The sequence below is a fragment of the Streptomyces sp. NPDC059582 genome (genome assembly GCF_042735715.1).
Lineage (GTDB): Bacteria > Actinomycetota > Actinomycetes > Streptomycetales > Streptomycetaceae > Streptomyces.
The window spans coordinates 1-55,886 of record NZ_JBHWCC010000018.1; the positions used below are offsets into that span (position 1 = coordinate 1).

Annotated in this window: 51 protein-coding genes (1 of these 51 running past the window's edge); 22 read left to right on the forward strand and 29 right to left on the reverse strand. The window is 73.0% G+C overall.

Annotated elements, in window-relative coordinates; genetic code table 11:
• Window positions 1-175: 175 nt before the first annotated feature.
• On the reverse strand, window positions 176-1,762 hold the full coding sequence (locus tag ACFV0T_RS17380) for a FadD3 family acyl-CoA ligase (RefSeq protein ID WP_385779355.1): 1,587 nt from the start codon (window positions 1,760-1,762) through the stop codon (window positions 176-178).
• Between the two features lie 99 nt (window positions 1,763-1,861).
• On the opposite strand from ACFV0T_RS17380, the gene ACFV0T_RS17385 reads away from it, so the two are divergent.
• Genes ACFV0T_RS17385 through ACFV0T_RS17395 form a run of 3 tightly spaced genes read left to right on the forward strand, consistent with a single transcriptional unit; the run spans window position 1,862 to window position 4,242 of the window.
• Complete coding sequence (locus ACFV0T_RS17385) at window positions 1,862-3,028, forward strand: lipid-transfer protein (RefSeq protein WP_385779357.1); 1,167 nt, start codon at window positions 1,862-1,864, stop codon at window positions 3,026-3,028.
• Between the two features lie 24 nt (window positions 3,029-3,052).
• The gene (locus tag ACFV0T_RS17390; protein WP_385779359.1) at window positions 3,053-3,469 is read left to right on the forward strand and encodes a Zn-ribbon domain-containing OB-fold protein; all 417 of its coding nucleotides are present in this window, start codon (window positions 3,053-3,055) and stop codon (window positions 3,467-3,469) included.
• A complete protein-coding gene (locus ACFV0T_RS17395) occupies window positions 3,466-4,242 on the forward strand; it encodes an enoyl-CoA hydratase/isomerase family protein (protein WP_385779361.1) in 777 nt (258 codons plus the stop codon). The genes ACFV0T_RS17390 and ACFV0T_RS17395 overlap by 4 nt, the downstream gene beginning before the upstream one ends.
• Before the next feature lie 26 nt (window positions 4,243-4,268).
• Here the strand turns inward: ACFV0T_RS17395 and ACFV0T_RS17400 are convergent, their stop codons facing one another.
• The 3 genes from ACFV0T_RS17400 to ACFV0T_RS17410 form a co-directional block, all read right to left on the reverse strand.
• Window positions 4,269-4,811, reverse strand: coding sequence for a hypothetical protein (locus tag ACFV0T_RS17400; protein WP_385779363.1), 543 nt, complete (start codon window positions 4,809-4,811; stop codon window positions 4,269-4,271).
• A gap of 95 nt (window positions 4,812-4,906) precedes the next feature.
• Window positions 4,907-7,261, reverse strand: coding sequence for a PQQ-binding-like beta-propeller repeat protein (locus ACFV0T_RS17405; protein ID WP_385779365.1), 2,355 nt, complete (start codon window positions 7,259-7,261; stop codon window positions 4,907-4,909).
• Between the two features lie 180 nt (window positions 7,262-7,441).
• A complete protein-coding gene (locus ACFV0T_RS17410; protein WP_385779367.1) occupies window positions 7,442-8,176 on the reverse strand; it encodes a VOC family protein in 735 nt (244 codons plus the stop codon).
• A gap of 134 nt (window positions 8,177-8,310) precedes the next feature.
• On the opposite strand from ACFV0T_RS17410, the gene ACFV0T_RS17415 reads away from it, so the two are divergent.
• Window positions 8,311-8,946 (forward strand): TetR family transcriptional regulator, encoded by a 636-nt coding sequence (locus tag ACFV0T_RS17415; protein WP_385779596.1) that lies wholly within the window; start codon window positions 8,311-8,313, stop codon window positions 8,944-8,946.
• Window positions 8,947-9,021: 75 nt separating this feature from the next.
• Here the strand turns inward: ACFV0T_RS17415 and ACFV0T_RS17420 are convergent, their stop codons facing one another.
• On the reverse strand, window positions 9,022-9,495 hold the full coding sequence (locus tag ACFV0T_RS17420; protein ID WP_385779598.1) for a nitroreductase family deazaflavin-dependent oxidoreductase: 474 nt from the start codon (window positions 9,493-9,495) through the stop codon (window positions 9,022-9,024).
• On the reverse strand, window positions 9,495-10,739 hold the full coding sequence (locus tag ACFV0T_RS17425; protein ID WP_385779369.1) for an acyl-CoA dehydrogenase family protein: 1,245 nt from the start codon (window positions 10,737-10,739) through the stop codon (window positions 9,495-9,497). The genes ACFV0T_RS17420 and ACFV0T_RS17425 overlap by 1 nt, the downstream gene beginning before the upstream one ends.
• A 109-nt stretch (window positions 10,740-10,848) precedes the next feature.
• Here ACFV0T_RS17425 and ACFV0T_RS17430 point away from each other — a divergent pair, with 109 nt between their 5' ends.
• Window positions 10,849-12,024 carry an acetyl-CoA acetyltransferase gene (locus ACFV0T_RS17430; protein ID WP_385779371.1) on the forward strand — a complete coding sequence of 392 codons (1,176 nt, stop codon included), beginning with the start codon at window positions 10,849-10,851 and terminating at the stop codon, window positions 12,022-12,024.
• Between the two features lie 159 nt (window positions 12,025-12,183).
• Complete coding sequence (locus tag ACFV0T_RS17435) at window positions 12,184-12,849, forward strand: pyridoxal 5'-phosphate synthase (RefSeq protein ID WP_385779373.1); 666 nt, start codon at window positions 12,184-12,186, stop codon at window positions 12,847-12,849.
• A 202-nt stretch (window positions 12,850-13,051) separates the two neighbouring features.
• Here the strand turns inward: ACFV0T_RS17435 and ACFV0T_RS17440 are convergent, their stop codons facing one another.
• The 3 genes from ACFV0T_RS17440 to ACFV0T_RS17450 form a co-directional block, all read right to left on the reverse strand.
• A complete protein-coding gene (locus ACFV0T_RS17440; protein WP_385779375.1) occupies window positions 13,052-13,654 on the reverse strand; it encodes a GNAT family N-acetyltransferase in 603 nt (200 codons plus the stop codon).
• Window positions 13,655-13,985: 331 nt separating this feature from the next.
• Window positions 13,986-14,408 carry a Zn-ribbon domain-containing OB-fold protein gene (locus ACFV0T_RS17445; protein ID WP_385779600.1) on the reverse strand — a complete coding sequence of 141 codons (423 nt, stop codon included), beginning with the start codon at window positions 14,406-14,408 and terminating at the stop codon, window positions 13,986-13,988.
• Complete coding sequence (locus ACFV0T_RS17450; protein WP_385779377.1) at window positions 14,396-14,848, reverse strand: DoxX family protein; 453 nt, start codon at window positions 14,846-14,848, stop codon at window positions 14,396-14,398. The genes ACFV0T_RS17445 and ACFV0T_RS17450 overlap by 13 nt, the downstream gene beginning before the upstream one ends.
• Before the next feature lie 671 nt (window positions 14,849-15,519).
• Between ACFV0T_RS17450 and ACFV0T_RS17455 the strand changes: the two genes are divergently transcribed.
• The 4 genes from ACFV0T_RS17455 (at window position 15,520) to ACFV0T_RS17470 (ending at window position 20,909) form a co-directional block, all read left to right on the forward strand.
• Entirely contained in the window at window positions 15,520-16,737 is a 1,218-nt protein-coding gene (locus ACFV0T_RS17455; protein WP_385779379.1) for a flavin-containing monooxygenase, read from the forward strand.
• A gap of 372 nt (window positions 16,738-17,109) precedes the next feature.
• Window positions 17,110-19,335: an acetate--CoA ligase family protein gene (locus ACFV0T_RS17460; RefSeq protein WP_385779381.1), complete on the forward strand. Its 2,226-nt coding sequence runs from the start codon at window positions 17,110-17,112 to the stop codon at window positions 19,333-19,335.
• 1 nt (window position 19,336) lies between these two features.
• Entirely contained in the window at window positions 19,337-20,218 is an 882-nt protein-coding gene (locus ACFV0T_RS17465; protein WP_385779383.1) for an enoyl-CoA hydratase/isomerase family protein, read from the forward strand.
• Between the two features lie 70 nt (window positions 20,219-20,288).
• Window positions 20,289-20,909, forward strand: coding sequence for a flavin reductase family protein (locus ACFV0T_RS17470; RefSeq protein ID WP_385779385.1), 621 nt, complete (start codon window positions 20,289-20,291; stop codon window positions 20,907-20,909).
• Between the two features lie 3 nt (window positions 20,910-20,912).
• Here ACFV0T_RS17470 and ACFV0T_RS17475 read toward each other — a convergent pair whose 3' ends face one another.
• On the reverse strand, window positions 20,913-22,229 hold the full coding sequence (locus tag ACFV0T_RS17475; RefSeq protein ID WP_385779387.1) for an MFS transporter: 1,317 nt from the start codon (window positions 22,227-22,229) through the stop codon (window positions 20,913-20,915).
• Between the two features lie 71 nt (window positions 22,230-22,300).
• On the opposite strand from ACFV0T_RS17475, the gene ACFV0T_RS17480 reads away from it, so the two are divergent.
• Complete coding sequence (locus ACFV0T_RS17480) at window positions 22,301-23,458, forward strand: GlxA family transcriptional regulator (protein ID WP_385779389.1); 1,158 nt, start codon at window positions 22,301-22,303, stop codon at window positions 23,456-23,458.
• A gap of 124 nt (window positions 23,459-23,582) precedes the next feature.
• Here ACFV0T_RS17480 and ACFV0T_RS17485 read toward each other — a convergent pair whose 3' ends face one another.
• From ACFV0T_RS17485 to ACFV0T_RS17495, 3 genes are all read right to left on the reverse strand, one after another.
• Complete coding sequence (locus tag ACFV0T_RS17485; RefSeq protein WP_385779391.1) at window positions 23,583-24,632, reverse strand: Zn-dependent alcohol dehydrogenase; 1,050 nt, start codon at window positions 24,630-24,632, stop codon at window positions 23,583-23,585.
• Window positions 24,632-25,786: an acyl-CoA dehydrogenase family protein gene (locus tag ACFV0T_RS17490; RefSeq protein WP_385779393.1), complete on the reverse strand. Its 1,155-nt coding sequence runs from the start codon at window positions 25,784-25,786 to the stop codon at window positions 24,632-24,634. Before ACFV0T_RS17490 ends, ACFV0T_RS17485 begins: the two co-directional genes overlap by 1 nt.
• A 173-nt stretch (window positions 25,787-25,959) precedes the next feature.
• Entirely contained in the window at window positions 25,960-26,871 is a 912-nt protein-coding gene (locus ACFV0T_RS17495; RefSeq protein ID WP_385779395.1) for an SDR family NAD(P)-dependent oxidoreductase, read from the reverse strand.
• Between the two features lie 84 nt (window positions 26,872-26,955).
• Here ACFV0T_RS17495 and ACFV0T_RS17500 point away from each other — a divergent pair, with 84 nt between their 5' ends.
• Complete coding sequence (locus tag ACFV0T_RS17500) at window positions 26,956-27,882, forward strand: cyclase family protein (protein WP_385779397.1); 927 nt, start codon at window positions 26,956-26,958, stop codon at window positions 27,880-27,882.
• Window positions 27,883-28,295: 413 nt separating this feature from the next.
• Here the strand turns inward: ACFV0T_RS17500 and ACFV0T_RS17505 are convergent, their stop codons facing one another.
• The 4 genes from ACFV0T_RS17505 to ACFV0T_RS17520 form a co-directional block, all read right to left on the reverse strand.
• Entirely contained in the window at window positions 28,296-28,766 is a 471-nt protein-coding gene (locus ACFV0T_RS17505) for an ATP-binding protein (protein WP_385779602.1), read from the reverse strand.
• 18 nt (window positions 28,767-28,784) lie between these two features.
• Window positions 28,785-28,910: a hypothetical protein gene (locus ACFV0T_RS17510; protein WP_385779399.1), complete on the reverse strand. Its 126-nt coding sequence runs from the start codon at window positions 28,908-28,910 to the stop codon at window positions 28,785-28,787.
• A 388-nt stretch (window positions 28,911-29,298) separates the two neighbouring features.
• The gene (locus ACFV0T_RS17515) at window positions 29,299-30,222 is read right to left on the reverse strand and encodes an acyl-CoA dehydrogenase family protein (protein ID WP_385779401.1); all 924 of its coding nucleotides are present in this window, start codon (window positions 30,220-30,222) and stop codon (window positions 29,299-29,301) included.
• Window positions 30,223-30,231: 9 nt separating this feature from the next.
• Window positions 30,232-31,389 (reverse strand): acyl-CoA dehydrogenase, encoded by a 1,158-nt coding sequence (locus tag ACFV0T_RS17520; RefSeq protein WP_385779403.1) that lies wholly within the window; start codon window positions 31,387-31,389, stop codon window positions 30,232-30,234.
• A gap of 134 nt (window positions 31,390-31,523) precedes the next feature.
• Between ACFV0T_RS17520 and ACFV0T_RS17525 the strand changes: the two genes are divergently transcribed.
• Window positions 31,524-33,038, forward strand: a complete 1,515-nt coding sequence (locus tag ACFV0T_RS17525) for a class I adenylate-forming enzyme family protein (RefSeq protein WP_385779405.1) — start codon at window positions 31,524-31,526, stop codon at window positions 33,036-33,038.
• Here ACFV0T_RS17525 and ACFV0T_RS17530 read toward each other — a convergent pair.
• A complete protein-coding gene (locus tag ACFV0T_RS17530) occupies window positions 33,017-33,526 on the reverse strand; it encodes an EF-hand domain-containing protein (protein WP_385779407.1) in 510 nt (169 codons plus the stop codon). The two genes, ACFV0T_RS17525 and ACFV0T_RS17530, sit on opposite strands and share 22 nt — an antisense overlap.
• 142 nt (window positions 33,527-33,668) lie before the next feature.
• Window positions 33,669-34,049: an STAS domain-containing protein gene (locus ACFV0T_RS17535; RefSeq protein WP_385779409.1), complete on the reverse strand. Its 381-nt coding sequence runs from the start codon at window positions 34,047-34,049 to the stop codon at window positions 33,669-33,671.
• A gap of 340 nt (window positions 34,050-34,389) precedes the next feature.
• Here ACFV0T_RS17535 and ACFV0T_RS17540 point away from each other — a divergent pair, with 340 nt between their 5' ends.
• Both ACFV0T_RS17540 and ACFV0T_RS17545 read left to right on the forward strand, forming a co-directional pair.
• A complete protein-coding gene (locus tag ACFV0T_RS17540; RefSeq protein ID WP_385779411.1) occupies window positions 34,390-34,971 on the forward strand; it encodes a sigma-70 family RNA polymerase sigma factor in 582 nt (193 codons plus the stop codon).
• Complete coding sequence (locus tag ACFV0T_RS17545; protein WP_385779413.1) at window positions 34,968-36,230, forward strand: zf-HC2 domain-containing protein; 1,263 nt, start codon at window positions 34,968-34,970, stop codon at window positions 36,228-36,230. Before ACFV0T_RS17540 ends, ACFV0T_RS17545 begins: the two co-directional genes overlap by 4 nt.
• 44 nt (window positions 36,231-36,274) lie before the next feature.
• Here ACFV0T_RS17545 and purU read toward each other — a convergent pair whose 3' ends face one another.
• Together purU and ACFV0T_RS17555 are read right to left on the reverse strand one after the other, a co-directional pair.
• Window positions 36,275-37,156: a formyltetrahydrofolate deformylase gene (gene purU / locus ACFV0T_RS17550; RefSeq protein ID WP_385779415.1), complete on the reverse strand. Its 882-nt coding sequence runs from the start codon at window positions 37,154-37,156 to the stop codon at window positions 36,275-36,277.
• 67 nt (window positions 37,157-37,223) lie between these two features.
• Complete coding sequence (locus tag ACFV0T_RS17555; RefSeq protein ID WP_385779417.1) at window positions 37,224-37,724, reverse strand: hypothetical protein; 501 nt, start codon at window positions 37,722-37,724, stop codon at window positions 37,224-37,226.
• Window positions 37,725-37,841: 117 nt separating this feature from the next.
• Between ACFV0T_RS17555 and ACFV0T_RS17560 the strand changes: the two genes are divergently transcribed.
• Window positions 37,842-39,158, forward strand: coding sequence for an ABC transporter substrate-binding protein (locus tag ACFV0T_RS17560; RefSeq protein ID WP_385779419.1), 1,317 nt, complete (start codon window positions 37,842-37,844; stop codon window positions 39,156-39,158).
• 47 nt (window positions 39,159-39,205) lie between these two features.
• On the opposite strand, the gene ACFV0T_RS17565 is transcribed toward ACFV0T_RS17560, so the two are convergent.
• Together ACFV0T_RS17565 and ACFV0T_RS17570 are read right to left on the reverse strand one after the other, a co-directional pair.
• Window positions 39,206-40,840, reverse strand: coding sequence for a hypothetical protein (locus ACFV0T_RS17565; protein ID WP_385779421.1), 1,635 nt, complete (start codon window positions 40,838-40,840; stop codon window positions 39,206-39,208).
• Window positions 40,841-41,041: 201 nt separating this feature from the next.
• Window positions 41,042-42,427 carry a transcriptional regulator gene (locus ACFV0T_RS17570; protein ID WP_385779423.1) on the reverse strand — a complete coding sequence of 462 codons (1,386 nt, stop codon included), beginning with the start codon at window positions 42,425-42,427 and terminating at the stop codon, window positions 41,042-41,044.
• 314 nt (window positions 42,428-42,741) lie between these two features.
• On the opposite strand from ACFV0T_RS17570, the gene ACFV0T_RS17575 reads away from it, so the two are divergent.
• From ACFV0T_RS17575 to ACFV0T_RS17585, 3 genes are all read left to right on the forward strand, one after another.
• On the forward strand, window positions 42,742-43,395 hold the full coding sequence (locus ACFV0T_RS17575) for a bifunctional DNA primase/polymerase (RefSeq protein ID WP_385779425.1): 654 nt from the start codon (window positions 42,742-42,744) through the stop codon (window positions 43,393-43,395).
• Window positions 43,396-43,569: 174 nt separating this feature from the next.
• On the forward strand, window positions 43,570-44,346 hold the full coding sequence (locus ACFV0T_RS17580) for an ABC transporter ATP-binding protein (RefSeq protein WP_385779427.1): 777 nt from the start codon (window positions 43,570-43,572) through the stop codon (window positions 44,344-44,346).
• Window positions 44,343-45,962, forward strand: coding sequence for a transporter (locus ACFV0T_RS17585; RefSeq protein WP_385779429.1), 1,620 nt, complete (start codon window positions 44,343-44,345; stop codon window positions 45,960-45,962). Before ACFV0T_RS17580 ends, ACFV0T_RS17585 begins: the two co-directional genes overlap by 4 nt.
• A 465-nt stretch (window positions 45,963-46,427) precedes the next feature.
• Here the strand turns inward: ACFV0T_RS17585 and ACFV0T_RS17590 are convergent, their stop codons facing one another.
• Together ACFV0T_RS17590 and ACFV0T_RS17595 are read right to left on the reverse strand one after the other, a co-directional pair.
• Window positions 46,428-47,360 carry an alpha/beta fold hydrolase gene (locus ACFV0T_RS17590; RefSeq protein WP_385779431.1) on the reverse strand — a complete coding sequence of 311 codons (933 nt, stop codon included), beginning with the start codon at window positions 47,358-47,360 and terminating at the stop codon, window positions 46,428-46,430.
• A gap of 452 nt (window positions 47,361-47,812) precedes the next feature.
• Window positions 47,813-48,505, reverse strand: a complete 693-nt coding sequence (locus ACFV0T_RS17595) for a metal-dependent transcriptional regulator (RefSeq protein ID WP_385779433.1) — start codon at window positions 48,503-48,505, stop codon at window positions 47,813-47,815.
• 280 nt (window positions 48,506-48,785) lie between these two features.
• Between ACFV0T_RS17595 and ACFV0T_RS17600 the strand changes: the two genes are divergently transcribed.
• Window positions 48,786-49,541 (forward strand): SIS domain-containing protein, encoded by a 756-nt coding sequence (locus tag ACFV0T_RS17600; RefSeq protein WP_385779434.1) that lies wholly within the window; start codon window positions 48,786-48,788, stop codon window positions 49,539-49,541.
• 143 nt (window positions 49,542-49,684) lie between these two features.
• Here ACFV0T_RS17600 and ACFV0T_RS17605 read toward each other — a convergent pair whose 3' ends face one another.
• Together ACFV0T_RS17605 and ACFV0T_RS17610 are read right to left on the reverse strand one after the other, a co-directional pair.
• Window positions 49,685-51,091 (reverse strand): PAS domain-containing protein, encoded by a 1,407-nt coding sequence (locus ACFV0T_RS17605; protein WP_385779436.1) that lies wholly within the window; start codon window positions 51,089-51,091, stop codon window positions 49,685-49,687.
• Window positions 51,092-51,224: 133 nt separating this feature from the next.
• Window positions 51,225-51,677, reverse strand: coding sequence for a GNAT family N-acetyltransferase (locus ACFV0T_RS17610; protein WP_385779438.1), 453 nt, complete (start codon window positions 51,675-51,677; stop codon window positions 51,225-51,227).
• A gap of 768 nt (window positions 51,678-52,445) precedes the next feature.
• Here ACFV0T_RS17610 and ACFV0T_RS17615 point away from each other — a divergent pair.
• Entirely contained in the window at window positions 52,446-53,453 is a 1,008-nt protein-coding gene (locus tag ACFV0T_RS17615) for an isopenicillin N synthase family dioxygenase (protein ID WP_385779440.1), read from the forward strand.
• 47 nt (window positions 53,454-53,500) lie between these two features.
• Here ACFV0T_RS17615 and ACFV0T_RS17620 read toward each other — a convergent pair whose 3' ends face one another.
• Window positions 53,501-54,601: a citrate synthase 2 gene (locus ACFV0T_RS17620; RefSeq protein WP_385779442.1), complete on the reverse strand. Its 1,101-nt coding sequence runs from the start codon at window positions 54,599-54,601 to the stop codon at window positions 53,501-53,503.
• A gap of 333 nt (window positions 54,602-54,934) precedes the next feature.
• On the opposite strand from ACFV0T_RS17620, the gene pdxH reads away from it, so the two are divergent.
• The gene (gene pdxH / locus ACFV0T_RS17625) at window positions 54,935-55,564 is read left to right on the forward strand and encodes a pyridoxamine 5'-phosphate oxidase (protein ID WP_385779604.1); all 630 of its coding nucleotides are present in this window, start codon (window positions 54,935-54,937) and stop codon (window positions 55,562-55,564) included.
• On the opposite strand, the gene ACFV0T_RS17630 is transcribed toward pdxH, so the two are convergent.
• Window positions 55,554-55,886, reverse strand: the end of a protein-coding gene (locus ACFV0T_RS17630; RefSeq protein WP_385779444.1) for a TetR/AcrR family transcriptional regulator. Its footprint extends 351 nt past the window's final position; 333 of the gene's 684 nt are visible here — the last part of the coding sequence; its start codon lies beyond the right edge, outside the window; the stop codon is at window positions 55,554-55,556. The genes pdxH and ACFV0T_RS17630 overlap by 11 nt on opposite strands.

Here is a 55,886-nt window from a genome sequence, read left to right on the forward strand (position 1 = left end):
GGGCGTGTTTCGAAAAGTAGCGTCGTCCGCCCGGAGGGCGGGGCCCGCGGCGTCCGGTGCGGTGCGTCGCAAGGCGGAGGGTCGTCCGCGTACCGGGCGTACGCGGGCGATCCCGACAACGCGGCGAGGCGCCGTGCCAGACGCCGCGGGCCGGACGGGACTTTCGAGACACGACCTAGGGCCGTTGCCGCAGCTCCCCCTTCACCACCTTCCCGCTGGCGTTCCGCGGCAGCCGCGCCACGAACTCCACCGCCCTGGGCACCTTGTAGTTCGCCATCTCCCGGCGGGCCCAGGCGATCAGGTCGTCGGCCGTGACGACCGCGTCCGCGCGCCGGACCACGAAGGCCTTGCCGACCTCGCCCAGCCGGGTGTCCGGCACGCCGATCACCGCGACGTCCAGGACATCGGGGTGCAGGCCCAGCAGTTGTTCGATCTCCGCCGGATAGGCGTTGAAGCCGCCGACGATGAACATGTCCTTCAGACGGTCGGTGATACGGAGGTTGCCCGCCGCGTCCAGGACGCCCACGTCCCCGGTGCGGAGCCAGCCGTCCCGGGTCAGGACCTCCGCGGTCGCGGTCTCGTCCTCGTAGTAGCCGCGCATGACGTTGAAGCCGCGGACCAGCACCTCGCCCGGGGTCCCCGGGGCCGCGGCCGCCACCCGCACCTCCGTGCCGGGTATCGCCCGGCCCGAGGTCGAGGCGATCACCGACGGTTCGTCGCCGCGGCGGCACATCGTGACGATGCCACTGGCCTCCGACAGCCCGTACGCCGTCAGGACCGTGTCCACCCCGAGTTCGCCGCGCAGGCGTTCCACCAGGCGCAGCGGTACCACCGCAGCGCCGGTCACCACGAGCCGCAGCGCCGACAGGTCGTGGGCGTCGCGGGAGGCGTGGTCCAGGAGGGACTGGTGCAGGGTCGGGGGGCCGGGCAGGACCGAGATCCGCTCCGCCGCGATGTTCGCCAGGACCGTGTCCACGTCGAACACCGGCTGGGGGACCATCGTCGCGCCGCGGGTGAGACAGGCGATCACGCCCGCCTTGTAGCCGAAGGTGTGGAAGAAGGGGTTCACGACGAGGTAGCGGTCGTCGCGGCGCAGTCCCGCCAGGTCGGCCCAGATCTCGTAGCCCCGTACCGTCTGCGCGTGGGTGATCACCACGCCCTTCGGGCGGCCGGTGGTGCCGGACGTGAAGACGATGTCCGACGGCATGGACGGGGTCACGGAGTCCGCCCGCTCGCGCACCTCCGCCGCCCCCACCCCCTCCCCGCTCGCCAGGAAGTCCTTCCAGGTACGGAAGTCGGCCGGGGCGTCGTCCGAGAGGACCACCACGTCCCGCAGCGCCGGCAGCCCCGGCAGTGGCACCCCGCCGGCCCCCTCCCCCGCCGCCCTGCGCAGCGACGCCACGTACGACGTGCCCAGGAACGTCCCCGTCACGAACAGCAGCCGGGCCCCGCTGCGCCGCAGCACGTCCGCGGCCTCCGTGCCCTTGAAGCGCGTGTTCAGCGGGACCAGCACCGCGCCCGCGGACACCGCGCCCAGCGCCGAGACGATCCAGTCCAGGGTGTTGGGGGCCCAGACGGCGACGCGGTCGCCGACGCCGACGCCGTTCGCCAGGCACGCCGCCGCCGCGCGTTCCACGCGGGCGCCCAGCTCGGCGTACGAGACCCTGGTGCGGCCCTCCACCACCGCCTCGGAGTCCGCGTACCGCTCGGCCGCCGTGCGGACCAGGCCCGGGATGCTGTCCCACTCCACGTCACCGCGCATCACAACCCGCCTCCGCACCTAGTAGCTGACTACCCGTCAGATTAGTTGTAACCTGACGACCTGTCAGCAGCCAGGTCTTCGTGCGGAGGTGTGTGCAGCATGGCGGGATCCCGCGCCGGAACCGGCCTCAAGGACGCCACCGCGATCGTCGGTATCGGCCAGACGGCCTTCGCCCGGCTCCTCCCGGAGGACGAGCGGACGCTCGCCTGCCGGGCCGTCCTGGCCGCCCTCGACGACGCCGGGATCGCCCCGGACGAGGTCGACGCACTCGCCTCCTACACCATGGAGGAGACCGACGAGGTGGAGCTGGCGAAGGCGGTCGGGTTCGGCGACCTCACGTTCTTCGGCAAGGTCGGCTACGGCGGCGGCGGTTCCTGCGCCACCGTCGCCCATCTCGCCGCCGCCATCGCCTGCGGACAGGCGACGGTCGGGGTGGCCTGGCGGTCGCGCAAGCGCGGCTCCGGCCCCCGGCCCTGGAGGAACACGACCGCCCAACTCCCCACCCCCGCCCAGTGGACCCGGCCCTTCGGACTGCTGCGGCCCGCCGACGAGATAGCCATGCTGACCCGCCGCTATCTGCACGAGCACGGGGCCGGCCGGGACCACCTCTTCAACGTCGCCCTCGCCTGCCGCAACCGTGCGAACCAGAACCCGGCGGCCGTCATGTACGAACGGCCGCTCACCCGCGAGATGTACATGACCTCCCGGTGGATCAGCGAGCCGCTCTGCCTCTTCGACAACTGCCTTGAGACGGACGGGGCGTTGGCCTGCGTGGTCGTGTCGAGGGAACGGGCGCGCGACTGCCGCCGGCCGCCCGTGTACATCCACTCCGCCGCCCAGGGCCTGCCCGCCCAGCACCACGGCATGGTCAACTACTGGAACGACGACCCGCTCACCGGGCCCGCCTGGACCGCCGCCCGGCATCTGTGGAAGCACGCCGACCTCACCCCGCAGGACGTGGACGTCGCCCAGATCTACGACGCGTTCACCCCGCTGATCCTGCTCTCCCTGGAGGGGTACGGCTTCTGCGGGCGCGGCGAGGGCGGCGCGTTCACGGAAGGGGGCGCCCTGGAGATCGGCGGACGGCTGCCCCTGAACACCGCCGGCGGCGGGCTCAGCGAGGCCTATGTGCATGGCTTCAACCTCATCAACGAGGGCGTGAGGCAACTGCGCGGGACCAGTACCGCGCAGGTCCCGGGCGCCGCCACCTGTCTGGTCACCGCCGGTGAGGGCGTGCCCACCTCCGCCCTGCTGCTGCGCACCTGACGATTCGAGGAGTTGAACCGCGCCATGCTCACCCCCGTCACCGACGCCGACGGCGCCCCGTTCTGGCAGTACGCCGCACAGGGCGAGCTGCGGATCCAGGCCTGCGCCGACTGCGGCGAGCTCCGCTTCCCGCCCCGCCCCTGCTGCCCGCACTGCCAGTCCTTCGGCACGACCTGGCGCAAGGTCGACGGCCGTGGGCGCATCTGGTCCTACGTCGTCCCGCATCCGCCGCTGCTGCCCGACTACGCGGAGCAGGCCCCGTACAACGTCATCGTCGTCGAGCTCGCCGACGCGCCCCGGATACGGCTGGTCGGGAACCTCGTCACCCGGGCCGGGGCGCCGCTGGACTCCGTCCCCCCCGACCACCTCCGCATCGGTGCCAGGGTGCAGGTCGTCTTCTCCGACGGCGGCCTTCCGCAGTGGGTCGCGGAGCGGCCGTGAACGGCGTGCAGGTCAGCACCGACCAGGACACCGGCGTCGCCGTCGTCACCCTCGACCGGCCCGCGCGGCTCAACGCGATCGACCTGGAGACCGTAGACGAACTGGTCGCCGTCTGGCGGGAGTTCCGATTCGACGACACCGTACGGGCCGTGGTGCTGACCGGGGCGGGCGAGCGGGCCTTCTGCACGGGGCTCGACCGGGACGCGGTCGTGCCGCAGCCCGCGTCGCCGTACATGCAGGACGATCCGCTGCTGCGGGTCGGGCCGAAGGCCAACGACCTGTGGAAACCGGTGATCGCCGCGGTGGCCGGGATGGCCTGCGGAGGGGCCTTCTACCTGCTCGGGGAGAGCGACTTCGTCGTCGCCGACACGACCGCCGCCTTCTTCGACCCGCACACCACCTTCGGCATGGTCAGCGCCTACGAGTCCGTCCTCATGGCGCACCGGATGCCGTACGGCGAGGTCGCCCGGATGATGCTGATGGGCAGCGCGGAACGGATCGGGGCCCAGCGGGCGTACGAGCTCGGACTCGTCTGCGAACTGACCGCCCCCGGCGAGGCGTTGCCGGCCGCCGTGCGGTGCGCCACCGTCATCGCCGGATACCCGACGCGGGGTGTCCAGGGGACCGTACGGGCCCTGTGGGCGGCGCAGGAGGCGGCGCGCGCGACGGCGTTCGCGCAGGCGCCGCAGCTCATCTCGCTGGGCAACCTGCCCACGGAGGAACAGGCCCGGCTGTTCGCCGGGCGCCCGGCGGCCGCGCCCCGGATTCGCTAGCGCGGCCCCGGGGCGCGGCACGCGGGTCACGCGGACGGGGCCACCGGCTCCGCTTCGCAGTGCTCCACCTTCGCCGCGACGGCCGGCTCCAGTGGCACCTCCACCACCGCCCAGTTCCGGGCGGCCACCTTCACGTCCATGGTGCGCTCGTCGACGGTGACGCCCTCCGCGTCCTCGAAGGCGACGTGGACGGAGAAGGTGCCGTCCGTGGCGTTGTAGTTCCGGACGTCGAGCCGGGCCTTCGGATTGTCCGCCGTCGCGCACCGCACCAGTCTGACGTCGGCGACGTCCTGCCCCGTGGGGGTCTGCGTGGGGGTCTGCGCGGTGGAGCCGCCCCCGCCGGTGGTGGTGGTGTCGTCATCGTCGTCGTAGTCGTGGTAGCGCGAACCGGACGTACCGCCGCCCGACGACGAGCCGTCGTGGTCCTGGCCGGAGCTGCTGCATCCGCCGCCCCCGTCCCCGCCATGGCTGCCGCCGCGGTGTCCCCGGCCGGTGGAGAAGCCGGTCAGCGCCAGTACGACCAGTACCGACACCGCGGTGAACCTGAGTCTGTGCCCCCGTCGATCCATGCACGACACCATAGTCACCATCTGTCACGAGCATGTCACCGCTTGGCGGTCGCCTCGTCCCGGCCCGGCGTCCGGGTGGGAGCCGCCGCCGGCCGTCAGGCGCTGCGCGCCGTGCCCGTGCCCTTCTCCGCGTCCAGCGCGTACACGCAGCGGTCCTTGCTGCACGCGTAGACCACGCCGTCCTTCACCACCGGCGATCCGGTGATCTCGCCGCCCGTCGCCAGCTTCCACCGCAGTCGGCCGTCGTCGGCCTTCAGCGTGTAGAGCAGGTGGTCGGTGGAGCCGAAGTGGATGCGTCCCTCGGCCACCGCGGGCGCGCCCACGATGTCGCCGCCCGCCTGGAAGCGCCACTTGGGCGTGCCGGTGACGGCGTCCAGGGTGTACAGACCCTTGCCGCTGCCGACGTGGACGTGGCCCGCGGCCACCAGGACCGGATCGGTCGACGACCGGGCCTCGGTGGCGATGCGCCAGCGGTCGCGGCCGTCGGTGGCGTCGAGCGCGTACACCGTGCCGAGGTAGTCGGCCAGATACACCCCGCCGCCCGTCACCGCGGGGCCCGGCACGAAGGTGGGCGGGGAGAGGAACGCGGCCGGGGCCTCGAAGTGCCAGCGCACCCTTCCGGTGGACACCTCGACGGCCAGGACACGGGTGCCCGCGCAGACGTACACATGGCCGTCCTCGGCGCGGGTGACACGGACCGGCACCCCGCCACAGGAGGCCGCGTCGCCGATCGGGTACGACCAGCGCTCCTCGCCCGTACGGGCGTCGAGGGCGCGCAGCCGGGCGTCCTGCCAGACGTACACCGTGCCGTCGTACACGGCGGGGCCCGCCTCGGGCGACTCGAAGTCGCTCTGACAGCCGGCGATCTCCCACAGTCTCTGGCCGTTGGAGGCCTCCCAGGCCTGGACTCCGCCGCCGCGCGTGCCGGTGACGACCGTGCCCCGGTCGGCCTTCAGGGAGTACACCCAGGCGTCCGTCGACAGTCGCCACAGGTCACCGCCCTCACGGGCGTCCAGCGCGAACAGGGTGGGGCCGTCGGAGGCGTGGATACGGCCGTCGGCGACCGCCATCGACCAGGCCACGTCCCGGGTCTTGAAGCGGCGCCGGCCGGTCGCCACGTCCAGGGCGTGCACCTCGAAGGAGGTGACGTACACGAGGTCACCGGCGACCGCCGGGGTGCCCCACACGTCGTTCGACATGCGGAACCGCCAGGGGCGCCAGCCGGCCGCCGTCTCCGGCGGCAGCGGGGGCACGGGGGGCGGCACGGTCACGGCGGGGTCGGCGCCGTTGACGCCGGGGCGGGGCCTGGCCCAGGAGGCGACCAGACCGGCCTCCGGCGGGGGCGCCTTGACGGCGGCGGCGCGGGCGTCGGCGACGCGCGGACCGGGTCCGATCGGCACCGCGGCCCCGGCCAGCTGGACGGGTCCGCTGTCGGGGGCGCCCACGGGGGCCGGCACCGGGGGCGCCGGGATGACGGGGTCGCGCGAGGGCGGGGGCGGCACGGGAGCCCGGCCGGCGCTGCGGGGACCGGGCGCGGGCGTCTTCACCGGCGGGCGGCCACCGCGGCGCGACTCGATGAGCCCCACCGCCTTCTCGGGCAGCCACGCGGACGCGGTACCGCTGTCGTCGGAACCGGAGCCGAAGAGATGGGGGGCGAGCTGGGCCTGGAGGTCGGCGGGGTTCGGGCGGGCCGTCGCCTCCATCTGCATGCAGGACTCGATGAGCGGGCGCAGCTCGTGCGGGAGGCCTTCCAGGTCGGGGCCCTCGCGCAGCAGCATGAAGACGGTCTCGACGGGGTTGGCGCCGTGGAAGGGCGGGTGTCCGGTGGCGGCGAAGACCAGCATCGAGCCGAGCGAGAACACGTCGCTGGCGCCGGTGACGCTGCGGGAGTCCTTCGCCTGCTCGGGTGACATGTAGGCGGGCGTACCGACGGCCACGTTCGTCATCGTCAAACGCGTGTTCGAAACGCCTGAGGCGATCCCGAAGTCGATCACCCGGGGGCCGTCCTCGACCACGAGGACGTTCGAGGGCTTGAGGTCACGGTGGACCAGCCCGGCGCCGTGGATGGACTGCAACGCCTCCGCGACGCCCGCCGCCAGCCAGCGCACCGCCTGGGCCGGGAGCGGCCCGCAGTCGTTCACTATCTCCTCGAGCGAGGGCGCGGGGACGTACGCGGTGGCCAGCCACGGCACCGCGGCGCGCGGGTCGGCGTCGACGACCGCGGCCGTGTAGAAGCCGGAGACCGCGCGGGCCGCCTCCACCTCGCGGGTGAAGCGGACCCGGAAGAGCTGGTCCTCGGCGAGCTCCGTACGGACCGTCTTGATCGCCACGCGCCGTCCGGACGCCGAGCGCGCGAGATAGACCAGCCCCATGCCGCCGGCACCCAGCCGTCCCAGCACCTCGAACGGCCCGATACGCCGCGGATCGTGCTGCGTCAGCTGATCCACCACTTGCCCTGCCACCTCCCCGTACGGGCCGCGTCGACCCCTGTGTGTACGCGACCCCGTGCAGCGTCTCACCACCGCACCGCCATGGCGGCACGCACCCTGATTCTTCCTGGCCGGGCCGCAGGTTGCGAACCCGGTGACAATCGGGGTGTCTCCTATGTTATTGGGGCAAAACCGCGGCGATCAGCGCTCCAGCAGCGCGAACGACGCCCCCTGATTGTCCGTGACGACGGCCACCGTGCCGTACGAAGCGGCGAAGGGACCCGCCTGGACGCGTCCGCCGAGCCGGCTCACCGTACCGAGCGCCGCCGCGCAGTCCGCCACCCGGAAGTGCACCAGGAAGTGCGGCGGCATCTCGGCCGGGAAGAGGTCGGTCACGGGGGTCCGGCCGAACTCGGGCTCGACGTCGGGGCTGAACAGGGCGTCGTGGAAGAGGTCGCCGTAGAACGCGTTGACGGTGGCCGTGTCGCGGGCGTACAGCTGAGCCCAGGCGAACGTGCCGGGTGCGCGGCGGGTGCCGAAGCCCGGGTGGGAGCCGGGCTGCCAGAGACCGAAGACCGCGCCCTCGGGGTCGGTGACCAGGGCGGCGGTGCCCAGGCCGTCGACCCGCACGGGCGCCGTGACGACCTGCCCGCCGGCGTCCCGGATCCGCCCGACCAGCGCCTCGGCGTCCGGGGTCGCGAAGTAGACCGTCCAGACGGTGGGCATCCGGCCGTCCGCCTTGTGTTCGAGTCCGGCGACGGGCTCACCGCCGTCGCGGGCCCATACGGAGGAGCCGTACGCGTCCTCGTACGTCCACCCGAAGAGCTCGCCGTAGAACCGCTTGCCCGCCTCCACGTCGGGAAGCTGCGCGTCCACCCAGCAGGGGGCGCCCTCCCGGACGTCCCCTCCGTACCCCGATGCCCTGTTTTCGGCCATACCGCCAAAGTAGCCGCGCCGCCCGCACCTCGCAGACCAGGCACACCAGCCCCCGCACCCCCGCGCACCCCATTTGCAGTCGGCCGAATCGCGCTCCGATCACCCCTCGGTAAGCTGACGGCATGACAGGACAAGTGCGTACCGTCGACGGCCGCGTGGCCGGCCGGCGTGGGCAGGCGACCCGGCAGAAGCTGCTCGACTGCCTCAGCGAGATGCTCAGCTCCTCCCCGTACCGGGACGTCAAAGTCATCGATGTCGCCCGGAAGGCGGGCACTTCGCCCGCCACCTTCTACCAGTACTTCCCGGACGTCGAGGGCGCCGTCCTGGAGATCGCCGAGCAAATGGCCACCGAGGGAGCCGAGTTGACGGCCCTGGTCGCCGGACGCTCCTGGGTCGGCAAGGCAGGATGGCAGACCGCGCAGGAACTCGTGGACGGGTTCCTGGAGTTCTGGCGCCGCAACGACGCGATCCTCAGGGTCGTCGACCTCGGGGCCGCCGAGGGCGACAAGCGGTTCTACAAGCTCCGTATGAAGATTCTCAATTCGGTGAACAACTCACTCTCGGACGCGGTCGCCGAGTTGCAGTCCAAGGGCAAGGTCGACAAGGACGTGAACCCGGCCGCGATCGCCGGTTCACTGGTCGCGATGCTCGCCGCGGTGGCCGCCCACCAGAAGGGCTTCCAGTCCTGGGGCGTCAAGCAGGCCGAACTCAAGCCGAACCTGGCTCTGTTGGTCCACCTGAGCGTGACCGGGAAGAAGCCGACGAAATAGCCGCGGGCTCTTTTACCGGTCCCAAGTCCTGTCAGGCAGGCGGTGGTTCACTCGGGTGGACCACCGCCTGCCGTGCTACTTCCGCACGATCCTGAACAGCCGTATCTCCCGCTCCACCCGCGCCTGGTACGTCGCGTACGGCGGCCAGAACGCCAGCGCCGCCCGCCAGGCCGCGGCCCGCTCCTCCCCCGCCAGCAGCCGCGCCGTGACGGGGACGTCCTCGCCCCGCCAGCTGACCTCGGCGTCGGGGTGGGCGAGCAGGTTGTGGGTCCACGCGGGGTGGCCGGACCGGCCGAAGTTGGAGCCGATCAGCAGCCAGCCACGACCGTCGTCCTGCGGCACGCACGCGAGCGGTGTACGCCGGGGCAGGCCACTGCGCGCCCCGGTCGAGGTCAGCACCACGCCCGGCAGCAGCTGCGCGCTGAGCAGCACCCTGCCGCGGGTGAGGCGGTGCACCGCACGGTCCAGCGCGGGGACGACGTGCGGGGCGAGCTTCGCGAAGCCCCGGGTGGAGGAGACCTTCTGCACCAGGCGCACCCCGACGGTGATCACACCGCCACCTCCCGCCGCTCGAAGAGTCGCGCGGTCTCGGCGGCCCGCGCCCGCAGCCGGTGCACCGGGCCGAACAGAAGTTCGTCCCCGCCGGCCCGCTTGAAGTACAGATGGGCCTCGTGCTCCCAGGTGAAACCGATGCCGCCGTGCAACTGGATGCCCTCGGCCGCGGCGGTCCGCAGCGCCTCCAGGGCCTGCGCGAGGGCGAGCCCGCCGACCCGCTCCCCCGTCTCCCGCCACCGCCCCTCCCAAGAGGCGCCTCGCGCCGCACCCGCTGATTCCCGGGCGGTCGCCCAGGCCGCGTAGTACGCGGCCGAGCGCGCCGACTGCACCTGGACGTACACGTCGGCCAGCCTGTGCTTCACCGCCTGGAAGGAGCCGATCGGCCGCCCGAACTGCTCACGCCGGCCGACGTACTCCACGGTGCGTTCCAGCGCCCGGTCGGCGGCCCCAACGGCCTCGCAGGCGAGCACGGCGGCCACGCTGTCGCCGACGGCCGCGAGGGCCGCGGGGACGCCTTCACCGTCGTCGCCCTCGCCCAGCAACTCGGCTTCCACGTTCCGCAGCTGGATCCGCGCCTGGGGCCGGGTGGCGTCCAGCGCGGTCTGCCGCACCCGCACCAGCCCGGACGAGTCACCGGCGACGAGGAACAGCAGCGTGCGCGAGCGGGCGAACCCGCCGGTGTGCGCGGCGACGACGAGGAGTCCGGCGCTGTGGCCGTCGAGGACCTGGTCGGCCTGCCCGTACAGCCGCCAGCGCCCGTCCGCGCGCCGGGCCTGCACCCCGCCCGCCCGGCCGCCCCCGGCCCAGTCGCCCCCGTTCGCACCGGTCAGCTCCAGGGCGGTGGACAGGCGGGTGCCGGGCACGGCGAGGGCGGCGGTCAGGGTGCCGGCGGCGATCCGGGGCAGCAGCCCGGCGCGCTGGGCCTCGGTGCCGAGGGCCAGCAGGAGGGGGGCGGCGAGGGCGGCGGTGGCCAGCAGCGGGGAGGGGGCCAGGAAGCGTCCCGTCTCCTCACAGGCGAGCGCGAGGTCGGTGACCGGGCAGCCGACACCGCCGTAGCGCTCCGGGAGGGCGAGTCCGGGCAGGCCCAGCCGGGCGGCGAGGGCGGTCCACAGGTCCGGGTCGTGCCCGGCGGGGCCGTCGGTCGCGGCCCGCACCTCCTGCGGCCCGCAGCGCCTGCCCAGCAGTTCCCGGAGGGTGCGGCGGATGTCCTCCTGCTCCGCGGTGAGACCGGCGTCCATGGGGCACCCCTTCCAGATCTGACGGCCCGTCATGTTAGGGCGCCCGCGCACGGATGCCCAGGGGCACAACGGCTGCCACTCGCACCCAATCTGATATACCGTCAGATTCATGTCTGCACCCGGGACCCGGAAGGCCGCCGTCGTCGGGGTGGCGCTCTCCTCCTGCGGTCGCGTGGACGACGCGACCGCGTACTCCCTGCACGCCCAGGCGGCCCGCCGCGCCCTCGCCGACGCCGGACTGGACCGCTCGCTCGTGGACGGCTTCGCGTCCGCGGGCACGGGCACCCTCGCCCCCGTGGAGGTGGCCGAGTACCTGGGCCTGCGACCCACCTGGGTCGACTCCACCTCCGTGGGCGGCTCCACCTGGGAGGTCATGGCGGCCCACGCGGCGGACGCGATCGCCGCCGGCCACGCCGAGGCCGTCCTGCTCGTCTACGGCTCGACCGCCCGCGCCGACATCAAGGCCGGCCGCCGCACCGGCGACCTCTCCTTCGGCGCCCGCGGCCCGCTCCAGTTCGAGGCGCCCTACGGCCACACGCTCATCGCCAAGTACGCCATGGCCGCCCGCCGCCACATGCTCGAACACGGCACGACGATCGAGCAGTTGGCCCAGGTCGCGGTCCAGGCCCGGGCGAACGCCGCCCTGAACCCGGAGGCGCTGTTCCGCGACCCGATCACCGTGGACGACGTCCTGTCCGGCCCGATGATCGCCGACCCGTTCACCAAGCTGCACTGCTGCGTACGCTCCGACGGCGGGGCGGCCGTGCTGCTCGCCGCCGAGGAGTACGTACGGGACTGCCGGACGGCCCCGGTGTGGATCCTCGGCACCGGGGAGCACGTCTCCCACGCCGCCATGTCGGAGTGGCCCGACTTCACGGTGTCCCCGGCCGCGGTGAGCGGACGGCTCGCCTTCGAGCGGGCCGGGGTGCGGCCGCGGGAGATCGACCTCGCGGAGATCTACGACGCCTTCACCTACATGACACTGGTGACACTAGAGGACCTCGGCTTCTGCGCCAAGGGCGAGGGCGGGGCGTTCGTGGAGAAGGGGCGGCTGAAGGTGACGGGCGGGGAGCTGCCGGTGAACACGGACGGGGGCGGCCTCTCGGCCCAGCACCCGGGGATGCGGGGGCTGTTCCTGCTGGTGGAGGCGGTACGGCAGCTGCGGGGCGAGGCGGGGGCACGTCAGGTGCGGCGGCGGGACGGGACGCTGCCCGAACTGGCGGTCGCCTCCGGAACGGGCGGCTGGTTCTGCTCCTCGGGGACGGTGGTGCTGGGCCGGGGCTGAGTGGGGGGCACGCGGTGCCGGGCTTACGGGCGGTCGGGCGGTGACGGGGGCGGCCGGGCGTGCTGTCGCCGGGGCCGGAGGGGCGGGCGAGCTGTCGCCGGGGTCGGGTGGTGTCGAGCTGTCACCCGGGTCAGGCGGGCGGTCGGTGATACTCGAGGCATGGGAACGGATCTTCACGAGTTGCTCAGGTCCCTGCGGGTGTGGGACCCGGCGGTCACCGACCTGCCGCCCCTCGACCCGGACGCCACGCCCGCCGAGCCCCTCACGCTGTTCACGGCGTGGTTCGCGGAGGTGGTGGCGGCCGGGCAGCCCGAACCGCACACGATGTCGCTGGCGACCTCGGACGCGGAAGGCCTCCCGGACGTCCGGACCGTGATGCTGCACGGGGCCGACGCGGCCGGCTGGGCGTTCGCGACACACGCGAACAGCCGCAAGGGCCGCCAGCTCGCCGCCCGCCCGTACGCCGCCCTCGGCTTCTACTGGCCCGTCCAGGGGCGTCAGGTGCGCGTACGCGGCCCGGTCGCCGTGGCGCCGCCCGAGGAGGCACGGGTCGATCTGCACGCCCGCTCCACCGGTGCGCTGGCCGCCGCGCTGACCGGCCGGCAGAGCGAGATCCTTGGATCCACCGAGGAGTTGCAGCGGGCCTCGCAGGACGCCTGGGAACTGGCCCGGCGGGAACCGGACACCGACGCCTCGACCTGGACGCTCTACCGTCTGCGGCCGACGGAGGTGGAGTTCTTCCAGGGCGACGAACGGCGGCGGCACGTACGGCTGCGCTACCGACGGGAGGGCTCGGACTGGCTCAGGGAACTGCTGTGGCCCTGAGGCCGCGACGCGCCTGGAAGTCGTACGCCGCGAAGTCCCGCACCGGTTCGTAGCCGAGCCGCTGGTAGAGGTACGCCGAGTTCGGAAGGTCGGGTCGACGCGACGGCCGAGCGCGACCCGGGGGCGGGCCGTGCGGTCAGGAAGGATCCGGCGCGGTCGAGGAAGGCGTGCACGCCGTGGGCGTAGCGCCAGGTGGGGCCGGTCACGGCAGTTCCGCCGCCGGGTCGGTCGACAGCCGGGCGTGCAGGTGCGCGTCGCGGAACGCGTCGTGGCGGCCCGCCTCGAACATCTCGCCCCGCAGCGTGCCCTCGTAGCGGAAGCCGCACCGCTCGGCGATCCGGCAGGAGGCGTCGTGGCCCAGGGCGTGGCCGAGCTCCAGCCGGTGCAGGCCGAGGTCGGCGTGGGCCCAGTGGACGGCGAGGGCGAGGGCGCGGGTGGCCACGCCCCGGCCGCGGGCCTCGGGCAGGACCCAGTAGCCGACCCGGGCGGAGCGGAGCGCGGGGTTGATCATGTTGACGCCGAGGTGCCCCAATGTCGTACCGCTCGCCGCGTCCGCGATGCGGAAGTTCACGCTGGTGCCGTCCGCCGCGTACTCCGCCTTGGCCCGCAGCGAGCTCCGGGCACTGTCGAGGTCCGTGACGGGGTTGAGCGGGGTGTTCCAGCGCCGGAACTCCGGGTCGGAGATGCCGCGCAACCAGGCCGCCGCGTCGGCGTCGGAGTCCGCGCGCCAGTGGCTCAGCCGCAGTCCGTGGCCGTCGAGTTCGGGGAAGGGGGAGCCGAGGGGGTGCTCGCTACTGGGGGCCATGGGGCCATTGAAGCCCGTGGGACGGGGTGTCGGCAGCTCCTTAACGGGCCCTGGGGGCAGTGGCCTCGATGGACCCTCGACACGTCGGGTTCCGACGAGTTCCCGGCCGCCGGGCGCTGACGACCGTCCGAGCGTTGACGACCGTCCGAGCGTTGACGACCGTCCGGGTGCTGACGGCCGTCCGGCCATCCGGCCATCCAGGCACCCGTCCACCGCGCCATCCCGCCACCGGGCCACCAGGCCAGCGGGCCACCAGGCCATCCCGCCCCCAGGCCGCCAGGCCGCCAGGCCGCCAGGCCGCCAGGCCGCCAGGCCGCCAGGCCGCCAGGATTCAACCGGTGCCCGGGCCGCTCGGCCGGAACACCGGTACCCCGGACCGGAACGTGACCTCCAGCTCCGTCCCCGCCCGTAGGTCGCCCGGCGTGCACTCCACGACCTCGGTCATCATCCGCGGGCCCTCGGCGAGGTCGACGACCGCGGCGACGTACGGGGTGCGCCCGCCGAACGGCGGCAGGTCGTTACGGTGGACGACCGACCAGGTGTAGAGCGTGGCCCGGCCGCTCGCCTCCTGCCAGGTCACGTCGTCGCTCCAGCAGTGCGGGCAGAACTCGCGGGGGTAGTGGTGGGCCCGCGCGCACGCCCCGCAGCGGCGCACCAGCAGGCGCCGTCGGGCGGCCGCGTCCCAGTAGACGCGCGTGAAGCCGTCCGGTTCGGGGAGGTCGTACCGCGGGACGTCGCCGCTCACCGGAACCAGCCGAGCGCGTCGTCCAGCGACCACGTCTGCCAGCACATCCCGAACAGGCCCACCACCGAGATGAGTCCCATCATCGAGTTCTGCCCCTGCTCGGCCCAGTCGTGGATCATGAGGACGAAGTAGAGGGCGTTGAGCAGCAGTCCGCCGACCAGGGCCACGGGGGTCAGAAAACCCGCGATCAGGCCCAGGCCGAGGGCGAGTTCCGCGTAGACGACGACGTACGCCATCGTGCGCGGCCTGGCGGCGACCACGGTCTCGAAGCCGGAACGCACCGCGCCCCACCGGTGCTTGGCCGCGACGCCGGCCGCCCACGCGATCCCGGTGCCGTGCTCGAACCAGTCCTTTCGGTCCTTGTGCCGCCAGCTCTCCAGCCACCACAGACCGAGCCCGATCCGCAGCACCGCCAGCCACTCCGCCCCGCTGAGCCAGATCGTGTCCATGTCCCCGGACCCACCTCCCTTCGAGCCGCTCCCGACTCATCTGACGGTATGTCAGTTCAGCGGACGGCCGATGCTTTCGCAAGACGCCGGCACCCCGCGGATCGGCGGGAAGGTCCGCCTCCGGCACCCCGCTCACGGTCTCCGCCAACCTCGCCGCCGCGGCGAACGGGCTCGGCGACGGCGTCAGCCACCTCTCCTACCGGGACGAGGGCCACGGCTCACACGCCGACCCGGGCGAGTTCATCAAGCGGCCCGCCAAGCTGGCGGGTTCGGGCCGAGGACGCGGCAAGCAGCCGACGGGGAGCGGACCGTTCCCCCGCCCGTTCCCGTGTCCCCGTGTTCGCGCAGCCCCGCGTCCCCGTGTTCGCGTATACCCGTAGCCCCGCATCCCCTGGACGCGGCGTCAGATCTTCCCGTCTGTCCGATCGGGCGCCGCTTTCCCGCGGCGCCCGACCCGCACGCACCTGGGGCCGGCGCCGCGGGCCTTCGCCCACACCGCTCCCCACCACACTCCCACCGCGCCCGACTCGTTCACTTCGTTCACCGCGCCCGCGGGTTGGGCGGCCTACGTCACCCGTCCCACTCGGCGTTCCTCCAGGCGTAATCAATCCGCAACCAATTCCGGTCTTGACCGAGACCCATCAAACCCCTGCGTGATTACGCTCGCGCACATGGCCGACTCCAGCGACTCCACCGACTCCACCCCGCCCGCGCCCTCCACGGCGGTCCCCGCCGACCGTCCCGTGTACGTCATCGGTGGCGGCCCGGGTGGTCTGGCCGTCGCCCACGCGCTGCGCGCCCGCGGCGTCCGCGCCGTCGTCCTGGAGAAGTCCGACCGCGTCGGGGCGTCCTGGCGGCGCCACTACGACCGGCTCCACCTGCACACCACCCGCCGCCTGTCCGCGCTGCCGGGTCTGCCGATGCCGCGCCGGTTCGGGCGCTGGGTGTCCCGCGACAACGTGGTGCGCTACCTGGAGAAGTACGCAGAGCGTCACGCGCTGGAGATCGTCACCGGAGTCGAGGTCTCCCGCGTCGAGCGTTCGCCCGACGGCACCGGCTGGCTGCTGCACGCCACCGGCGGCCGGGAACTGACCGGCGCCGCGGTGGTCGTCGCCACCGGCTTCAACCACACGCCCCGCCTGCCCGACTGGCCGGGCCGCGAGACGTACACCGGCGAACTGCTGCACGCCGGCGACTACCGCAACGCGCGGCCCTTCGCCGACCAGGACGTCCTCGTCGTCGGAGTCGGCAACACCGGCGCGGAGATCGCCGTGGACCTGGCGGAGGGCGGGGCGTCGCGGGTGCGGCTGTCCGTCCGCACGGCCCCGCACATCGTGCGCCGTTCGACGGCCGGGTGGGCCGCCCAGTACACGGGCGTGCTGGTACGGCGCCTGCCGGTCCGGCTCGTCGACCGGCTGGCCCGGCCGATGGCGAAGCTGAGCGTGCCGGATCTGTCGGCCCACGGACTGCCCCGCCCCGACACCGGCCTCTACAGCCGGGTCACCGCGGGGGCGATCCCGGTCCAGGACGTCGGCCTCATCGACGCCGTGCGCAGGGGGCAGGTCGAGGTCGTGGCCGCGGTCGAGGGATTCGAGGACGACAAGGTCCTCCTCGCCGACGGCAGCCGGGTCTCGCCGGACACCGTCGTCGCCGCCACGGGCTACGTCCGCGCCCTCGAAGGCCTGGTCGGCCACCTCGACGTGCTCGACGCCCGTGGCAGGCCGGTCGTCCACGGCGCCCGCACCCCGCGCAACGCACCCGGCCTGTACTTCACCGGCTTCACCAACCCGATCAGCGGCATGTTCCGCGAGCTCGCGATCGACGCGGAGAAGATCGCGAAGGCCGTCGCGGGCGACGGGTCGGGCCAGGTGTCCCGCCTCCCGAGCTGACCCCCCGGCCCCGGACGCCCCCTCTCCCTCGGGGCACATCCGGCCGGATCCGGGCCGGATCCGGCCCTGCTTCGGGCCACCTCCAGGCCTCCTCCGGGGCCGCCTCGGGGCCGTCCACCTCCGGGCCACCCCGAGCAGTCGCCTCCGGGTCCCTCCCCCGAGGCCACCTCCGAGCCACCCCGAGCAGTCGCCCTCCGGGCCGGCTCCGAGGCCGTTCTCGGGCGCCATCCATGGCGCCTGCGGGCCTCGTCCCTGGCTCCTCCGGTCCGTCCGTGGGTTCTTTGCGTGCACAACAGTTCCTGACGGAACGTCAGTTCAGTAATCTGACAGTGCGTCAGTTATTGGAGCTGTCACACAGGAGCGGGCGGACCGATGCTTGGATCAACCCACGGCACCCTCACCACCGACTCCCGCCGGGCCCGCGTCATCGCCTGCGGCGAGCCCCCGGCGCCGGCCGTCCACGGCCGCCCGGCCGACGTGGACGACCTCGACGTCAGCGGCCGTCCGCTGTACGCCGACGTCCCCGACCTGGACCGGCTCTTCCGGCCCGAGTCCGTCGCCGTGATCGGCGCCTCGGACGCCGAGGGGCGGCCCCACACCGGTATCACCCGGCAGTTGCTGGGCTGGGCCGAGCGGGTGGGGGCACGGCTGTACCCCGTCCACCCCACCCGCGCGTCGGTCTTCGGCATCCCCTGCCTCCCGTCCGTCGCCGACCTGCCAGAGCAGGTCGACCTCGCCGCGCTGCTGGTCGCCGATCCGCTGCCCGTGGTCGAGGAACTCGCCGAGGCCAAGGCGCGGTTCGCGGTGGCGTTCGCCTCCGGGTTCGCGGAGACCGGTGCGCGGGGCGCGCTCGCCCAGGCCCGGCTCTCGGCCGCCGTCGCCCGCTCCGGGATACGGCTGCTCGGGCCGAACACCAACCTCAACGCCTTCGAGCGGTTCCGCGACGACCTCGACGGACCGGCGATCGCCCTCATCACCCAGTCCGGTCACCAGGGCCGTCCGGTCTTCGCCCTCCAGGAGCTCGGCATCCGGCTCTCCCACTGGGCGCCCACCGGGAACGAGGCCGATCTGGAGACCGCGGACTTCCTCTCCTACTTCGCCGAGCTGCCGGAGGTCGGTGCCATCGCCTGCTATGTCGAGGGGCTGAAGGACGGCCGCTCCTTCCTGCTGGCCGCCGACCGGGCCGCCCGGCGCGGCGTACCGGTCGTCGCGGTCAAGGTGGGCCGCACCGAGACCGGCGCCCGCACCGCCGCCTCCCACACCGGCAAGCTGACCGGCGCGGACGCGGTGGTGGACGCGGCGATGCGGCAGTTCGGCGTGATCCGGGTGGACGGCCTGGACCAGCTCCAGGACACCGCGGCCCTGCTGGCCCGCGCCCGCGCCCCGCTCGCCGACGGGGTCGTCGTCTGTTCGATCTCGGGCGGCACGGGCGCGCACGTGGCCGACCTGGCGACCGGGGCGGGCCTGCGGTTGCCCGTGCTGTCGGACGCCAAACAGGCCGAACTGCACCAGTGGATACCCGAGTACCTGAGCGTGGCCAACCCGGTGGACAACGGCGGCCACCCGGTCGGCGACGAGCGCGGCCGGAAGATCATCGACGCGCTTCTCGACGACCCGGAGGTCGGGGTCCTGATCTGCCCGATCACCGGCCCCTTCCCGCCCCTGAGCGACCGGCTGGTCCAGGACCTGGTGGACGCGGCCGAGCGGACGGACAAGCTGGTGTGCGTGGTGTGGGGGTCGCCGGTCGGCACCGAACCGGCCTACCGCGAGGTGCTGCTCGGCTCCTCGCGCGTGGCCACCTTCCGCACCGTCGGCAACTGTCTCGCGGCCGTCCGCGCCCACCTCGACCACCACCGCTTCGTACGCGGCTACCGCTCCCCCTTCGACGAGGCGCCCCGCGCCACCTCCCCTTCCTTCCGCAAGGCGCAGGCCCTGATGCGGCCGGGCCGGCAGCTGAGCGAGCACGCGGCGAAGCAGCTGCTGCGCGCCTACGGCATCCGCGTGCCGCGCGAGCAGCTGGTGACCAGCGCGGCGGCGGCGGTGCGCGCGGCGGGGCTCGTCGGCTACCCCGTGGTGATGAAGGCGTCCGGTGCGCAGATCGCCCACAAGACCGAACTGGGCCTGGTGAAGATCGGCCTGACCTCGGCCAGCCAGGTCCGCGACGCCTACCGCGAGCTGACGGAGATCGCCCGCTACGAGGACGTCTCGCTGGACGGCGTCCTGGTGTGCCAGATGGTCGAGCGGGGCGTCGAGATGGTCGTCGGCGTCACCCACGACGACCTGTTCGGGCCGACCGTGACCGTGGGCCTGGGCGGTGTGCTGGTCGAGGTGCTGCGGGACTCGGCGGTGCGCGTGCCGCCCTTCGGCGAGGATCAGGCCAGGACCATGCTGACCGAACTCCGCGGCCGGGCACTGCTCGACGGGGTGCGCGGCCGTCCCCCGGCCGATGTCGACGCCCTCGTCGAGGTCGTGCTGCGGGTGCAGCGGCTGGCGCTGGAGCTCGGGGACGAGCTCGCCGAACTCGACATCAATCCCCTGATGGTGCTGCCCAGAGGGCAAGGGGCCGTGGCGTTGGACGCGTTGGCGGTGTGTCGCTGAGATGAACACGGCTGATTCCCCCGATTCCCCTGGCCCTTCCGGTTCCCCTGCCTCCTCCGGTTCCCCTGATTCCTCCCATGGGAGCGGAAAGTCCGCTGAGTCATGGATACGGCACACCACTGACAACCAGGTCTCCCACATCACCCTCAACCGTCCCGAAGCCCTCAACGCCCTCACCCCTGACCAGCGGGAACGCATCATCGGGCTGCTCTTCGAGGCCTCCGGCGACCCGGACGTGCGGGCGGTGGTCATCACGGGGACGGGCCGCGGCTTCTGCTCGGGCGCGGACCTGCGGGCCGGTCCGACGGCCGGGGAACGGGTCGCCGGGGACGTCGCCCGTACCCTGCGCCTCGGCGCCCAGCGACTGGTCGCCGCCGTGCTCGACTGCGAGAAGCCGGTGATCGCCGCCGTGAACGGCACGGCGGCCGGCCTAGGCGCCCATCTCGCCCTCGCCTGCGACCTCGTGCTGGCAGCGGAGTCCGCCCGGTTCATCGAGGTGTTCGTGCGGCGCGGACTGGTCCCCGACGGCGGCGGGGCCTATCTCCTCCCCCGGCTGGTCGGCCCCCGGCGGGCCAAGGAGCTGATGTTCTTCGGCGACGCCCTCACCGCGCCGGACGCCGAGCGTCTGGGCCTGGTCAACCGGGTCGTCCCGGACGCCGAGCTGGCCCGGACGGCCCGCGCGTGGGCGGAGCGCCTCGCCACCGGACCGACCCGCGCCCTCGCCCTCACCAAACAGCTCGTCAACGCCTCGCTCGAGTCCGACCGCGCCACCGCCTTCGCCGCGGAGGCCGCCGCACAGGAGATCAACATGGGGACGGCGGACGCGCGGGAGGGCGTGCGGAGCTTCGTCGAGCGGCGCGCGCCGGAGTTCGGGGGCCGCTGACGCCCGGGCGGCCCGGCGTCCGGCACACCCCTTCCTATCTGACGCTCCGTCAGTTTCAATGGTGAACGTGATGGGACACGCAGGGATGGCGGCAGCCGCCGTCCGTTACCTCAGGTCGGCCGGGGCTCCGTCGCCGGTACCCGTCGAGCCGCTGCCGCGCCCCGAGCTGCGGTGTGTCGGCGAGGACGAGCGGGCGCCGCTGGACCAGGGCGAGTTCCGGCGGGTGCTGGGGACCTTCGCCACGGGCGTCACCGTCGTGACGGCACCGCCCGCCGACGGCGAGCACTCCCCCGCCGGCTTCGCCTGCCAGTCCTTCTCCTCGCTCTCCCTGGACCCGCCCCTCGTCGCGTTCATGGTCGGCCGTACGTCGACGACCTGGCCGCGCATCGCACGGGCCGGCGTCTTCTGCGTCAACGTCCTGGCCGAACGCCAGGGCGAGCTGTGCCGCGCCTTCGCGGTCAGCGGCGCGGACAAGTTCGCGGGGGTCGGGCACGAACCGGCCCCGGTCTCCGGGGCGCCACGCCTGACCGGGGCCCTCGCCTGGATCGACTGCACCGTCCACGCCGTGCACACCGGCGGCGACCACCTCATCGTGGTGGGACGGGTGGACGCCCTCGGCGCGGACGAGGGCGACGGTGCCCCGCTCGTCTTCCACCGGGGGCGCTTCGCGCGGCTCCGCGAGGACCGCTGACCGTCAGGCGGGCACCACCGGCGTCATCGTCGCCGGCACCGGCCGCCGCCTGATCACCAGCGCCATCAGCGCCGCCGCCGCGCACAGCGCGCCCGCCGCGTACCAGACCATGTCGTACGAACCGAAGACGTCCCGGACGACCCCGCCCAGGAAGGCGACGAGCGCGGCGCCGACCTGGTGGGAGGCGAGGACCCAGCCGAAGACGATGGCGCTGTCGTCGCCGTACTGCTCCCGGCACAGCGCCAGGGTGGGCGGCACTGTGGCGACCCAGTCGAGGCCGTAGAAGACGATGAAGAAGATCATCGGGGGGTGCACGCTGGACGCCAGCAGCATCGGCAGGAAGAGGAGCGAGACGCCCCGCAGCGCGTAGTACACGGCCAGCAGGCGGCGCGGTTCGAAGCGGTCGGTGAACCAGCCCGAGGCGACCGTGCCGACCACGTCGAACACGCCGATGACCGCCAGCAGCGAGGCCGCCGCCGTGATGGGCATGTCGTGGTCGTGCGCGGCGGGCACGAAGTGGGTCTGGATCAGGCCGTTGGTCGAGGCGCCGCAGATCGCGAAGGTGCCGGCCAGCAGCCAGAAGGGGCCGGTACGGACCGCCGAGAACAGGACGGTCACGGCCCGGCGGGCGGCACCGGGCACCGGCTCGGGCTTCGGCACGAACTCCTCGGACCCGTAAGGCTTCTGTCCCACGTCCGCCGGATGGTCCCGCAGCAGCAGCCAGACGAAGGGGACCACCGCGAGCGCCGCGAGGGCCACCGTGACGGCCGCCGGGCGCCAGTCGTGCCGCTCCACGATCCAGGACAACAGCGGCAGGAAGATCAGCTGGCCGGAGGCCGAGGCCGCGGTCAGGATGCCGGTCACCAGACCCCTGCGGGTGGTGAACCAGCGGTTGGTGACCGTCGCCGCGAACGCCAGCGCCATCGAACCCGAACCGAGGCCCACCAGCAGCCCCCAGCACAGCAGCAGCTGCCAGGCCGCGGTCATCCACACCGTCAGTCCGGAGCCGATCGCTATCACCGTCAGGGCGACCGCGACCACCCGCCGGATGCCGAAGCGGTCCATCAGCGCGGCGGCGAAGGGCGCGGTGAGCCCGTACAGGGCGAGGTTGACGGAGACGGCGGCGCCGACCGTGCCGCGCGACCAGCCGAAGTCCTGGTGCAGCGGGTCGATGAGCAGGCCGGGCAGGGAGCGGAAGGCCGCCGCGCCGATGATCGTGACGAAGGTGACCGCGGCGACGAACCAGGCGCGGTGGATACGGGGCCGGTGGATGGACGGGGCTTTTGTCCCGGCGGCTGCGGCTGCGGTTGTCTGGGGCACGACATAGAGCTTGCGCTACCGAAGCATCCGGAACGAGTGGCCCGAAGGACAGCATTCGTTAGGATCGGGCCATGACCCGTGAGCGTGCGCTCCGTCCCCACCGCGTCGTCGTGCTCGCCCTCGACGGGGTCCTCCCCTTCGAACTGGGCATCCCGCACCGGATCTTCGGCCGTCCGAAGGACGCCGAGGGGCGCCCTCTGTACGAGGTCGTCACCTGCTCCGTCCGGCCGCCGGGCCCGGTGCAGACCGACGCCGACTTCGCCGTCCAGGTCGCCCACGGCCCGGAAGCCCTGGCCACCGCCGACACGGTCCTCGTCCCGGCGTCGTACGAGCTCGGTCCGGTCTTCGAGAAGGGCGTGCTGACCGACGAACTGGCCGCCGCGCTCGCGCACATCCGGCCCGGCACCCGGCTCGCCTCCATCTGCACCGGGGTGTACGTGCTGGCCGCGGCCGGCCACCTCGACGGCCGCCCGGCGACCACGCACTGGGCCGACGCCGAGCACTTCCAGCGCCTCTTCCCCCGGATCAGGATCGACGCGGGCGTGCTGTTCATCGACGACGGCGACGTGCTGACCTCGGCGGGCGTCGCGGCCGGGATCGACCTGTGCCTGCACATCGTCCGCCGCGACCACGGCACCGCCGTCGCCAACGAGGTGGCCCGCCACACCGTCGTACCGCCGCACCGGGACGGCGGGCAGGCGCAGTACATCGACCGGCCCGTGCCCGACCCGCAGGTGGCCGGCACGGCCGCGGCCCGCGCCTGGGCCCTCGGCCGCCTCCACGAGCCGCTCCAACTGCGTGACATGGCCGCCCAGGAGTCCCTGTCCGTACGCAGCTTCACCCGCCGCTTCCGCGAGGAGGTCGGCGTCAGCCCGGGCCAGTGGCTCACCCGGCAGCGCGTCGAACGGGCCCGGCACCTGCTGGAGTCCACCGATCTCTCCGTCGACCAGGTGGCCCGGGACGCGGGCTTCGGCACGGCCCAGTCGATGCGGCAGCACCTACAGGCGGCTCTCGGGGTCACCCCCACGGCGTATCGGCGGACGTTCCGGGTCGGGAGCGGCCCGGTCGGTGACGACGAGCGGCACGGCGTCGTCGGCGCCCGGCGCCGACCGGCGCGCGCGTCGCAGCTCGCCCCACCGGCCGAGCCCGGTCAGCAACAGGGTCAGGCCCACCGCGGCCAGGACGGCCATGGACGGCGCCTCCGCCTTCAGCGGGGCGCCGGCCAGTGAGGCCGTCCCCGCGTCACCCGCCCCGGCCGCCGCGTACATGACGGAGTAACCCACGGCCAGGGCGCCCGGCCGCAGCGCCTCGCGCAGGGACAGGGCGCGGGTGAGCATCGCGCCCGACCGCGGGTCAGAAGGTCAGCACGCCCCTCGCCACCCGCCCCGCCGCGGCGTCGGCCCGCGCCTTCTCGAAGTCCTCGACCGGGTAGGTCGCCGTCACCAGTTCGTCCAGCAGCAGTCGGCCCTGCCGGTACAGCTCGGCGTAGAGCGCGATGTCGCGCTGGGGGCGGGAGGAGCCGTAGCGGCAGCCGAGGATCGCCTTGTCCAGGAAGAGGGTGGAGACCCGGAAGGACGCCTCCGCCGTCGCCGGGGGCACACCGAGCAGGACCGCCTGGCCGTGCCGGTCCAGCAGGTCGATCGCCTCGCGGATCAGCTCGACCCGGCCGACGCACTCGAAGGCGTGGTCCGCGCCGGTCGGCAGCACGTCCTTCACGCCCTTCGTGGAGGTCAGGAAGTCGGTCGCGCCGAACTGCCGGGCCACGGCCTCCTTGTCGGGGTTCGCGTCCACCGCCACGATCCGCAGCGCGCCCGCGATCCGGGCGCCCTGGATGACGTTGAGGCCGATCCCGCCCGTGCCGATCACCAGCACGCTGTCCCCGCGGTCCACGCGCGCGCGGTTGAGGACCGCGCCCAGTCCGGTCAGCACCCCGCACCCGATCAGGGCGGCGGACGGCATCGGGATGTCCTTCGGGATACGGACGGCCTGCACGGCCTTCACCACGGTCCGCTCGGCGAACGCCGAGTTGGCGGCGAACTGGTACACCGGGCGGCCGTCCTCGGAGAACGGCCGCCCGGGCCGCCCGATCGCCTGCCGGCACATCGTCGGCCGGCCCCGGTCGCACTCCGCGCACGTACCGCAGTTCGCGAGCGTCGAGAGGGCCACGTGGTCGCCGGGCGCGACATGGGTGACACCCGCGCCCACCGCCTCCACGACGCCCGCGCCCTCGTGCCCCAGCACCACCGGCACGGGGAACGGGATGGTCCCGTCCACCACGGACAGGTCGCTGTGGCACAGGCCCGCCGCGGAGACGGCCACGAGCACCTCACCGGGACCGGGGTCCCGTACCGCCAGGTCGTCCACGACCCGGACCTGCTTCCCGTCGAAGATCACGCCTCGCATCACACGTCTCCCTTGGGCTCCCTGGGCAGGCCGAGCACGCGCTCGGCGATGATCGTGCGCTGGATCTGGTCCGAGCCGCCGTAGATCGTGTCGGCCCGGGAGAACAGGAACAGATGCTGGAGAGCGTCGAGTTCGTACGGATTCGTGGGCGACCAGCCGGCCGGGCCGACGGCCGCCGCCGGGCCGCGCACCAGCATCGCCAGCTCCCCGAGGCGCTGGTGCCAGCCCGCCCACAGCAGCTTGGCCACGCTCGGCGCCCCCGGGTCGCCGGAACGCCCCAGCGTGCGCAGGGCGTTCCAGCGCATGGTGCGCAGCTCGGCCCACTGGCGCACCAGCCGGTCGCGTACGACGGGATCGGTCACCGCGCCCGTCTCCACGGCCGCGCGCAGCACGCGCCCCAGCTCCGCGGCGAACCCGATCTGCTGGGCGAGGGTCGACACGCCCCGCTCGAAGCCGAGCAGGCTCATGGCGACCCGCCAGCCCCGGCCCTCGCCGCCGACGACGTGCTGCACGCGCGCGCGTGCCCCGTCGAAGAACACCTCGTTGAACTCGCTCGTGCCGGTCAGCTGGCGGATCGGGCGGACCTCGACGCGGCCCGGCTGGTCCATGGGCACGAGCAGGAAGCTCAGGCCGTGGTGCCGGCGCGAGCCGGGCTCGGTGCGGGCCAGCACGAAGCACCAGTCCGCCTCGTGAGCGAGCGACGTCCAGATCTTCTGGCCCGTGATCCGGTAGTACGTCCCCGCCGGCTCGCGCTCGGCCGTGGTGCGCACGCCGGCCAGGTCGGAGCCGGCGCCGGGTTCGCTGTAGCCCTGGCACCAGAGTTCGTCGCCTGCGGCGATCGGGGGGAGGAAGCGGGACCGCTGCTCGTCGGTGCCGTGGGCGAGGAGGGTGGGGGCGAGGAGGTTCTCGCCGATGTGCCCGGAGCGCGGGGGTGCGCCCGAGCGGGCGTACTCCTCGGCCCAGGCGACCTGTTGGGTGAGGGTGGCGGTGCGGTTGCCGTAGCCGTCCTCGTTCCAGCCGAGGCCGATCCAGCCCGCCTTGCCGAGGGTGCGCTCCCAGGTGCGGCGGTCCTGGGCGTCGTCGGCGTGCGCGGCGAGCCAGCCGCGCGCCCGCGCGCGGAACACCTCGTCCTGCGGTGTGAACCCGAACTCCACGGTGACCTCCTCGGAAGGGACTCGGACGGGACTCGGACGGGACTCGGACAGGGCTAGGACGGGACGCGGGCAGGACGCGCGGACGGCTGGGACGCGGGCAGGACGCGCGGACGGCTGCAACGCGGGCAGGACGCCGAGGGGACCCGGACGGGACGCCGCCGGAGCGCTCTCCGTCAGGCGTTCGGCCGGGCGCCGTCCCGCGCCGCCCGTTCCATCGCCTCCAGCCGCTCCAGCAGCGGCATGGGATCCGTCCCCACCGTCCCCGGCAGGAAGTCCGCGATCCGCTCCGGGGTCCAGGAGCCGTCGGCGTACGCGGCCCGCAGTTCCCTCGGCTGGGCCCACACCGCGATCTTGGGACCGGCGATCGTGTACACCTGTCCGGTGATCCGCTGTTCCTTCGCCCGGTCGGACAGCAGATAGACCACGAGCGCGGCCACGTCCTCCGGGTCACCGATCTCCGTCAGCTCCGTCGGGACGTTCGCCGACATCCTCGTACGGGCCACCGGAGCCACCGCGTTGGCGCTCACCCCGTACTTGTGCAGGCCCAGCGCGGCGCTGCGCACCAGGGAGATGACACCGCCCTTCGCGGCGCTGTAGTTGGCCTGCGAGACGGAGCCCTGGTGATTGCCGCTGGTGAAGCCGATCAGGGTGCCCGAGCGCTGTGCGCGCATCACCGCGGAGGCCGCCCGGAACACGGTGAACGTGCCCTTGAGATGGGTGGCCACCACCGGGTCCCACTCCTGCTCGGACATGTTGAACAGCATCCGCTCGCGCAGGATGCCGGCCACGCAGACCACGCCGTCCAGCCGGCCGTACGCCGACACGGCCGTGTCCACCAGGCGCTGCCCGCCCGCCATGGTGGAGATGTCGTCGGCCACCGCGACCGCCTCCGCGCCCGCGGCCTCGATCTCCTTGACCACCGCCTCGGCGACCTCGCTGGTGGGTGAGGCCCCGTCGACGGAGACACCGTGGTCGTTGACGACGACCCGCGCGCCCTCGGCCGCCGCCGCCAGCGCCACCGCCCGGCCGATGCCGCGTCCGGCGCCCGTCACGGCGACGACCTTGCCTGCCAAGAAGTTCCCCACGACCGGCCCCTTCCCGCGTTATCTGACGGACCGTTAGATTTTATGACCCGTCGGATACCTGGAGACAAGCCCCGGGGAGGACCCATGTCGCTGCCGGACGAGTTCCATGAGATCGCCAAGCGCGTCAACAACTGGGGGCGCTGGGGAGCCGACGACGAGATCGGCACCCTCAACCTGATCACCGACGAGGTCGTCCGGGAGGCGGCCGCGAGCGTGCGCTCCGGTCGCCGCGTCCCCCTCGCCCTCCCCCTCCAGCAGGACGGCGTGCAGACCGGGATGATCCCGGGGCGCGTCAATCCGCTGCACACCATGGTGCAGATCAACCAGGAGATCTTCGGGCCGGGGACGGTGGCGTGCAGCGACGACGCCGTGACCATGGGGCTCCAGGCCGCCACCCACTGGGACGCGCTGCCGCACGTCTCGCACTCGGGCAGGCTCTACAACGGCCGCCCGGCCGGCACCGTCACCGCGCACGGCGGCGCCGCGTTCGGCGGCATCGACAAGGCGCGGCACCTCGTCTCGCGCGGGGTGCTGCTCGACGTGGCACGCGCGCGGGGCGTCGAACGGCTCGACGGCGGGCACGCCGTGACCCCGGAGGACCTGGACGCCGCGGAGGACCTGGCCGGCACGCGCGTGCGCGCCGGTGACGTGGTACTCGTGCGGACCGGGCAGATCCAGGCGTGTCTCGCGGGCGACCGGCACGCGTACGCCCATCCGTCACCGGGGCTGTCCGTCCGCACACCGGAGTGGTTCCACGCGCGCGATGTCGCGGCGGTCGCGAACGACACCCTCACCTTCGAGATATTCCCGCCCGAGATCGAGGATCTCTGGCTGCCCGTGCACGCGCTCGACCTGGTGGAGATGGGCATGCTCCAGGGCCAGAACTGGAATCTCGAAAAGTTGTCCACAGCCTGTGGACAAGAAGGGCGCTACGCGTTCCTGCTGTCGGCGACGCCCGAGCCGTTCGTCGGCGCGACAGGGGCTCCGGTGGCGCCGGTGGCGATCCTGTAGGCGGGCCGGGCCCGCCGGACGAGTTCGGCCGGCGGCGCGCCGCTGCCCGCCCCGAGCACGGCACCGCGCGCCGCCGGCCCACTCCGGCGCACCCGCCCCGGTCCCTCTCGGCCCGAGAGGAACGACGCCGAATTCACGACCCACACTCGCCGAGGGCCCCCGTCACCGAGGCCCTCGCCGTCCCCTCGCGGCGAATCGCTAGCCACAAGCGTGATCAAACGGACACGCCGCGTCAACACCCGATCGGGGATTTATTACTTATGACCTGATGTGCCACGGGCGCGCACGGAAGCACGTCCGGGCGCACGACGTCCCGGCCCTCACCGGACGACAGCGCTTTCCGCACCCGTGCACCAGGGGTGACGACGTTCCGGTACGCGTGCGCCCGTCAACCGCACGCGTCACGGGAGCGGTCACACGGCTTCGTACGCCCCGTACACCAGTCCCTCGTACGCCGACGCCGTACCGCCACAGCCCGACGCGGACGCCTCGGGCCGCTCGCACCGGTCCAGTTCGCACCAGATGCGCTTGCCCGCGCCCTCGGGGCTCCAGCCCCAGCGGTCGGCGAGACCGTCGACGAGGGCCAGACCCCGGCCGCCGGTCGCGTCGCCGTCGGCGCACCGGGGCACCGGGGCCCGGTCGCTGGCGTCGGCCACCTCCAGGCGGACGGTGGCCACCTCCGCCGCCACGGCGGCCAGCGACAGGCGCAGCACGGCCGGACAGCCGGTGTGCACCACCGCGTTGGTGACCAGCTCGGAGACGAGGAGCACGAGGGTCTCGGCGAGCGGTTCGTCGGCCTCTATGCCGGACCCGGCGAGCCGCGAACGGGCCCACCTGCGGGCGCGCCCCACCTCGGCGGGGTCGGGCCGGACCTCCAGCTGCACTTGTAGCACCTGCACCGCTCACACCATCCGAACCGGCGGACACATGGCCTCGCGCCACGCGAGCGCCTCGACGAGGGCCATGACGAGGGCCACGATCGTAGCCATTTTCAGCATGGCCAGGACAATGGCCGGGGCCAGGATCACGGAACGTGAATCCCTTGTAGGACAGCTTGGTTGACGTACAGTCACCCCAACAAGCGCTTCGGGCATATTCCAGCGCCAAGGAGTACTCGTCCGGCATACTGTGCGACCCGTACCGCGGGGAGTCGAACAGGCCGGGAAACGTGGCCTGAAACAGGCCCCCGCCGTCCCGCGAACAGCGACGCGCACCGCCGGTCGGGCCGCCCCTGGGGCAACACCGGCATGGCTCGTACCCAGAACCACTCGCATCTCACACAAGGTACCGGAGCGGGGTGCCGACTCCGGGCCGTGACGAGCCCCGCACAGGACACAACCCGATATCAACGCTCCGTAGTTCCCCGGTGCCACGATCGGCGACACGTACGCCGTCCGCGGCCCACCACCCGGGGCCCTAGCCGGGACCGGCGGCCAGGTCGGCCGCGAGCAGCTCCGCACCCTCCGTGCCGCCGCCCGCCCGCCGCGCCCGCACCCACGACCGCTTCAGGTGCAGATGCACCTCGGACTCCCAGGTGAAGCCCATGCCGCCGTGCACCTGAAGGCAGTCACGGGCGCCGCGCACGGCCGCCTCGTCGGCGAGCAGCCGGGCCGCGGCGATGTCGACCGGGTCGGCGGTGACCGCGGCCGCGTAGACCGCCGCGCGGGCCACCTCCGCCCGCACCAGAAGCTGCGCGCACAGGTGCTTGACCGCCTGGAAGGCGCCGATCGGCCGGCCGAACTGCTCACGTGTCCGGGCGTGTTCCACCGCCAGCTCGCACGCGCGCGTGGCCGTGCCGAGCTGTTCGGCGGCGGTGAGGAGCGCGGCGACGGGATCCGGGACGGGACCGGGAGCGGGTTGCCCGAGGGCGGGGGCGGCGGTCGCGTCCGGGGCGGTACGCGCGGGCACCCGGTGCAGGGGGGTCAGCGGGTCCACCGACGTCAGCGGTACGGCGCCGGTGGCGTCGCCGCGCACCACGTCCGCCTCCGCCAGCCACTCCACGAGGCCGCCGTCCACGGCCGTCACCACGGCCTCGCCGGCCGCCGCGCCCGGCACCGTGCCCGCCGCGAGGTGGGTGGCCACCAGGGGACCCGGCAGCAGGACCCGGCCCGCCTCCTCGAACGCCAACACCGCTTCGGGCAGCCCCAGTCCGACCCCGCCGTCCGCCTCGGGAACCCGTAGCGCGAAGAACCCCGCAGCACCCAACTCCCGCCACAGCTTCCGGTCCAGGTCGGGCCGCGACACGGCCGCCCGCAGCGCCTCGCGGTCGAAACGCCGGGCCAGCAGGTCACGTACGCCGGTCCGCAACACCCGCTGGTCCTCCGTGAGTCGAAAACGCATCGCGCAGAGTCACCGTCCCTTCGGCAGCCCGAGGATCCGCTCGGCCACGATGTTGCGCTGGATCTGCGAGGTCCCGGCCGCGATGGTGTACGACAGCGAGGACAGCCGGTCCAGCACCCACGGCCGGTCGAGGTCGAGCGACTCGGCGCCCAGGACCTCGGCCGCGGTGTCGTAGAGCTCCTGACGCGCGTGCGAGTACCTCAGTTTGAAGACCGAACCCCCGACGCCGGGCACCCCGCCGCCCGCGGCCTCCGCCTCGCTCACGTTCCACTGCGTCAGCCGCCACAGCGCGCGGAACTCGGCGTTGAGCACGCCCAGCCTGCGCCGCACGCCCGGGTCGTCCCAGCGGCCGTTCCCGCGCGCCTCGCGGGCGAGTTCGTCCAGCACGCGCCGGCACGCCACCACCTCGCCCACGAACGCCGTGCCGCGCTCGAAGGACAGGGTCACCATCGTCACCCGCCAGCCGTCGTTCTCCGCCCCGACCCGATTGGCGACCGGCACCCGCACCTCGTCGAGGAACACCTCGGCGAACTCGGCGGACCCGGCGAGCGTCCGCAACGGCCGTACGGTGACGCCCGGCGCGTCCATCGGGAGGGCCAGCCAGCTGATCCCCCGGTGCTTGGGTGCCGACGGGTCGGTCCGCACCAACAGTTCGCACCAGTCGGCGACTTCGGCGTGGGAGGTCCAGATCTTGGAACCGCTCACCACGTAGTCGTCGCCGTCCCGCCACGCGCGCGTGCGCAACGCGGCCAGGTCCGATCCGGCGTCCGGTTCACTGAAGCCCTGGCACCAGACCTCCTCGCCGCGCAGCACCGGCGGCAGCCAGCGCGCCCGCTGCTCGGCCGTCCCCTCGGCGGCGATGGTCGGCCCCGCGTGCAGCAGCCCGACGAAACCGGCCCCCACGTAGGGGGCGCCCGCCCGCTCGGTCTCCTCCAGGAAGATCAGGTGCTGGGTCGGCGTGGCACCCCGGCCGCCCGCGTCGACGGGCCAGTGCAGCCCCGCGTACCCGGCGTCGTGGAGCATCCGCTGCCAGCCGAGGTCGTAGGCCCGGCGACCCGGCCAGTCGTCGGCTGACGGCTTCGCCGGCAGGGTCGGGAGCACCCGCGCGAGCCACTCCCGCAGCCCCGCGCGGAACTCCTCCTCCTCGGGCGTGCAGGAGAGGTCCATACGCCACCCATCTGATAGTCCGTCAGATTCGCGCCGCACGAGCAGGCTAGCCGCGCACCCCTGGACCGACAAGGCGCCCGGCCCTACGCTCTGCCCACGATCTGACTGTCCGTCAGCTACACCAGGGGGCCGAAGTGAACGACACCGCACACGCCCTGAGCTCCGCCCGCACCCTCTGGGAACTGGTGGACCGCCGGGCCGGTCTCACCCCCGACCGCCCCGTCCTCCTCCAGGACGACCGATCGCTGACCTTCGGAGAGCTGCGCGACCGGGCCGAGCGGGTGGCGGCCGGGCTGCACGGGATGGGCGTACGCCCCGGCACGGTGGTCGCCTGGCAGCTGCCCACCCGCATCGAGACCGCCCTGCTGTCCTTCGCCCTGGCCCGCCTGGGCGCCGTACAGACGCCGGTCATCCCCTTCTACCGGGACCGGGAGGTCGGCTTCGCGCTGCGCGAGTCCAGGGCGGAGTTCTTCGCCGTGCCGGGAACGTGGCGGGGCTTCGACCACACGGAGCTGGCACGGCGGCTGGGCGCGAAGGGGATCTTCGAGGCGTACGACGACGGCGACCTGCCCGACGGCGACCCCCGCGTCCTGCCCCCGCCGCCCGCCGACGGCACCTCGGTGCGCTGGATCTACTGGACCTCCGGCACCACGTCCGACCCCAAGGGCGTGCTGCACACGGACCGTTCCCTGATCGCGGGCGGCTCCTGCCTCGCCCACGCACTGCGGCTGTCGGCGGACGACGTCGGCTCCATGGCCTTCCCCTACGCGCACATCGCCGGCCCCGACTACACGGTGATGCTGCTGCTGTACGGCTTCCCCGCGGTGATGTTCGAGCAGTTCGCGCTGCCGGACGCGCTGGCGGACTACCGCAGGCACGGGGTGACGGTGGCGGGCGGCTCGACGGCGTTCTACTCGATGTTCCTCGCCGAGCAGCGCAGACACCCGGGCGAGAAGGTCGTCCCGACGTTGCGGCTGCTGGCGGGCGGCGGGGCGCCGAAGCCGCCCGAGGTCTACCACCGCGTCGTACGGGAGATGGGGGTGCAGCTCACCCACGGCTACGGCATGACCGAGGTGCCGATGATCACCATGGGGGCGCCGGACGACACGGCGGAGAACCTGGCGACGACGGAGGGGCGGCCGCCGGCGGGGATGGAGATCCGGATCGTCGACGGGGAGGTGCGGCTGAAGGGGGAGGCGGTGTGCCAGGGGTACCTGGACCCGGCGCAGACGGCGCTGGCCTTCGACCGGGACGGGTTCCTGCGCACCGGCGACCTCGGGCATGTCACCGACAGCGGGCACCTGGTCCTCACCGGCCGCCTCAAGGACGTCATCATCCGCAAGGGCGAGAACATCTCGGCGAAGGAGATCGAGGACCTGCTGCACCGGCACCCGGACGTCGGTGACGTGGCGGTCGTCGGGCTGCCCGACGCCGAGCGTGGGGAGCGGGTCTGCGCGGTCGTCGAACAGCCGTCGGGCGCCGGCGAGTTGACCCTGGAGGCGGTGACGTCGTACCTGCGCGCGGAAGGGCTGTCGGTCCACAAGCTGCCGGAGCAGCTGGAGGTGGTGGACGCCCTGCCGCGCAACGAGACCCTGCGGAAGGTGCTGAAGTACCGGCTCAGGGAGCGTTATTCGGGGACGGTGAAGTAGCGGGCGAAGGCGGGCACGATCTCCGCCTCGCCGACCCGGCCGTCACCGTCGGTGTCGAGCGTGGCGGCCGCCGGGCGCGCGACGTCCTCGGGCACGCCCAGCATCGTGAGCACGCGCGCGGCGTCCGCGACGGTGGCCGTGCCGTCCGGGCCGGCCGCCAGGTCCAGGGCCGCGTGCAGGAAGGGGCGGGCGATCTCGCCGAACCGGTCGGGGTTGTCGCGCAGGCGCTTGACCGCGCCGTTCACGAACTCCTCCCGGGTGATGCGCTGGTCTCCGTCCCGGTCCGCCATTCCGGCCATGCCCTGCCAGAACGCCTCGGCGCCCGCGTACAGTGCCTGGCCCTTGTCGGAGCGCGCCGCCGTGCCGAACTCCACGAGCAGCGCCTTGGCGGCCGTGTTGAAGTCCTCGCGGTCGATGTAGCCGTTGCCGTCCTGGTCGAAGACCGCGAACCGGGCCGCGATCCTGAGCTCGTACTCGCTGCTGACCATGTCTTCTCGGCCCGCCTCACGTCACGTCGGGATGCATCTGATCTGGAGCGTACGACGCCGGGGGCCGTCCGGGAGGGTGAAATCGACGCTTGTGCCAAGACCGGGGAAATTCCAGGACAACGGCGTGGCACCGGAACAAGGCTCACGCCGACAGCGGGCGGGACTCCTCGGTGACCGCCGTGGCGAGGTCCGGATGGACGTCGAACAGGCGGCGGACGCCCAGCGCGCCGAAGACCCGGTTGACGTGGGAGCCCTCGACCGCGCCCTGGGCGGGCAGGACCAGCCGCAGCCGGCCCTGGCAGGAACGCAGCAGGCGGCGGGCGGCGATGAGCACGCCGACGCCGCTGGAGTCGCAGAAGTACACCTCGGACAGATCGAGGACGAGGCTGTGCCGGCCCTCGGCCACCACGTCGTGCACCCGCTGCCGCAGCGTGGGCGAGGTCACCAGGTCGAGTTCGCCCGACACCTGGAGCACGGCCCAGTCGCCGCGCTCGCCGTCGGTCACTTTGATCGCCACCACCACGCCCTTCGCTCGCCAAACGGAAGCAACTCCTTCGCTTCCTTGCAGCGCGGCTGCCCAGCGGGCTGTTCCCTGAAACGCCTACCAAGAAACAGAAACCGACCGGAGAAGGCTTGTTTCAGTCGGCTTCGATCCTGTTCGATCGTGTCTGATCGCCCGGTACGGGGGTAGCCGAGCGATCGGGAGCTCCGTACCCAGGCCCTTCCACGGTCTCTTACCACCCACGACTCATCGGGGGGGCGCACATTGCAACAAAGGGGCGTGCGCTGTCGGACGTGCCGACTACATTCGAGGAGACAGTGGGCGCACGCTGGACTCAGGGACGGACCGGTGAGGGGGCCTGATGGCGAAAAGGGACGCACCGCCCCGCTGGGACCGCAAGATGCAGCAGCGGCTCGCACGCGGTGAGGCGGCCGCCCTCGGCGAGCTCTACGACCGATTCGCATCGCTCGTGCACGGTCTCGCGCACCGCGTGCTCGAAGACGACCAGGCGGCCGACGGCATCACCCGCGAGGTGTTCGCCCATGTCTGGGAGCATCCGGACGCCTACGACCCGAAGAAGGGGCCCCTGCGCACCTGGATGGCCGCCCTGACCCACCGCCTGGCCGTGCAGCGGCTGCGCGCCACCGGGACCGCGGCCCTGGCCGACGGCGCCCACGGAACCCCCGAGGAGCTGGAGCTCAGGGTGCGCCACGCCTCGGTCGCCGCCCGCGCCGACTACATCGTCCAGTCCATGCCGACCCCGCTGCGGGCCGCCCTGGACCGCGCGTACTTCCAGCGCCGCGACTACCGCCAGACCGCCGCCGACCTCGGCGTCACCGAGGACGAGGCCCGCCGCCGACTGCGTCTGGGCCTGCAACTGCTGTCCACAGCCCACGACGCCGGCGCGCCCGGGGCACCACCCGAATACGGAGGTGCGGCGTGACCGGGGTGGACCGCTTCGAGACCCACGACGACGAGCACGACGAGCACGACAGGCACGGGCGCTACGACGGCAGGGAGGGCAGAGAGGACAGGACCGAATCGGCCGCCCCCGCCCCGGACCCCGCGCCGCTCGCGCTGGAGCACCCGGTCCTGAAGTCACTGCTGGGTGCCTGGGCACTGGCGGCCTGCTCGGCCGCGGAGACGGCGGCCGTCGAGGAGCACCTGGGCGACTGCGGCTCCTGCGCGGACGAGGCACGGCGGCTGCGCGAGGCGGTCGGCCTGCTGCACCCGCCCGAGCCGCTGGACCTGGACCCGGGGCTGCGCACCCGGGTCCTGGCCGGCTGTCTCGACCGGCGGCCGCCACGCATCCCGGTGCCCGACTGGGCCCACGCGTACGACGCCGAGACCGCCCGGCTCGACGCGCTGCTCCAGGACTTCGGGGACGCCGAGTGGCACGCGCCCGTGCGGCTGCGCTGGTTCGACGGGGTCGCCGCGGCCAGCCGCCGTACGACGGTCGCCGGGGTCATCGCGCATCTGCTGGCGGTCGACGGCCTCGTCGCGCTCGCGCTCGGTCTCGAGGATCCGCTGGCGCACCTTCCGGCCGGCACGGTCCCGTCACCGGGCGGCCGCACGGAGGCGTACTGGCGTACGTCCCACTTCCCGCCCACCCGCTCCGTACGCACCCCGTGGCGGGAGCAGAGCCACGGCATCGTACGGATGGTGTCCTTCACCGGCGGGGGCTCCGGGAAGCTGGCGGTGTCCTACGGCGGCGACGGCGACGACGAGGTCGTACTGCCGCTGCGGGACGCGATGCTGGACCGTGCGTTCGAGTGCTGGGTGCACGGGGAGGACATCGCGGAGGCGGTGGACTACCCGTACGACCCGCCGTCCCCGCGCCATATGCACCGCATGATCGACCTCGCGGCCCGGATGCTGCCGCTCGCGCTGGCCGCGCGCCGTCGCGCCGGACTCGCCGCGCCCGGCCCGGAGCGGCACCTCGTACCGGCCGGCGAGCCAGGGCGCAGTCTGCGGCTGGAGATCGAGGGGCTCGGCGGCGGGGAGTGGCTGATCCCGCTGGACTCCCCGGCGGCGGTGGGCTCCGCCCACCACGAGGTGGCCCATGTCGCGCTCGACGGCGTGGAGTTCTGCCGGCTCGCGGCGGGGCACGTGCCGCCGGAGGAGGCGGCCGCGGGGCAGGTCGGGGACCGTGCGGCGATCAGGGACGTGCTGTTGGCGACGGCGTCGTTGAGTCGCCTGTAGCCCGTCGGCGCCCCGGACGGCCCGCCCGCGGGTGGGCCGTCCGGCTACGCGAAGACGACCGTCCGCCGGCCGTTCAGCAGGATCCGGCGCTCCGCGTGCCACTTCACGGCCCGCGCCAGCGCCTGGCACTCCACGTCCCGCCCGATCGCGACGAGCTGGTCCGGCGTGACGTCGTGACCGACCCGCTCGACCTCCTGCTCGATGATCGGCCCCTCGTCCAGGTCGGCGGTCACGTAGTGCGCCGTCGCGCCGATCAGCTTCACCCCGCGCGCATGCGCCTGGTGATACGGCTTCGCGCCCTTGAAGCTCGGCAGGAAGGAGTGGTGGATGTTGATGATCCGCCCGCTGAGCTGCTTGCACAGGTCGTCGGACAGCACCTGCATGTAGCGGGCGAGGACGACGAGCTCGACGTCCTGCTCGCGCACCAGCTCCAGGAACCGGGCCTCCGCCTCGGCCTTGGTGTCCTTCGTCACCGGAATGTGGTGGAAGGGAATGTCGTACGAGCCCACGAGCTCGGCGAAGTCGGTGTGGTTGGACACCACGGCCGCGATCTCCACCGGCAGCGCGCCGATGCTCGCCCGGAACAGCAGGTCGTTCAGGCAGTGTCCGAACTTGCTCACCAGCAGGACGACCCGCATCCGCTCCTCGGCCCGGTGGATCTGCCAGTCCATGCGGAAGGAGTCACCGATCGCGGCGAAGCTGGCCCGCAGCTTGTCCACGGTCACCGGCGCCTCGGCCGAGAAGTGGACGCGCATGAAGAACAGACCCGTGTCGTGGTCCCCGAACTGCTGGCTGTCCTCGATGTTGCAGCCGGTCATGAAGAGATAACTCGACACGGCGTGCACGATGCCCTTCTTGTCAGGGCAGGACAGGGTGAGGACGTACTGATCGGCCGGCGCCGCGGCTCGGGTGGACTGCTCACTCATGCAGGACAGCGTCCCATATCCGCCCGGCCCCGGCGGAACGTCGTCCGCCAGGCGGAACGCTCGTCCGTCAGGCGGACCGCGTCATGATCCGCAGCAGCTCGAGCGTGCGCGGGGGCGCATCCGGGTCGTCACCGTCGCTCACCGCGAGGCGTACGTGCGCGTCCCGCGCCGCCCGTATCGCCTCCGGCCACGCCTCGTGGTCGACATACGCGGAGACGGGCGCGTCCGGGCCGACCTGGTGCATGATCCGCAGCACCCGCAGGACGGCGGTGTCGACGAGCGCCGCCTCCTGCGAGTCGCGGAAGATCGTGCCGACGTACTTCTCGGCGGACCAGCTGTCCAGCCAGGTGTCCTCGACCAGGCGGTACACCGCGTCGGTGACGTCGCCGTATCCGTCCACGCCGGCCAGCCAGACGTTCTGCTGGAACACCGGATCGGAGAGCATGTGCAGCGCGGAGCGCACATTGCTGCGCCAGCGCCACCAGGGCATGTCGTTCAGTGGCATGTCGCCCATGGTGGGGGAGCGACGGCCGCGACGGGAAGAGTTCTCCGAACCTTGCACGGTCATCGATCGTACGTTCCTTCTCACAAGCCGATCGCCACCCCCCGTAATTCACCTTGAAGTCACCTCGCGTTGACCGGAGGTCACTCCCTGGTTTTTTATGTGGCGGAATCGTGCGGATCTATGACTGGCAGTCGACACACGCGCATCACACTTCTTCCCGGCACCAGCCCACGCGCCAGAGTGGTTCGCCGTGCCGCGGGCCTCTTGGTGGCGTGTGCGTCGCTCGTGGCGGGCTGCGGAGTCGTCCCCGGCACCGCGGGAGGTTCGGGGGACGACCCGATCACCGTCATGACCTGGGCGCCCCAGGACACCGCGGCGACCAACAAGCCCGGAATGCCGGCCTTCGCCCAGGCCTACGCCCGCTGGATCAACGCCCACGGCGGCCTGGCCGGGGGCCGCAAGCTCAAGGTACTGACCTGTAACGAGCACAACGACAGCGTCGCCGCCGCCAGGTGCGCCCGGCGCGCCGTCAAGGAGAACGCCGTCGCGGTCGTCGGCTCCTACAGCCAGTACTCCGAGTCGTTCTTCCCGCCGCTCGAGGGCGCCGGCATCCCCTACATAGGTGGCTACGGCGTCACCAACGCCGAGTTCACCAGCCCCCTGGCCTACCCCGTCAACGGCGGACAGCCCGCGCTGCTGGCCGGCCTCGGCAAGGAACTCGCCAAGAACTGCGGCTCCGTCGCCCTCGTCCGCCCGGACAACATCGCGGGAGACGCCCTGCCCGAACTGCTCAACTCGGGCCTGACGGCGGGCGGGCACGCGAAGACGACCGACGTGCTGGCCGCGGACGACGCCACCGAGTACTCCGAGCAGTCCAGGAGCGCTCTGGAGGCGACCGGTGACGGATCCGGACAGGGCGGCCGAGGCTGTGTGGTGCCCGCGCTCGGCGACGCCACCAGCACCTTCATGGACTCCTTCCGGCGTGATCGCTCGGGCTACCCGGCGGTGCGGACCGCGACCGTGCTCGGCAGTGTCGACCAGACCGTGATCGACGCGACCGGCGGCGCCTCCGGACCGTACGAGGGGGCGTACATCACCGGCTGGTACCCGGTGGCGAGCGACACCCGCTGGGACGGCATGAAGAAGGTGATCAGCGAGCAGGCCTTCTCCGACAACCGCATCGACCCCGCGGACGCCGGAGTGCAGACCACCTGGATCGCGTACACCGTGTTCAAGCGGGTCATCGAGTCGCTGGCCGACGGCGAGGTGAGCGCCGACACCGTGCGGCGGGCCCTGGACGACGGCCTCGAGATCGGTACCGGTGGTCTGACCCCGACCCTGCGGTGGCGCTTCCAGGACCGGCTCGCGGCCGTCGGCTTCCCGCGCCTGACCAACGCCGACGTGACCCTTCAGCTGGTGAAGAAGGGGCGGCTGGTGGCCGCCCGGAAGAGCTTCATCGACGTGACCGGGACACTGGAGAACGCGAACCTGAGCTGACGAGGACGGCGGGGCGGGCCGGGAGATCCCGGCCCGCTTCCCTCACCTCACAGCTGGGTCGACTGGCGCTCGGTCAGCCCGTACTTCCGCGCGATCGTGTTCCACAGCTGCGCGGCCTTCTTCTTCTGCGTGCTCGCCGTGCCGCTCGCCGCGTTGCCCGCCTGGGTCTGCGCGGTGGACCGGGCCTGGCCCTTGCGGCACGCCTTCTTGTTGTTCGCGGTCTGGTCGGCCCAGGCCGCGTAGTGGTTGTCGGCCGACGCGGACGCCTTCCAGGCATCGGTCAGGGCGGTGGTCAGCCCGGCGTGATCGGGCAGTTTGTCCACGGACAGCCCGGACAGCCTGGTGACCAGCTCGGTGCGCTGCTTGGCCGCGTCCCGCAGGTCGGAGGCCGCCTGGCCGAGGTTGTCGCAGGACTTCACGTCGGCGACCGCCGCGATCACGGTGGCCCGACTGCTGCCGCTGTCGGCCAGCAGCTTGTCCAGGGCGTCGGCCTGCGCCTTCGCCGGATCGGCGGCCGAGGAGGTGGACCCGTCGGACGCGGAGGCCGAGGCGGAGGCGGCCGAGCCGCCGTCCTTCTTGTCGTCGCCCCCACCGCCGGCGAGCAGCGCGCCCGCGCCGATGCCGACCACGACGATGCCGATGCCGACCGCGGCGATGAGCGGAACCCGTGAACCGCCACGGCCCCCCCGGCCGCCGCCGTCGTCGTCCCGGGCCCCGCGCCGTCCCCCGCCGGGACCGGCGGGCGGCGCGTACGAGGGCTGGTACTGCCCGGGGTAGCCGCCGGGTGCGGCGGGTCCGGAGTCGTGCTGCGGGACGCGCGGCAGCTGCTGGGTGGCTCCCGGGTACTCGCCGCCCGGGCCGCCCGCGTCGGTGCGGAAGAGGTTGTCGAACTCGGCGGGCGGCTGCCGGTCGCCGCCCCCGCCGTACAACCCGGGGTCCGGCTGCGCGGGCACCGGCGGGATGTACTGGGTGGCCTGGGCGTCGGGGTGGGCGCCCTGGAGCGGAGCGTGGCCCAGGTACTGGGTGGACTCCGACGGCGCCCCGGGGGCCGGCGTCTCCGGCGGCAGCGCCCCCGGGCCGACCGGCGGTATGTACTGGGTCGCCCCCTCGTCCGCGTGGGACAGGGTGGCGGGCGGTACGGCGACGGGCGGCAGGAACTGCGTGGCGCCCTCGGCGCCGCCGGGCGCGGCCGGGACCGAGGGCAGGTACTGGGTGGCGCCCTCGTGGGCCGCGGGCGGCAGCGGAGCACTCTGGGTGCCGTACGCCGTGGGCTGTGCGCCCTCCGGCGGCAGCGGGCCCGCGCCGGGGCCCTGCTGCCAGGACGCCGCGGACGGCGCCGCCTCCCGCGTGCCCCAGGCCGTCTCCGTGGGCCCGGCCGCCGACCAGTCCGCCGCGGGCGGCTGGGCCGCACCCTGCTGCCGGTCGGGGCCCCACGGCTGGCCCCAGGCCTGGCCACCGGCCGGCGTCGTGCCGCCGGTGTCCTGGCCGTACGCCTGGCCGTACTGCTGACCGTCGTGCTGGGCGTTGTGCGGGTAGCCGTCGTTCTGGTAGCCCTGATGCTGTCGGCCTGCGGGTGTCCCCGTCATGCCCGGAAGCAGCGGCTCACCTCCGTCGGAGGGCAGCACGATGCCTTCGCGCGCGGGCCGCGCCGAGGGCTCCTCGCCCTGTCCACTCTGCGTCACCGGGACTCCTACGAATGGGGGACCTTCGGAATCATCGGCTCACGCTACCGGGTCCCCGGAACCAGGTGCTACGCAGCTCAGGGCGTGACCCTTCTCCTTGTGACGTCAGTAACAGATCCGGAGCGCCGTGCGCTGTTCATGCCACCTCCCGCTTATCGACGGGTCGTTTCCCGCCCGTTCACGCGCCGGCGCCCCACATGTTCACGCAGCCGTCTGCAGCTCCAGCCGCGCCCCGAACTCCCTGACCACCGGCTCGTCCCGGAACGGTTCCAGCCGCTGCTGGAAGTCCTCCAGGTACTCGGCACCGCGGTTGGAGCGCAGCGTCTCCAGCAACTCCACCGCCTTCAGGCCCGTGTTGCAGGCCAGCTCGATCTCACGCTGCTGCACCTGCGCGGTGGCGAGCAGCACATAGCCGATGGCCCGCCTGCGCGCCCGCGACTCGGGGTGCCCGGCCAGGGACTCCTGCGCGCACCGCGCCGCCGCGTCGGCCTGCCCCAGGTCGCGGTGACAGTGCGCCAACTCGTCGGCGAGATAGGCCTCGTCGAAGTGCGCGATCCACGCCGGGTCGTCCCCAGCGGCCGGATCCGCCTGTTCCAGCGCCGCCACCGCGCGCCCCGAGGCCGCCTGGGCCGCCCGCGCGTCCCCCATCAGCGCGTGCCCGCGCGCCTCCGCCGCATGGAACATCGACTCCGCGCGCGGTGTGACGCGCCCACGCGCCCCCTCCTGTGCCGCCCTGGCCAACTGCGCGATCTCCCGCGGGTTTCCGAGCTGCGCGGCGAGATGACTCATGGACGCGGCGAGCACGTAGCCGCCGTACCCCCGGTCGCCCGCCGCCTGCGCGAGCCGCAGCGACTGGATGTAGTAACGCTGGGCGAGACCCGGTTGTCCGGTGTCCACGGCCATGTACCCGGCGAGTTCGGTCAGCCGGGCCACCGCCGCGAACAGGTCGCGGCCCACCGCCTCCCGATAGGAGCCGGACAGCAGTCCGGAGACGACGCTGTTGAGGTAGTGCACGACGACCGGGCGCACATGCCCGCTGCCGTACTGGTGGTCGAGGTCGGTCAGCGCCTGGGTCATCGCGCGGACGGCCGTCACGTCGGACTGGCCCACCCGCGGTCCCGCCGCCCGCGCCACCTGCGAGTCCGGCGCGGAGATCAGCCAGTCGCGGCTCGGTTCGACCAGCGCGGACGCGGCGACGGACGAGCCGGACAGGAAGTCCCGGCGCCCGACGTCGCTGCGCCACAGCTCACAGACCTGCTCGATGGCCCCCAGTACCGTCGGCGAGAACTGGAGACCGACACCCGACGCGAGGTTCTTGCCGTTGGCCATCCCGATCTCGTCGATCGTGACCGTACGGCCCAGCTTGCGGCCGAGGGCCTCGGCGATGATCGCCGGTGCGCGTCCCCGCGGCTGCTGTCCACGCAGCCAGCGGGCCACGGACGTCTTGTCGTAGCGCAGATCGAGGCCGTGCTCGGCGCCGCACATGTTGACCCGGCGGGCCAGCCCGGCGTTCGAGCAGCCCGCTTCCTGGATGAGCGCCTGCAACCGTTCGTTCGGCTGCCGCGCGACGAGAGGCCTTGCGGCCATGGCTGAACCCCCTGTGGCTGCGGTGCCTGCCCACGCACCGAGTTGACGTGTCTTCCACGGCCGGACCTTGTCGGGTCCAGCGAAAAGATCCGGCCTCGAAGATCAATGCCCCACGGACATACCGAAAATGCGAGGCATGCGAGGATTGCCGGGGTAAAGGTGGGAGGCGACCCCACTCGTGGCTACCCAGTTCCGCGGTGGATCCTCCCGCGCGCCCCCTCACGTGCATCCATGCGCCCCAGACGCGGAATCGATGCTCCTCCCCCGCGCGCGCTACAGCCGTAACCCGAGGTGGGCGCGGGAGTTGAGTGAGCGTGGAAGAGACGATCCCGGCCACCGATGCCGCCCAGATTCCGAAGCAGCGTGGGGAATCACTGCTGGAGACCGCCGTACGCTACGCCGAGGAGCGCCACTGGGACGTGTTTCCCGGCACCTGGCTGGAAGCCGTCGAGGGGGTGCAGCGCTGTTCCTGCGGCGAGGCCGGGTGCGACGCGCCCGGCGCGCATCCGGCGCGCGACGACTGGGCGACGCAGGCGACCGGCAGTGCCACCGTCGCGCGCCGGATGTGGCAGAAGCAGCCGACGGCGTCGATCCTGCTGCCGACCGGGCGTACGTTCGACGCGATCTCCGTGCCGGAGACGGCCGGGTTCCTGGCGCTGGCCCGGATGAAACGGATGGAGCTGACGCTCGGACCGGTGACGTCGGCGCCGGACCGGCGGATGCACTTCTTCGTGCTGCCCGGAGGGGCCGCGAAGGTGCCGGAGCTGGTGCGCAAACTGGGATGGTCGCCCGCGTCGCTGGACCTGGTCCCGCTCGGGGAAGGGACGTACGTGGCCGCGCCGCCCACCCGGTTCGGTTCGCGGGGAGCCGTGCAGTGGGCGTGCCGGCCGACTCCCGCGAACCGGTGGCTGCCGGACGCGGAGGAGTTGATGTCACCGCTCGCCTATGCGTGCGGACGGGACCGGTAGTTCGGCGGCCTCGGGAGGCCGGTGACGGATGACTCGTCGCCGGTGGCCGGTGACTCGTCGCGGGGGCGGTGGCGGGGCTGATCCCGCCCCGCGCGGCGGAGCCGCATGTCGTCACGGTCCCGCGCCCTGAGGGTCGGCTGTTCCACCGTAGGGTGCTCGGAGACGGAGGGAGCAGTGGTGGGCACAGCGGCCGTACGAGTACAGGGGCTCTGGAAGCGGTTCGGGCAGCAGATCGCCGTCGCCGGGATCGATCTGGACCTGCCCGCGGGCAAGTTCATCGGTCTGGTGGGGCCGAACGGAGCCGGGAAGACCACCACCCTGTCGATGGTGACCGGGCTGCTGCGGCCCGACCAGGGCAGCGTCGAGGTCGTCGGGCACGACGTGTGGCGGGATCCGGTCGAGGTGAAGGCGCGGATCGGAGTGCTGCCGGAGGGCCTGCGGCTCTTCGAGCGGCTGTCGGGGCGGGAACTGCTCGGCTACTCCGGCAGGTTGCGCGGGCTGCCCGGCGCCGAGGTCGACAAGCGGGCCGCCCAGCTTCTGGACGTCCTCGACCTGGCCGGCGCGCAGCACAAGCTCGTCGTCGACTACTCGACCGGCATGCGCAAGAAGATCGGGCTCGCGGCCGCTCTCCTCCACAATCCCGAGGTCCTCTTCCTCGACGAGCCGTTCGAGGGCGTCGACCCGGTGTCCGCGCAGACCATCCGGGGCGTCCTGGAGCGGTACACCGCCTCGGGCGCCACGGTCGTCTTCTCCTCCCATGTGATGGAGCTGGTCGAGTCGCTGTGCGACTGGGTCGCCGTGCTGGCCGCGGGCCGTATCCGCGCCCACGGCCCCCTCGACGAGGTACGCGGCGACGCCCCCACGCTCCAGCAGGCGTTCCTCGAACTGGTCGGCGCGCACGGCCGCGACACCGGCTCCGACCTCGACTGGCTGGGCGGCGGGGCCCGATGACGAGCACGGCCTCCCCCGTCCCCGGTCCGGCCCGTCTCACCTCCACCGTCGTCCGGCTGAAGCTGTCCCTGCTGCGCAACGGACTGCGGCAGTCCGGCGGCCGGCGGGCCGCCTTCATCGCCTCCGCCGTCGTCACCCTCCTGTTCGCCGCGCTCCAGCTGCTCGGCCTGATCGCACTGCGCGGCCACGCGCACGCCGCGTCCCTGGTGGTCCTGCTGACGGCCGTACTGGGTCTGGGCTGGGCGGTGATGCCGCTGTTCTTCCCCAGCGGCGACGAGACCCTGGATCCGACCCGGCTGGTGATGCTGCCGCTGCGGCCCCGTCCGCTGGTACGGGCGCTGCTGGCGGCCTCACTCGTCGGTATCGGCCCGCTGTTCACCCTGCTGCTGCTCCTGGGATCGGTGATCTCCGTGGCGCACGGGACGGCGGCCTGCGTCGTCGCGGTCGCCGCCGTCGTCCTCGCGCTGCTGGTCTGCGTGGCCCTCGCGCGGGCCGTCGCCGCCGCCAACATCCGGCTGCTGACCAGCCGCAAGGGGCGCGACCTGGCGGTGCTGAGCGGTCTGGTCGTCGCGGTCGGCGCGCAGGTCGTGAACTTCGGCGCGCAGCGCCTGGGTTCGTCGGGCCTGGCCCAGCTGGACCCGGTGTACGACGTGGTGCGGTGGGTGCCGCCCGCGTCGGCGATCGGGGCGGTGCACTCGGTGAGCGAGGGGGCGTACGGCGTCGCCGTCGCCCAGGTCGCGCTGACCGTGGCCGCGCTGGCGCTGCTGGTGGCGGCGTGGGCGCGCAGTCTGACGCGGCTGATGACCGCGCCCGACGGATCGACGCTGCCGGCCGCGGAGTCGGGCACGCGCGAGCGCGACACGTCGTCGGGTCTGACCCGGCTGCTGCCCGCCGGCCGCACCGGCACCGTCATGGAGCGCAGCCTGCGCTACGTCTGGCGCGACCCCAAGACCAAGGCGGCCTGGGTGACGTCGCTGGCCATCGGTCTGATCGTGCCGGTGTTCAACGCCTTGCAGGGCACCGGCTCGATCTACTTCGCCTGCTTCGCCGCGGGGATGCTCGGCATTCAGATGTACAACCAGTTCGGTCAGGACACCTCCGCGTTCTGGATGGTCGCGATGACCATCTCCTCGTCGCGCGACGCGTACGCCGAGCTGCGGGCGCGGGCGCTCGCGCTGCTGCTGATCACGCTCCCGTACGCCACCCTCGTCACGGTCCTGACGACCGCCATGCTCGGCGACTGGTCCCGGCTGCCCGAGGCGCTGGGGCTGTCCCTCGCGCTGCTGGGGGCGATGCTGGCGACCGGCGCCTGGACCTCGGCCCGCTTCCCGTACTCCATTCCGCAGGAGGGCTACAAGAACGTGGCCCCCGGGCAGACCGGCCTCGCCTGGATCGCCATCTTCGGCGGCATGCTCTCCGCCGCCCTGCTGTGCGCGCCGGTGATCGCGCTGACGATCTGGCTGAACGTCAGCGCGGACGGCGACGCGTGGGCCTGGCTGCTGCTGCCGGTGGGCACGGTGTACGGGGCGGGGGTCACCCTGCTGGGTCTGCGGCTGGCCGCTCCGCGCACGGCAGCGCGACTGCCGGAGATACTGGCGGCGGTCAGCAAGGGGTAAGCGGGTCGGGGCCGAGGGAGCGCGGCGGTCTGGGGCGGGACGTCGGGCACAGAGGGTGCGGCGGTCCGGGACGGACGTCGGGCTCAGGGAGGGGTGCACGGCCCTCGGACGGACACGGACTGAGGGGGCACGGCCCCCGGACGGACCGGGCTCAAGGAGCGCGGCCCATCAGACGGACACGGGCCCAGGAGCGCAGCCCCCGGACGCACACGGGCTCAGGAGCGCAGCCCCCGGACGCACACGGGCCCAGGAGCGCAGCCCCCGGACGCACACGGACTGAGGGGGCACGGCCCCCGGACGCACACAGGCCCAGGAGCGCGGCCCCCGGACGGACACAGGCCCAGGAGCGCAGCCCCCGGACGCACACGGGCTCAGGAGCACAGCCCCCGGACGCACACGGACTGAGGGGGCACGGCCCCCGGACGCACACAGGCCCAGGAGCGCGGCCCCCGGACGGACACGGGCTCAGGGAGTGAGTACGCCGTCCAGGAACGGCTCGATCGCCGTCCGCCACGCCTCCGGCTGGTCGTAGTGGACGAGGTGGCCGGCCTCGGCCACCTCCGCGTACTCCCCGCCGGGCAGCACCCGGACCATCTCCTGCGCCTCGGCACGGCCCAGCTCGCCGTCCAGACCGCGGACGACCAGGGCGGGGCACCGGACCTGGGCGAGCTCCTCCCAGTGCGCGTCGTACACCCACGTCTCGCGGGACTTCAGCATCTGCTCGGGCTCGAAGACGGGGCGCCAGCCGTCGGGGGACTCGTGCATGACCTCGGCGTAGAACTCGCCGCGGGCCGGGTTGGGGCGCTCCACCCAGGGGTCGTCCTCGCCGAACCACTTGCGGACGTCGGCCAGGGTGGCGAAGGGGACGGGCCAGGACTTGAACCAGTCGGCCCACTCGCGCTGCGAGGCGGCGCCGAGGGCGGAGGCCCGCATGTCGCAGATGATCAGGCCGTGCACCAGGTCGGGGCGTTTGGCGGCGAGCTGCCAGGCGGTCAGCGCGCCCATCGCGTGGCCGATGACGACCGCGTGGGGGAGGCCGAGCTGTTCCAGGGCGGCCTCGGCGTCCTCGACGTAGGCCTCTCGGGTGAAAGAGGCTCGCGGGGGCTTCTCGCTCTGTCCGTGGCCGCGCTGGTCGAGGGCGACCGCGCGGTGCCGCTCGGAGAGCCAGCGGGCGGTGGACGCCCAGTGCGAGGCACGGCCCATCAGACCGTGCAGTAACAGCACGCCGGGCGTGGCCGGTGTGACCGGTGTGGACTCCGGGTCCGCCGTCGCGCCCCGCTCGGGCGGTCCTGCCTGTTCCGGCACCAACTTCGCCGGGTCGCTCTTGGGAGGGTCGCCGAACTCCCAGGCGGCGAGACTCACGCCGCCCGCCCCGGTCACGTCGATGCGTCGCGCCATAGGTCCTGGCACCCCCCTAGCTCCGCTCGGACCGCTCGAGCCGGCCGGTCCTGTGAACCGCTTGCTGTCTGCCGTCGTTGCCGTGGTACCGCTGTCCCTCATCCACATTTACGGACTCTACGCAGACTCACGCGCAGACTATCGAACGCACGTTCGGAAAATGCCTTCTCGGCGGCCAATAACCCTCGTTCGAGTGACCCCTCTCAAGGAATGATCGCCGCCGCCGAGGGGAGATCTTCAACGGGAGGCGGATCGCTCGGGGAAAACGGTCCGACGGGGATGACCCTGGGAGCTCGGGGCTCCGGGTCAGCACAGGGGAGGACAGGCCCCGGCGCCTCAGGGCGCCGGGGCCATCCACGTCTCTGCGGCACATCCTCCCCGCCCCCCTCAGGCCGTATGCCTCATGCGACAGCCTGGCACGCGAAGCGTCGGACCGCTGCGATTCGGCGTACTCAGCGCTTGGCGACGAACACGTGCGAGGCGACGTCCGGATCCAGCTCCGCGGCCTCGCCACCGCTGCCCACCAGCACACCGCCGGCGGCCTCCGTCACGCTCACCACCGAACCGGGCTGCACACCCGCCCGACGCAGCGTGTACATCAGCTGCGCGTCCGTCTGGATCGGCTCGCCGATCCGGCGCACCACGACCGTCTTGCCCTCCTGGCCGGGGTCGAGATCGGCCAGGGACACCATCCCCTCGTCCAGGAACGGGTCGGCGCCGTCCTTCTCGCCGAGCTCCTCCAGGCCGGGGATCGGGTTGCCGTAGGGCGACTCGGTCGGGTGGCGGAGCAGTTCGAGCACGCGCCGCTCCACGGCCTCGCTCATCACGTGCTCCCAGCGGCATGCCTCGGCGTGCACCTGCTCCCACTCCAGGCCGATCACGTCGACGAGGAGGCACTCGGCGAGCCGGTGCTTGCGCATCACGCGCGTGGCCAGCCTGCGGCCCTCGTCCGTCAGCTCCAGGTGACGGTCGCTGGCCACGGACACCAGTCCGTCGCGCTCCATCCGTGCCACCGTCTGGCTGACGGTCGGCCCGCTCTGGTCGAGCCGCTCGGCGATCCGGGCGCGCATCGGGACCACACCTTCCTCCTCCAGCTCGAGGATGGTGCGGAGATACATCTCCGTGGTGTCGATCAGTCCGGACATACGTGCCCCTAAATGAGATCTGCCGGAAGCGCGGCTGGCTCCGCGGCGCGTGCGCTGGCCCTGGCTTCAATTCTGACGCATACCACTGACAACCGTGCCGCGCCGTTGAAACGAGGGCGTCACGCGCTTCTGCGTGGTGTCCGCGGGCACCGAGTGGCACCTGGGCGGGGTGTCCAGCCGAACGCGGCGCGCCCCACGTCGCCGTATTGACACGGTACTGGTCCAGACCGCACGGTGATCCGCGGCACAGACGCCGTCAGACGCTGCGAAGGGGCATCGCATGGGCGAGAGCACACCGGCCGGCCAGTTCTTCGACGCCGCGATCAGCCTGCTGCGGCGGGCGCGCGACGAGGAGGCCGGGGCCATCGAGGCCGCCGGCGAACTACTCGCCGACACCGTGGCCGCCGGCGGGCGTCTCTTCGCCTTCGGCGCCGGGCACTCCTCGCTCGCCGCCCAGGACGTCGTCTACCGCGCCGGCGGTCTCGCCCTGATGAACCTGCTCGTCGTGCCGGGCGTCGTCGGCGTCGACGTGATGCCGGCCACCCTCGGCTCCGCCCTGGAGCGCGTCGACGGGCTCGCGAGCGCCGTCCTGGAGTCCTCGCCGCTGCGCGCGGGCGACGTGCTCGTGATCATCTCCCTCTCGGGCCGCAACGCCCTCCCGGTGGAGATGGCGATGAACGCCCGGGCCCTCGGCGTGAAGGTCATCGGCGTGACATCGGTGGCGTACGCCACGCAGACGACCTCCCGGCACTCCTCGGGGACGTACCTGAAGGACCACTGCGACCTGGTCCTCGACTCGAAGATCGCGGTCGGTGACGCGGAGCTCAGCCTCGACAGCATCCCGGCCCCGTTCGCCCCGGCCTCCACCGTCGTCACCTCGGCGCTGCTCCAGGCGGTCATGGCCACCGCGGCCGGCGCGCTCGCCGACCGGGGCATCGAGCCCCCGCTGCTGCGCTCCGGCAACGTGGACGGCGGCCACGACTGGAACAGCCGGATCATGGACGAGTACCGGGACCGGATCTTCTACCGGCAGTGACCGAAGGGGGCCCGCACGGCGGGCGGTGACCCGTGCGTCGCGCCGGCCGGCACGGCGGGCAGTGGCCGAACCGTGCCTCGCGCCGGCCGGCACCGCCCGCGGTGACCCGCACCGGCTTACGGCCGCGCGCGGCCGCCGGAGGGCTACTTGCCGACGAGCCCGGACAGGTCGAGGGCGCATGCGATGCGCACCGCCACGTCCTCCGCGTACGCCGTGTCGGACCGCTCGAAGGTGCTGCGGCCGCCGCAGCGCAGGAACGTCACGACGCCCAGCGTCCGCCCCCGGCTGCGCAGCACCGCGCACAGCGCGTGCATCGTGTCCGGCGGCCACTGGCGGCCCACGGCCCACTCGCGCGCCCGCTCGGCGGAGACGGAACCGACGCTGGAGCGCACGGCCCCGGTCCGCTCCATGGCCTGGAACGCCGGGTGCCCCGGGGCGTAACGCACGGGCAGCCCGGCCTGCCCGGTGAGCAGGCTCGGCCCCGGCGCGCCGGACGGGGTCTGGGCGATCCGGACCAGCCGTACCGGCCCCGCGGCCACCTCGCCGTCGGCCACCGCGCCGCCCGCCGCACGGTCGATCAGGGCGTGGTCGGCGAACCCGGCGAGCGCGAAGTCGAGGTGGACGACGGCGGCCTCGGCCGGATCCTCGCACTCCGCCGCCGCGCGGGCCGCCCGGTGCAGCTGATTGGTGCGGAAGCGCAGCAGCGCCGCCCCCTGCTCGCCCTGCTTGGCCTCCGTGACGTCCTGGAACAGCCAGCCGACGCCCAGCGGGACCGGCTCCTCCGCGAGCGGCGAGGACAGCCGCAGGAAGCCGCAGCGCCAGCAGCGCCGCTTCTCGCCCTCCGGCGTGCGCACGCTCACCCAGATCTCTGCGGGCGCGGGCGGCGCGCCCTCGGCCAGCACATACGTGAGCGCGCCCTCCAGCTCCTCGACGCCCTGGGCGAGCAGTTCACCGAGCGGCCGCCCCAGCACCGCCGTACGCCCGACGCCCAGCGCGCGGGCCGCGTGCTCGTTCACGACGGCGGGCCGCAGATCTGCGTCGACGAGGACGACGCCCCAGCTCGCGTTCTCGAACAGCGCCTCGCTCAGCGCGATGGACCGCTCCAGGTCGATCTGCGCGTGTACCTCGCTGAAGGCGCAGTACAGGCCCGCGGGCGTCCCGTCGGGACCGCGCACGGCGGCCGACTGGGTGCGCACGAGCACCCGGCCGCCGTCCTTGGTCAGCAGCGCGAACTCGTGAACCTGACGGCCGGAGGCCCGCATGGCGGCCATCAGCCGCCCCTCGACCTCCTCGGCGTCCGCGCTGCGTACGGCCCAGCCGGCGAACCCGGGCCGGCCCACCGCCTCCGCCGCCGTCCAGCCCAGGATCCGTTCGGCCTCCCGGTTCCAGTGGGTGACGACCCCGTCCGCGTCGAAGGCGCACAGGGCCGCGTCCATGCCGTCCAGCAGCGCGGCGAGCAGGTCCGAACCGTCCGAAGCCTCCCGCCCGGGCTGTTCGGGCTCGTCCGGCCCCAGCTCGTCGGTGGTCCCACTACGCCGGGAAGCACTCACCTGGACCCCCTGCAGGCTGCGTCACTTGCAATCATTCAACTCGAACGTGATGCAGCACACACCAAGTTCTCACAAGATTGAAGGAATCGTTGTACGGAGGGACCTAGGCGGACCTACACAGACCTACGCGTACCTATGCGACGGAGGTCTCCAGCCGCAACTCCAGCCACAGATCGGTCTCGCCGTCCAGCACGTACCGGTCGGTCTCGACGAACCCACGCGCCTCGGCGAACCGGACCCCGTCCTCGTTGGCGGCGAGCACGACCGTCTCGATCACCCGGGCACCCAGCCCGCGCGCGTGCGCGAGCCCCTTCTCGTACAGTGCCGCGCCGAAGCCCTGCCGCCGGTGCTCGGGCAGTACCCGCGCGATGACGGTCGCGACGGCGGTCTCGCCCTCCGGGGGCCGCACTGTCGAGCAGCCGACGAGCACGTCACCGAGGTAGGCGTTCTCCAGCCGGTACCGTCCGGCGCGCTCCCGCGCCTCGTCCTCGGACATCGCGGCGGGCGGCACGATCACGTTGTGGACGTGCCGCCACTGCTCCACCATGCTCTCGCCGCTCACGGGCTCCATACGAAGATCTGCCACGGCAGCAGCGAACCGTGTCCGCACGCGCGCGTCAACGGGATCGGCCCCGCCCGCCACTCCTGTCCCCACCGCCTCAGCGTTCTCACCGTGTCCCACCGCGTTCCGCCGTGTTCCGCCGTGTTCTCGCTGCGCGAAACGGCAGGGGAGCACGAACGCCGAAAAGAGGTTGATCCGTGGCGGGAGCGTTCTTAAGGTGGCGAGCACACGAGAAGGGAGGTGGTTCGGCAGATGTATGGAAACCGGACGCGTGAGGTGGCTGCGGGCTAGCGGCCCGTCATCACACCGAGTGCGGTGCCGGACCAGCGCGTGAGACACGCGTGCAGCCGGCCCAATCCCAGGCAGTCACCCGACCCGCGAGTCGCCGGTACGTCCGGCCGGACCCTCCTGTGGAGGACCTGACTCGCGGGTCGTCTGCGTTCCCGGGGATTTCCGGAGGATCTGCGGGCGGTGACCGGCGTCACGTACGGATTTTTCGACGCGCAGTATCCTGACCGCATGCTTTCGCTCGTTCGACGCCGCCACGTGGACTACGGCCGCGTCACGAACATGGGCTGTCGACGCTCGGTCTGAGCAGTCCGGCCCCGTTTTTCCGCGCCTCCTCGCCTCCTCGCCTCCTCGCTTCCGCGCTCCTGTGCTTCGGCGGCGTTTCCGCGCTTCCCGGCTTGTTGCCTTCCGGCCTTCCGGTTTCTCCTCATTCATCCGGCGCCCGTGTCCCGCGCTGTCCGTGCGGTGCTCCGGGCTCGCCCGTACACCTCGCGGACGTGTCCCATGACGTACCAGCAACTTCCGATCATCGATCTCTCCGCCGCCGCCCGTGGTCCGCAGGCCCGTGCGCTGCTGCACGCGCGGTTGCACAGTGCCGCGCACGACGTGGGGTTCTTCCAGCTCGTGGGGCACGGTGTGACGGAGGAGGAGACCGGTTCGCTCCTGACCGCCATGCGGCGGTTCTTCGCGCTGCCGGAGAGCGACCGGCTCGCGCTCGACAACGTGAACTCGCCGCACTTCCGGGGGTACACGCGCACCGGTGACGAGCGGACCGGGGGCCGACGGGACTGGCGCGACCAGCTCGACATCGGGGCCGAGCGGCCGGCCCGGACACCCGGGGCCGGCGAACCGGCTTACTGGTGGCTGGAGGGGCCGAACCAGTGGCCCGCCGCGCTGCCGGAGCTGCGGGCCGCCGCGCTGCGCTGGATCGAACGGCTGAGCGGCGTCGCCGAGCGGCTGCTGCACGAGCTGTTCGAGGCCATCGGGGCGCCTCCCGGCTTCTACGACGGCGTCTTCGGCGAGCACGCGCATCCGCACCTGAAGCTGGTGCGGTATCCGGGCAGCTCGGGCGACGGCGCCGACCAGGGCGTGGGGGCGCACAAGGACTACGGCTTCCTGACGCTGCTGCTCCAGGACCGGGTCGGCGGACTCCAGGTGCAGCGCGCGGACGGGCTGTTCCACGACGTCCCGCCGCTGGACGGGGCGTTCGTGGTCAACCTCGGTGAGCTGCTGGAGGTGGCGACCAACGGGTATCTCGTCGCCACCAACCACCGGGTCGTGTCACCGCCCGCCGCCGTAGAGCGGTTCTCCGTGCCCTTCTTCTACAACCCCCGTCTGGACGCGCGCGTCGAGCCGCTGCCCTTCCCGCACGCCTCCACCGCACCCGGCGTGACCGACGACCCGGCCAATCCGCTGTTCGCCGAGTACGGCTACAACGAGCTGAAGGGCAAGCTGCGGGCGCACCCGCTGGTCGCCGAGCGGCATCACGCGGAGCTGCTGAGCCCCGCGTGAGCCGCCCGGTGTAAGGCCGCCCGGCGCGTGCCTGGACCCGTCCCGCCTCAGTCCGCGATGTCCGCGAAACCGTCGACCTCGCGCGGGTCGCGCGGCCCCGGACCGATGTAGCGGGCCGACGGGCGGACCAGGCGGCCGGTGCGCTTCTGTTCCAGGATGTGCGCCGACCAGCCGGCCGTGCGGGCACAGGTGAACATCGAGGTGAACATGTGCGCCGGGACCTCCGCGAAGTCCAGCATGATCGCCGCCCAGAACTCGACGTTCGTCGCCAGGACCCGGTCCGGGCGGCGGGCGTGGAGTTCTTCGAGGGCCGCCTTCTCCAGGGCCTCGGCGATTTCGAAGCGGGGTGCGCCCAGTTCCCGGGCCGTGCGGCGCAGCACGCGCGCGCGGGGGTCCTCGGCGCGGTAGACGCGGTGGCCGAAGCCCATCAGGCGCTCGCCCTTGTCGAGGGCCTTCCTGACGTACGCCTCCGCGTCCCCGGTCCGCTCGATCTCCTCGATCATGCCGAGGACGCGGGAGGGCGCGCCGCCGTGCAGCGGGCCGGACATGGCACCCACGGCGCCGGAGAGGGCGGCCGCCACGTCCGCGCCGGTGGAGGCGATGACACGGGCGGTGAAGGTGGACGCGTTCATGCCGTGCTCGGCGGCGGAGGTCCAGTAGGCGTCGACGGCGGCCACGTGCTTGGGGTCGGGCTCGCCACGCCAGCGGATCATGAAGCGCTCGACGACGGACTGCGCCTTGTCGATCTCGCTCTGCGGGACCATGGGCAGGCCCTGGCCGCGCGCCGACTGGGCGACGTAGGACAGTGCCATGACGGCGGCGCGGGCGAGGTCGTTGCGGGCCTGCTCGGCGTCGATGTCGAGCAGGGGCTTGAGGCCCCAGACCGGCGCGAGCATGGCCAGCGCGGACTGGACGTCCACGCGGATGTCACCGGAGTGCACGGGGATCGGGAACGGCTCGGCGGGCGGCAGGCCGGGGTTGAAGGCGCCGTCGACGAGCAGGCCCCAGACATTGCCGAACGAGACGTGGCCGACCAGGTCCTCGATGTCGACGCCCCGGTACCGCAGCGCGCCGCCCTCCTTGTCCGGTTCGGCGATCTCCGTCTCGAACGCTACGACTCCTTCGAGTCCGGGTACGAAGTCGGACATCAGGCGGCTCCTCATGATGCGTGCGACAGATGATGTTGTGGAGACCGGGGAGGTGACGGGTCGAACGGTGGGAAGCGGTGACGCCCTGCGGCTCCACGGTCGTCCCCGACGACTCGCGGTCCCGGGCGGTCACCCTGGTGATGCCCCGTGCGGTCGGCGGTCACCCGACCGGAACGTCATCAGCACCATATCCCTGAGTGTCACCTTTGGGGAGAGTCCGCGGCACTGAGTGCCACCTCCATGATGCGGGACACCGCCCGGCGGCGCCCGCGCATACGGCAGGATGACCGCGTGAACGCCGCCCACGACGCCCTCCCCCCGGACCCCGCCTCGATGCGCAAGCAGTACCGGGCCGAGGGTCTCGCCGAGTCCGACCTGGCCGCCACGCCCGTGGAACAGTTCGCGCGCTGGTTCAAGCAGGCCGCGGCCGAGGCGCACCTGTTCGAGCCGAACGCCATGATCGTCTCGACGGCGGACGCGGCCGGACAGCCCAGCTCCCGTACGGTGCTGCTGAAGCAGTTCGACGAGCAGGGTTTCGTCTTCTACACCAACTACGACTCCCGCAAGGCCCGTGACCTGGCGGAGAACCCGTACGTCTCGCTGCTGTTCCCCTGGCATCCGATGGCCCGCCAGGTCATCGTCCAGGGCGTCGCCCGGCGCACCGGCCGGGACGAGACGGCCGCCTACTTCCGCACCCGGCCGCACGGCTCCCAGCTGGGAGCCTGGGCCAGCGCCCAGTCCAGCGTCGTCCCCTCCCGCGCCGAGCTCGACGCCTCGTACACCGAGCTGGCCGCCCGCTACCCGGAGGGCGAACAGGTCCCGGTCCCGCCGCACTGGGGCGGCTTCCGGGTGGCCCCGCGGACGGTGGAGTTCTGGCAGGGCCGGGAGAACCGGCTGCACGACCGGCTCCGGTACGTGGCGGAGGCGGACGGCGGCTGGCGGGCGGAGCGGCTCAGTCCCTGAGCGCCCGGTCGTCGCCGAGTGCCTGGCCGGCCCTGAGCGCCCGGTCGTCGCCGAGCGGCCCGTCGTCGCCGAGCGCCCGGTCGAGGACGGCCGCCCACTGCGCCACCACCCGTTCGCGGCGCGGCCGGTCGTCGGTGAGCAGGTTGGCCAGGCCCAGGCCGCGGGCCATGTCCAGCAGGCCCTGGACCGTCTCACGGACCCCGGGCCGGGACTCGTCCGCGCCCAGCAGCTCGACGGCTATCCGGTGGGTCTCGCGGCCGACCCGGGCCTCCAGTTCGGTCACCCGCGGGCTCAGCTGCTCCTCGTTCGAGGCGGCCACCCA

Bases quoted from the DNA above. Each gene is read 5' to 3' on its own strand.
- ACFV0T_RS17380 (WP_385779355.1), bottom strand. From the start codon at position 1,762: ATGCGCGGTGACGTGGAGTGGGACAGCATCCCGGGCCTGGTCCGCACG.
- ACFV0T_RS17385 (WP_385779357.1), top strand. From the start codon at position 1,862: ATGGCGGGATCCCGCGCCGGAACCGGCCTCAAGGACGCCACCGCGATC.
- ACFV0T_RS17390 (WP_385779359.1), top strand. From the start codon at position 3,053: ATGCTCACCCCCGTCACCGACGCCGACGGCGCCCCGTTCTGGCAGTAC.
- ACFV0T_RS17400 (WP_385779363.1), bottom strand. From the start codon at position 4,811: ATGGATCGACGGGGGCACAGACTCAGGTTCACCGCGGTGTCGGTACTG.
- ACFV0T_RS17410 (WP_385779367.1), bottom strand. From the start codon at position 8,176: ATGGCCGAAAACAGGGCATCGGGGTACGGAGGGGACGTCCGGGAGGGC.
- ACFV0T_RS17425 (WP_385779369.1), bottom strand. From the start codon at position 10,739: ATGGACGCCGGTCTCACCGCGGAGCAGGAGGACATCCGCCGCACCCTC.
- ACFV0T_RS17430 (WP_385779371.1), top strand. From the start codon at position 10,849: ATGTCTGCACCCGGGACCCGGAAGGCCGCCGTCGTCGGGGTGGCGCTC.
- ACFV0T_RS17435 (WP_385779373.1), top strand. From the start codon at position 12,184: ATGGGAACGGATCTTCACGAGTTGCTCAGGTCCCTGCGGGTGTGGGAC.
- ACFV0T_RS17440 (WP_385779375.1), bottom strand. From the start codon at position 13,654: ATGGCCCCCAGTAGCGAGCACCCCCTCGGCTCCCCCTTCCCCGAACTC.
- ACFV0T_RS17450 (WP_385779377.1), bottom strand. From the start codon at position 14,848: ATGGACACGATCTGGCTCAGCGGGGCGGAGTGGCTGGCGGTGCTGCGG.
- ACFV0T_RS17455 (WP_385779379.1), top strand. From the start codon at position 15,520: ATGGCCGACTCCAGCGACTCCACCGACTCCACCCCGCCCGCGCCCTCC.
- ACFV0T_RS17460 (WP_385779381.1), top strand. From the start codon at position 17,110: ATGCTTGGATCAACCCACGGCACCCTCACCACCGACTCCCGCCGGGCC.
- ACFV0T_RS17465 (WP_385779383.1), top strand. From the start codon at position 19,337: ATGAACACGGCTGATTCCCCCGATTCCCCTGGCCCTTCCGGTTCCCCT.
- ACFV0T_RS17470 (WP_385779385.1), top strand. From the start codon at position 20,289: ATGGGACACGCAGGGATGGCGGCAGCCGCCGTCCGTTACCTCAGGTCG.
- ACFV0T_RS17480 (WP_385779389.1), top strand. From the start codon at position 22,301: ATGACCCGTGAGCGTGCGCTCCGTCCCCACCGCGTCGTCGTGCTCGCC.
- ACFV0T_RS17485 (WP_385779391.1), bottom strand. From the start codon at position 24,632: ATGCGAGGCGTGATCTTCGACGGGAAGCAGGTCCGGGTCGTGGACGAC.
- ACFV0T_RS17500 (WP_385779397.1), top strand. From the start codon at position 26,956: ATGTCGCTGCCGGACGAGTTCCATGAGATCGCCAAGCGCGTCAACAAC.
- ACFV0T_RS17515 (WP_385779401.1), bottom strand. From the start codon at position 30,222: ATGCGTTTTCGACTCACGGAGGACCAGCGGGTGTTGCGGACCGGCGTA.
- ACFV0T_RS17520 (WP_385779403.1), bottom strand. From the start codon at position 31,389: ATGGACCTCTCCTGCACGCCCGAGGAGGAGGAGTTCCGCGCGGGGCTG.
- ACFV0T_RS17530 (WP_385779407.1), bottom strand. From the start codon at position 33,526: ATGGTCAGCAGCGAGTACGAGCTCAGGATCGCGGCCCGGTTCGCGGTC.
- ACFV0T_RS17540 (WP_385779411.1), top strand. From the start codon at position 34,390: ATGGCGAAAAGGGACGCACCGCCCCGCTGGGACCGCAAGATGCAGCAG.
- purU (WP_385779415.1), bottom strand. From the start codon at position 37,156: ATGAGTGAGCAGTCCACCCGAGCCGCGGCGCCGGCCGATCAGTACGTC.
- ACFV0T_RS17555 (WP_385779417.1), bottom strand. From the start codon at position 37,724: ATGACCGTGCAAGGTTCGGAGAACTCTTCCCGTCGCGGCCGTCGCTCC.
- ACFV0T_RS17560 (WP_385779419.1), top strand. From the start codon at position 37,842: ATGACTGGCAGTCGACACACGCGCATCACACTTCTTCCCGGCACCAGC.
- ACFV0T_RS17570 (WP_385779423.1), bottom strand. From the start codon at position 42,427: ATGGCCGCAAGGCCTCTCGTCGCGCGGCAGCCGAACGAACGGTTGCAG.
- ACFV0T_RS17585 (WP_385779429.1), top strand. From the start codon at position 44,343: ATGACGAGCACGGCCTCCCCCGTCCCCGGTCCGGCCCGTCTCACCTCC.
- ACFV0T_RS17590 (WP_385779431.1), bottom strand. From the start codon at position 47,360: ATGGCGCGACGCATCGACGTGACCGGGGCGGGCGGCGTGAGTCTCGCC.
- ACFV0T_RS17595 (WP_385779433.1), bottom strand. From the start codon at position 48,505: ATGTCCGGACTGATCGACACCACGGAGATGTATCTCCGCACCATCCTC.
- ACFV0T_RS17600 (WP_385779434.1), top strand. From the start codon at position 48,786: ATGGGCGAGAGCACACCGGCCGGCCAGTTCTTCGACGCCGCGATCAGC.
- ACFV0T_RS17615 (WP_385779440.1), top strand. From the start codon at position 52,446: ATGACGTACCAGCAACTTCCGATCATCGATCTCTCCGCCGCCGCCCGT.
- ACFV0T_RS17620 (WP_385779442.1), bottom strand. From the start codon at position 54,601: ATGTCCGACTTCGTACCCGGACTCGAAGGAGTCGTAGCGTTCGAGACG.
- pdxH (WP_385779604.1), top strand. From the start codon at position 54,935: ATGCGCAAGCAGTACCGGGCCGAGGGTCTCGCCGAGTCCGACCTGGCC.